This window comes from Neptunomonas sp. ABH4_499, assembly GCF_056160565.1.
The window spans coordinates 57,672-115,342 of record NZ_JBSWXK010000001.1; the positions used below are offsets into that span (position 1 = coordinate 57,672).

At 50.0% G+C, this 57,671-nt stretch carries 54 protein-coding genes and 1 pseudogene (2 of these 55 cut by a window edge); 21 read left to right on the top strand and 34 right to left on the bottom strand.

Annotation, left to right across the window (positions count from 1 at the left end):
• The 6 genes from ACXAF9_RS00245 to ACXAF9_RS00270 all read right to left on the bottom strand — a co-directional run.
• Window positions 1-541: the 5' portion of an HAD family hydrolase gene (locus ACXAF9_RS00245; protein ID WP_475069219.1), read on the bottom strand. It extends 134 nt beyond the left edge of the window; only the first 541 of its 675 coding nucleotides appear in the window; its start codon is at window positions 539-541; its stop codon lies off the left edge, out of view.
• Window positions 542-590: 49 nt separating this feature from the next.
• Window positions 591-2,063, bottom strand: coding sequence for a mannitol dehydrogenase family protein (locus ACXAF9_RS00250; RefSeq protein ID WP_475069220.1), 1,473 nt, complete (start codon window positions 2,061-2,063; stop codon window positions 591-593).
• A gap of 124 nt (window positions 2,064-2,187) precedes the next feature.
• A complete protein-coding gene (locus ACXAF9_RS00255) occupies window positions 2,188-3,297 on the bottom strand; it encodes an ABC transporter ATP-binding protein (RefSeq protein WP_475069221.1) in 1,110 nt (369 codons plus the stop codon).
• A 50-nt stretch (window positions 3,298-3,347) separates the two neighbouring features.
• The gene (locus tag ACXAF9_RS00260) at window positions 3,348-4,181 is read right to left on the bottom strand and encodes a carbohydrate ABC transporter permease (RefSeq protein WP_475069222.1); all 834 of its coding nucleotides are present in this window, start codon (window positions 4,179-4,181) and stop codon (window positions 3,348-3,350) included.
• Window positions 4,182-4,193: 12 nt separating this feature from the next.
• Window positions 4,194-5,036 carry a carbohydrate ABC transporter permease gene (locus tag ACXAF9_RS00265; protein WP_475069538.1) on the bottom strand — a complete coding sequence of 281 codons (843 nt, stop codon included), beginning with the start codon at window positions 5,034-5,036 and terminating at the stop codon, window positions 4,194-4,196.
• A 186-nt stretch (window positions 5,037-5,222) separates the two neighbouring features.
• Window positions 5,223-6,539, bottom strand: a complete 1,317-nt coding sequence (locus ACXAF9_RS00270) for an ABC transporter substrate-binding protein (RefSeq protein ID WP_475069223.1) — start codon at window positions 6,537-6,539, stop codon at window positions 5,223-5,225.
• A 435-nt stretch (window positions 6,540-6,974) separates the two neighbouring features.
• Between ACXAF9_RS00270 and ACXAF9_RS00275 the strand changes: the two genes are divergently transcribed.
• The 4 genes from ACXAF9_RS00275 (at window position 6,975) to kdsA (ending at window position 9,601) form a co-directional block, all read left to right on the top strand.
• Window positions 6,975-7,175, top strand: coding sequence for a DUF2788 domain-containing protein (locus tag ACXAF9_RS00275; protein WP_475069224.1), 201 nt, complete (start codon window positions 6,975-6,977; stop codon window positions 7,173-7,175).
• Window positions 7,176-7,205: 30 nt separating this feature from the next.
• Window positions 7,206-7,784: a LemA family protein gene (locus tag ACXAF9_RS00280; RefSeq protein WP_475069225.1), complete on the top strand. Its 579-nt coding sequence runs from the start codon at window positions 7,206-7,208 to the stop codon at window positions 7,782-7,784.
• Window positions 7,784-8,668 (top strand): GIDE domain-containing protein, encoded by an 885-nt coding sequence (locus ACXAF9_RS00285; RefSeq protein ID WP_475069226.1) that lies wholly within the window; start codon window positions 7,784-7,786, stop codon window positions 8,666-8,668. The genes ACXAF9_RS00280 and ACXAF9_RS00285 overlap by 1 nt, the downstream gene beginning before the upstream one ends.
• Window positions 8,669-8,755: 87 nt before the next feature.
• Window positions 8,756-9,601, top strand: a complete 846-nt coding sequence (gene kdsA / locus ACXAF9_RS00290) for a 3-deoxy-8-phosphooctulonate synthase (RefSeq protein WP_475069227.1) — start codon at window positions 8,756-8,758, stop codon at window positions 9,599-9,601.
• A 50-nt stretch (window positions 9,602-9,651) separates the two neighbouring features.
• Here kdsA and ACXAF9_RS00295 read toward each other — a convergent pair whose 3' ends face one another.
• Window positions 9,652-9,990, bottom strand: a complete 339-nt coding sequence (locus tag ACXAF9_RS00295) for a hypothetical protein (RefSeq protein ID WP_475069228.1) — start codon at window positions 9,988-9,990, stop codon at window positions 9,652-9,654.
• Window positions 9,991-10,264: 274 nt separating this feature from the next.
• On the opposite strand from ACXAF9_RS00295, the gene ACXAF9_RS00300 reads away from it, so the two are divergent.
• The 3 genes from ACXAF9_RS00300 to cysK all read left to right on the top strand — a co-directional run bounded on the left by ACXAF9_RS00300 (window position 10,265) and on the right by cysK (window position 14,839).
• Window positions 10,265-12,244 (top strand): SUMF1/EgtB/PvdO family nonheme iron enzyme, encoded by a 1,980-nt coding sequence (locus tag ACXAF9_RS00300; RefSeq protein WP_475069229.1) that lies wholly within the window; start codon window positions 10,265-10,267, stop codon window positions 12,242-12,244.
• 46 nt (window positions 12,245-12,290) lie between these two features.
• Window positions 12,291-13,751, top strand: a complete 1,461-nt coding sequence (locus tag ACXAF9_RS00305; RefSeq protein WP_475069230.1) for a DUF4139 domain-containing protein — start codon at window positions 12,291-12,293, stop codon at window positions 13,749-13,751.
• Between the two features lie 119 nt (window positions 13,752-13,870).
• Window positions 13,871-14,839, top strand: coding sequence for a cysteine synthase A (gene cysK, locus ACXAF9_RS00310; protein WP_475069231.1), 969 nt, complete (start codon window positions 13,871-13,873; stop codon window positions 14,837-14,839).
• Window positions 14,840-14,903: 64 nt separating this feature from the next.
• Here cysK and ACXAF9_RS00315 read toward each other — a convergent pair whose 3' ends face one another.
• Both ACXAF9_RS00315 and ACXAF9_RS00320 read right to left on the bottom strand, forming a co-directional pair.
• On the bottom strand, window positions 14,904-15,815 hold the full coding sequence (locus tag ACXAF9_RS00315; RefSeq protein WP_475069232.1) for a Dyp-type peroxidase: 912 nt from the start codon (window positions 15,813-15,815) through the stop codon (window positions 14,904-14,906).
• A gap of 88 nt (window positions 15,816-15,903) precedes the next feature.
• Window positions 15,904-17,187: a tryptophan--tRNA ligase gene (locus ACXAF9_RS00320; protein WP_475069233.1), complete on the bottom strand. Its 1,284-nt coding sequence runs from the start codon at window positions 17,185-17,187 to the stop codon at window positions 15,904-15,906.
• A 222-nt stretch (window positions 17,188-17,409) separates the two neighbouring features.
• Here ACXAF9_RS00320 and yaaA point away from each other — a divergent pair, with 222 nt between their 5' ends.
• The gene (yaaA, locus tag ACXAF9_RS00325; RefSeq protein WP_475069234.1) at window positions 17,410-18,186 is read left to right on the top strand and encodes a peroxide stress protein YaaA; all 777 of its coding nucleotides are present in this window, start codon (window positions 17,410-17,412) and stop codon (window positions 18,184-18,186) included.
• Window positions 18,187-18,219: 33 nt separating this feature from the next.
• Window positions 18,220-18,849 carry a YdcF family protein gene (locus ACXAF9_RS00330; RefSeq protein ID WP_475069235.1) on the top strand — a complete coding sequence of 210 codons (630 nt, stop codon included), beginning with the start codon at window positions 18,220-18,222 and terminating at the stop codon, window positions 18,847-18,849.
• A 29-nt stretch (window positions 18,850-18,878) separates the two neighbouring features.
• On the opposite strand, the gene ACXAF9_RS00335 is transcribed toward ACXAF9_RS00330, so the two are convergent.
• From ACXAF9_RS00335 to ACXAF9_RS00355, 5 genes are all read right to left on the bottom strand, one after another.
• Window positions 18,879-19,271 carry a hypothetical protein gene (locus tag ACXAF9_RS00335; protein ID WP_475069236.1) on the bottom strand — a complete coding sequence of 131 codons (393 nt, stop codon included), beginning with the start codon at window positions 19,269-19,271 and terminating at the stop codon, window positions 18,879-18,881.
• A gap of 84 nt (window positions 19,272-19,355) precedes the next feature.
• Complete coding sequence (locus ACXAF9_RS00340) at window positions 19,356-20,255, bottom strand: Tim44 domain-containing protein (protein WP_475069237.1); 900 nt, start codon at window positions 20,253-20,255, stop codon at window positions 19,356-19,358.
• Between the two features lie 2 nt (window positions 20,256-20,257).
• Window positions 20,258-21,160: a DMT family transporter gene (locus ACXAF9_RS00345; RefSeq protein WP_475069238.1), complete on the bottom strand. Its 903-nt coding sequence runs from the start codon at window positions 21,158-21,160 to the stop codon at window positions 20,258-20,260.
• A gap of 146 nt (window positions 21,161-21,306) precedes the next feature.
• Complete coding sequence (locus ACXAF9_RS00350; protein WP_475069239.1) at window positions 21,307-23,040, bottom strand: potassium channel family protein; 1,734 nt, start codon at window positions 23,038-23,040, stop codon at window positions 21,307-21,309.
• Window positions 23,041-23,048: 8 nt separating this feature from the next.
• Complete coding sequence (locus ACXAF9_RS00355) at window positions 23,049-23,429, bottom strand: DUF6394 family protein (protein WP_475069240.1); 381 nt, start codon at window positions 23,427-23,429, stop codon at window positions 23,049-23,051.
• A gap of 131 nt (window positions 23,430-23,560) precedes the next feature.
• Between ACXAF9_RS00355 and ACXAF9_RS00360 the strand changes: the two genes are divergently transcribed.
• Window positions 23,561-26,353: an insulinase family protein gene (locus ACXAF9_RS00360; RefSeq protein WP_475069241.1), complete on the top strand. Its 2,793-nt coding sequence runs from the start codon at window positions 23,561-23,563 to the stop codon at window positions 26,351-26,353.
• 14 nt (window positions 26,354-26,367) lie between these two features.
• On the opposite strand, the gene ACXAF9_RS00365 is transcribed toward ACXAF9_RS00360, so the two are convergent.
• From ACXAF9_RS00365 to sbcB, 9 genes and pseudogenes are all read right to left on the bottom strand, one after another.
• Window positions 26,368-26,604 carry a helix-hairpin-helix domain-containing protein gene (locus ACXAF9_RS00365; protein ID WP_475069242.1) on the bottom strand — a complete coding sequence of 79 codons (237 nt, stop codon included), beginning with the start codon at window positions 26,602-26,604 and terminating at the stop codon, window positions 26,368-26,370.
• Between the two features lie 523 nt (window positions 26,605-27,127).
• Window positions 27,128-27,535 (bottom strand): annotated as a pseudogene (locus tag ACXAF9_RS00370) (transposase); the annotation flags it as partial.
• The gene (locus tag ACXAF9_RS00375) at window positions 27,484-27,690 is read right to left on the bottom strand and encodes a hypothetical protein (protein ID WP_475069243.1); all 207 of its coding nucleotides are present in this window, start codon (window positions 27,688-27,690) and stop codon (window positions 27,484-27,486) included. The pseudogene ACXAF9_RS00370 and the gene ACXAF9_RS00375, both read right to left, overlap by 52 nt.
• 92 nt (window positions 27,691-27,782) lie before the next feature.
• Entirely contained in the window at window positions 27,783-28,187 is a 405-nt protein-coding gene (locus tag ACXAF9_RS00380; protein ID WP_475069244.1) for a hypothetical protein, read from the bottom strand.
• 113 nt (window positions 28,188-28,300) lie between these two features.
• Complete coding sequence (locus ACXAF9_RS00385; protein ID WP_475069245.1) at window positions 28,301-28,588, bottom strand: hypothetical protein; 288 nt, start codon at window positions 28,586-28,588, stop codon at window positions 28,301-28,303.
• Window positions 28,589-29,089: 501 nt separating this feature from the next.
• On the bottom strand, window positions 29,090-29,449 hold the full coding sequence (locus ACXAF9_RS00390; protein WP_475069246.1) for an ankyrin repeat domain-containing protein: 360 nt from the start codon (window positions 29,447-29,449) through the stop codon (window positions 29,090-29,092).
• Window positions 29,450-29,758: 309 nt separating this feature from the next.
• Window positions 29,759-30,085, bottom strand: coding sequence for a hypothetical protein (locus tag ACXAF9_RS00395; protein WP_475069247.1), 327 nt, complete (start codon window positions 30,083-30,085; stop codon window positions 29,759-29,761).
• Between the two features lie 44 nt (window positions 30,086-30,129).
• Complete coding sequence (locus tag ACXAF9_RS00400) at window positions 30,130-30,606, bottom strand: hypothetical protein (RefSeq protein WP_475069248.1); 477 nt, start codon at window positions 30,604-30,606, stop codon at window positions 30,130-30,132.
• A 32-nt stretch (window positions 30,607-30,638) separates the two neighbouring features.
• Window positions 30,639-32,096 (bottom strand): exodeoxyribonuclease I, encoded by a 1,458-nt coding sequence (gene sbcB / locus ACXAF9_RS00405; protein WP_475069249.1) that lies wholly within the window; start codon window positions 32,094-32,096, stop codon window positions 30,639-30,641.
• Here sbcB and ACXAF9_RS00410 point away from each other — a divergent pair.
• Window positions 32,095-32,646 carry a YchJ family protein gene (locus ACXAF9_RS00410; RefSeq protein ID WP_475069250.1) on the top strand — a complete coding sequence of 184 codons (552 nt, stop codon included), beginning with the start codon at window positions 32,095-32,097 and terminating at the stop codon, window positions 32,644-32,646. The two genes, sbcB and ACXAF9_RS00410, sit on opposite strands and share 2 nt — an antisense overlap.
• Before the next feature lie 219 nt (window positions 32,647-32,865).
• Complete coding sequence (locus tag ACXAF9_RS00415; protein ID WP_475069251.1) at window positions 32,866-35,736, top strand: DUF349 domain-containing protein; 2,871 nt, start codon at window positions 32,866-32,868, stop codon at window positions 35,734-35,736.
• A 62-nt stretch (window positions 35,737-35,798) separates the two neighbouring features.
• Here ACXAF9_RS00415 and phbB read toward each other — a convergent pair whose 3' ends face one another.
• A complete protein-coding gene (phbB, locus tag ACXAF9_RS00420; protein ID WP_475069252.1) occupies window positions 35,799-36,548 on the bottom strand; it encodes an acetoacetyl-CoA reductase in 750 nt (249 codons plus the stop codon).
• Window positions 36,549-36,773: 225 nt separating this feature from the next.
• Window positions 36,774-38,141 (bottom strand): MATE family efflux transporter, encoded by a 1,368-nt coding sequence (locus tag ACXAF9_RS00425; protein WP_475069253.1) that lies wholly within the window; start codon window positions 38,139-38,141, stop codon window positions 36,774-36,776.
• Between the two features lie 110 nt (window positions 38,142-38,251).
• On the opposite strand from ACXAF9_RS00425, the gene ACXAF9_RS00430 reads away from it, so the two are divergent.
• The 3 genes from ACXAF9_RS00430 (at window position 38,252) to ACXAF9_RS00440 (ending at window position 41,952) form a co-directional block, all read left to right on the top strand.
• A complete protein-coding gene (locus ACXAF9_RS00430; RefSeq protein ID WP_475069254.1) occupies window positions 38,252-38,974 on the top strand; it encodes a 16S rRNA (uracil(1498)-N(3))-methyltransferase in 723 nt (240 codons plus the stop codon).
• Window positions 38,975-39,096: 122 nt separating this feature from the next.
• Complete coding sequence (locus tag ACXAF9_RS00435) at window positions 39,097-40,122, top strand: Fe(3+) ABC transporter substrate-binding protein (protein ID WP_475069255.1); 1,026 nt, start codon at window positions 39,097-39,099, stop codon at window positions 40,120-40,122.
• A 102-nt stretch (window positions 40,123-40,224) separates the two neighbouring features.
• Entirely contained in the window at window positions 40,225-41,952 is a 1,728-nt protein-coding gene (locus ACXAF9_RS00440; RefSeq protein WP_475069256.1) for an ABC transporter permease, read from the top strand.
• Here the strand turns inward: ACXAF9_RS00440 and ACXAF9_RS00445 are convergent.
• Both ACXAF9_RS00445 and ampD read right to left on the bottom strand, forming a co-directional pair.
• Complete coding sequence (locus ACXAF9_RS00445; RefSeq protein ID WP_475069257.1) at window positions 41,918-42,994, bottom strand: ABC transporter ATP-binding protein; 1,077 nt, start codon at window positions 42,992-42,994, stop codon at window positions 41,918-41,920. The two genes, ACXAF9_RS00440 and ACXAF9_RS00445, sit on opposite strands and share 35 nt — an antisense overlap.
• A 116-nt stretch (window positions 42,995-43,110) precedes the next feature.
• Window positions 43,111-43,686: a 1,6-anhydro-N-acetylmuramyl-L-alanine amidase AmpD gene (gene ampD / locus ACXAF9_RS00450; protein ID WP_475069258.1), complete on the bottom strand. Its 576-nt coding sequence runs from the start codon at window positions 43,684-43,686 to the stop codon at window positions 43,111-43,113.
• 80 nt (window positions 43,687-43,766) lie between these two features.
• Here ampD and nadC point away from each other — a divergent pair, with 80 nt between their 5' ends.
• The gene (gene nadC, locus ACXAF9_RS00455; RefSeq protein ID WP_475069259.1) at window positions 43,767-44,606 is read left to right on the top strand and encodes a carboxylating nicotinate-nucleotide diphosphorylase; all 840 of its coding nucleotides are present in this window, start codon (window positions 43,767-43,769) and stop codon (window positions 44,604-44,606) included.
• Between the two features lie 51 nt (window positions 44,607-44,657).
• On the opposite strand, the gene ACXAF9_RS00460 is transcribed toward nadC, so the two are convergent.
• Both ACXAF9_RS00460 and ACXAF9_RS00465 read right to left on the bottom strand, forming a co-directional pair.
• Window positions 44,658-45,005, bottom strand: coding sequence for a hypothetical protein (locus ACXAF9_RS00460; protein ID WP_475069260.1), 348 nt, complete (start codon window positions 45,003-45,005; stop codon window positions 44,658-44,660).
• Window positions 45,006-45,066: 61 nt separating this feature from the next.
• On the bottom strand, window positions 45,067-45,501 hold the full coding sequence (locus ACXAF9_RS00465; RefSeq protein WP_475069261.1) for a pilin: 435 nt from the start codon (window positions 45,499-45,501) through the stop codon (window positions 45,067-45,069).
• Between the two features lie 245 nt (window positions 45,502-45,746).
• Between ACXAF9_RS00465 and pilB the strand changes: the two genes are divergently transcribed.
• From pilB to yacG, 5 genes are read left to right on the top strand one after another with little or no spacing between them, the layout of a single operon-like run.
• Complete coding sequence (gene pilB, locus ACXAF9_RS00470) at window positions 45,747-47,456, top strand: type IV-A pilus assembly ATPase PilB (RefSeq protein WP_475069262.1); 1,710 nt, start codon at window positions 45,747-45,749, stop codon at window positions 47,454-47,456.
• Between the two features lie 55 nt (window positions 47,457-47,511).
• Entirely contained in the window at window positions 47,512-48,735 is a 1,224-nt protein-coding gene (locus tag ACXAF9_RS00475) for a type II secretion system F family protein (RefSeq protein WP_475069263.1), read from the top strand.
• 3 nt (window positions 48,736-48,738) lie between these two features.
• Window positions 48,739-49,626, top strand: a complete 888-nt coding sequence (locus ACXAF9_RS00480) for a prepilin peptidase (protein WP_475069264.1) — start codon at window positions 48,739-48,741, stop codon at window positions 49,624-49,626.
• On the top strand, window positions 49,627-50,211 hold the full coding sequence (gene coaE / locus ACXAF9_RS00485) for a dephospho-CoA kinase (RefSeq protein WP_475069265.1): 585 nt from the start codon (window positions 49,627-49,629) through the stop codon (window positions 50,209-50,211).
• 52 nt (window positions 50,212-50,263) lie between these two features.
• Window positions 50,264-50,515: a DNA gyrase inhibitor YacG gene (gene yacG, locus ACXAF9_RS00490; protein ID WP_475069266.1), complete on the top strand. Its 252-nt coding sequence runs from the start codon at window positions 50,264-50,266 to the stop codon at window positions 50,513-50,515.
• Window positions 50,516-50,529: 14 nt separating this feature from the next.
• On the opposite strand, the gene ACXAF9_RS00495 is transcribed toward yacG, so the two are convergent.
• The 5 genes from ACXAF9_RS00495 to ftsZ form a co-directional block, all read right to left on the bottom strand.
• Window positions 50,530-51,477 carry a Nudix family hydrolase gene (locus ACXAF9_RS00495; RefSeq protein WP_475069267.1) on the bottom strand — a complete coding sequence of 316 codons (948 nt, stop codon included), beginning with the start codon at window positions 51,475-51,477 and terminating at the stop codon, window positions 50,530-50,532.
• Between the two features lie 68 nt (window positions 51,478-51,545).
• Window positions 51,546-52,763: a bifunctional glutamate N-acetyltransferase/amino-acid acetyltransferase ArgJ gene (gene argJ, locus ACXAF9_RS00500; RefSeq protein WP_475069268.1), complete on the bottom strand. Its 1,218-nt coding sequence runs from the start codon at window positions 52,761-52,763 to the stop codon at window positions 51,546-51,548.
• Window positions 52,764-52,844: 81 nt separating this feature from the next.
• Entirely contained in the window at window positions 52,845-55,592 is a 2,748-nt protein-coding gene (gene secA / locus ACXAF9_RS00505; protein ID WP_475069269.1) for a preprotein translocase subunit SecA, read from the bottom strand.
• Window positions 55,593-55,772: 180 nt separating this feature from the next.
• Window positions 55,773-56,696, bottom strand: coding sequence for a UDP-3-O-acyl-N-acetylglucosamine deacetylase (lpxC, locus tag ACXAF9_RS00510; protein ID WP_475069270.1), 924 nt, complete (start codon window positions 56,694-56,696; stop codon window positions 55,773-55,775).
• Between the two features lie 134 nt (window positions 56,697-56,830).
• A protein-coding gene (gene ftsZ, locus ACXAF9_RS00515) for a cell division protein FtsZ (protein WP_475069271.1) crosses the window boundary here: on the bottom strand, window positions 56,831-57,671 show its 3' portion. It continues 320 nt past the right edge of the window; the window shows 841 of its 1,161 coding nt (coding positions 321-1,161); its start codon lies off the right edge, out of view; it ends in the stop codon at window positions 56,831-56,833.

The following is a 57,671-nucleotide window of genomic DNA, read 5'->3' on the forward strand; positions in this document are numbered from 1 at the left end:
CGCCGGCCGCACGCCCTGCGATCACGCCGTTGATCGAATCCTCCCACACCATGCATTGCCACGGCTCTACAAAGAGCCGAGACGCGCACAGCTCGAACACGGCTGGATGTGGCTTGGAGCGCTTTACCTCTGTACCCGAGGTCAGCACGTGCACCGGAAGGTTGTGCGCTTCAACGACGCTTTCGATAAAGCTCATGGGCGATGAAGAAGCAATGGCCGTTGGGATTTTTTGATCCACGCACCAGTGCAGAATCTCTCTTGCGCCCGTGAATAAAGGAGCACGCGGGATGGCCTCACCCATCTGTTCGATCAGGGCATGCCATAGCTGATCCACATCAACACCGGCCTCTGGATAGTCGGCTTTAATGCCCTCGCAAAAGGCGTGTGTACTGCTGCCTTGGTACTTTCGTAACTCGGCGCTGGACAAATCAATGCCGTACAAAGCGCGTACGACATCGGCTTCGACCTGCATCCACACGGGCTCTGAGTCGATCAATAACCCGTCCATATCAAACACCGCGGCTTTCAGCTTATGGCTCATGCAATCCCCTTAGCCAGTTGACAAAGATGAGGCCGAAACGTCGGCCTACTTATTTCAGAAGTGCCTTTAGCGTGGCATGAACGCCTTGGTTTTGCAGCTTATTCAATTGTTGCTGATAAGCCTCGACAAAGGCGGCGCTGTTAGGGAGGTCTTCCCCAAACACATCCTCAAGCGCCAACATGCGTTCAACCACTTTGGACGGATCAGAAATCGCGGCCTGTAAAAGATCCAACTTAGGATCAATCATGGCGTATGCCACACCGTTTTCATCCATGCCATTTAAGTAATGGGTCCATGCGGCCACGATCAGTGCCGTACGGTCCAAAGAGGCACCCGCTTTGATTTGGCGTCGCAGCGTTGGGAACACAAACTTTGGAAACTTAGAGAACCCATCAGAGCAAATACGCGAGAGCTGATCGCAAATCGCCAGGTTGGAGAACCGCTCAATCAAGGTATCTTTGTAGTCGGTCAGATCAATCCCTGGGACTGGCTTTAAGCGTGGTGTGACATCCTCATCCATATAGAGACGTACATACTCACGAAGGATCGGGTCTTCCATTGTTTCGTGGGCAAATTGATACCCAAGCAAGGTACCTAAATAGGTCATGGCCAAATGCGCCCCGTTCAGAAGGCCGATTTTCATCTCCTCGTAGGGGGTTACATCGTCCGTAAACTGCACGCCGACCTCTTCCCACTCGGGACGGCCTGCACAGAATTTATCTTCCACCACCCACTGCAAGAAAGGCTCGGCCACCACAGGCCAAGCATCCACAATGCCGGTCTCTTCTGTGAGTTGCGCCTTGTGGGCTTCGCTGGTCATAGGCGTAATGCGATCCACCATGGCGTTGGGGAAGGTGACGTTCTCACTCATCCAATCATGAAGGTCGGTGTCTCGTAGTGCGGCATAACCGAGCACCGCCTTGCGCACAACATCGCCATTGTGCGGCAGGTTATCGCACGACATCACGGTAAATGGGCCAACCCCTGCATCTCGGCGACGCGCAAGCGCTTCGGTGATCAAACCAAACACCGTTGAAGGTGACTCTGGGGTTTTAAGGTCCGCTAGGATATCGGGGTGATCGTGCTTGAACTCCCCTGCGCTGTCGTCGGTGTAATAGCCGCCTTCGGTTACGGTCAAGGATACGATACGCGTGCTGGCACTGGACATCATCGCAAGCAGTGCATCGCGCTGATCCTGCACGACTAAGCAATCCTTAATCACACCCACCACTTGGATGGACAGATCATCGGTATCGCCAAGCTCATACAGGGTGTACAGATAATCTTGATCAGCGAGCGCGTCGCGCATCTGACGATCCGCCTCTCGCACACCCGCGCCGCAAATCCGCCAATCTAAGGCTTTACCTTGGTTCAGCAATTGTTCGGTGTAGATGGCTTGGTGGGCACGGTGAAATCCGCCCACTCCAAAGTGCACCATACCGACCTGCGAATCAGCTCGATCGTAGTTCGGTTTTAGAATGCGCCGAGGTAACGACGCGCACGAAGATTCAGAGAGTTTCATAATTGTGATACTCATCAAGTCAAGCAGAAGAAAAAGACGCAGGTCTTTGGCCGATTTTGCGATTCGTGAGCCCTGAATCAGCAATCACCAAAGACGCGTCGTAAACCGTTACATCGCCAAGCGCTTAAGCCGCTTCCGAGGTTTGTTTCAGCTTTGGCAGCGCCAAACCGTCCTGATCAAACAAATGGCAATGTTTAAGATCCATCGAAAGGCCAACTTTCTGGCCAAAGCGACCCAGGTAGTCACCCGCTGCGCGCACCGTTAAGGACTCGCCGCTGTCAGCTTCGACATAACAAAAGGTGTCGGCTCCTAAGTGCTCGGTAACCGACAACGTGGCTTTTAAGGCGTGCTCGTTCGCATCCACCAAGGTGATGTGCTCAGGTCGAATACCTAACGTGACCTCATCGCCCACCTGCAAGGTGGAGCCATTGAACGGCAAATCGAATCGATGTCCGCAACCCATCATGATCGACACGCCAGAGCTACTGGTTTGGTTAACGCGCCCTTTCAAAAAGCCCATTTTTGGCGTACCGATGAAACCTGCGACAAATTGGTTAACCGGGTTGTGGTAAAGCTCAAGTGGAGAGCCCACTTGCTCGATATGACCACCGTTTAACACCACCACTTTGTCGGCTAAAGTCATCGCCTCGACTTGGTCGTGGGTTACATAGATCATGGTGGCTTTGAGCTCTTGGTGAAGGCGCGCAAGTTCAAGACGCATCTGCACACGCAGCGCCGCATCAAGGTTAGAGAGCGGCTCATCAAAGAGGAAGATTTTAGGGTGGCGGACAATCGCACGACCAATCGCCACACGTTGGCGCTGACCGCCGGAGAGCGCTTTGGGCTTGCGATCCAACAAGTGGCCGAGCTCCAAAATTTCGGCGGCTTCATCTACTTTTTTGTTGATTTCGGCTTTATCGATGCCCGCCAAATCCAGCGCGAAGGACATGTTTTTACGCACGCTCATGTGTGGGTACAGCGCGTAAGTTTGGAACACCATCGCCAAGTCACGTTTGGCCGGGGCTTCGTCGGTAATCTCCCGATCATCCAGATGGATGCTGCCGCTGGTCACCTCTTCAAGGCCTGCAATCAAGCGCAGCAAGGTGGATTTACCGCAACCGGATGGCCCAACAAAGACCACAAACTCGTGGTCGTTGATATCCAGATCGATCCCTTTGATGATGTTGACGTTATCAAAGGTCTTTTTCAGGTTTCTTATTTTCAGATCAGACATGATGTATACCTTTTAGGCCAAGCCCACGCTTGGCCACGTTATGCTTTGACTTACTTCACCGCACCAAACGAGAGGCCACGTACCAGTTGTTTTTGGCTGAGCCAACCGAAGATCAAGATCGGGGCACACGCCAGCGTTGATACCGCTGATAACTTCGCCCAGAACAAACCTTCAGGGCTTGAGTAGGACGCAACCAGTGCGGTTAAAGGGGCGGATTTGGACGCCGTTAAGTTGAGTGACCAGAACGCTTCGTTCCAGCTCAGAATCAAGGACAACAAGACCGTTGATGCCAAGCCACCTTTGGCGATCGGAAGCAACACTTTGACGATCTCTTGGATCGGGGTTGCACCATCCAGACGCGCTGCTTCTAAGATGTCTTTCGGGATCTCTTTAAAGTAGGTGTACACCATCCACACCATGATCGGCAGGTTGATCAGGGTGTACACAATGATCAAACCTGTGCGCGTATCCAAAAGACCGAAGTCTTTGAACAGCAGGTAGATTGGCACCAAGACACCGACCGGTGGCAGCATTTTGGTGGACAGCATCCAGAGCAACGTCGACTTGGTGCGCTTCGTTTCAAAGAAGGCCATCGAGTACGCCGCTGGCACCGCCAGTAACATGCCAAAGAAGGTTGAACCAAACGAGACAATCACGGAGTTCCACGCGTAGCGGAAGTAATCGCTGCGGCTGTCGATCTCAAGATAGTTCTCAAAGGTTGGGGTAAAAATCAGCTGTGGTGGGGAGGCAAACGCATCCAGCTCCGTTTTAAAGCTGGTCAGAATCATCCAAAAAATCGGGAAGAAGACCACCAGCGCCACCAGCCAAGCCAGCGTACCTAACAGGACCGTACGCATTTGTCGGGTTTGTTTTAACGTTAACATTCGCCGCTCCTATTACGCTTTGTCAGTTAGGTTTTTGCCGATCATCCGCACTAGGATGAAGGCCGCTATATTGGCAATCACAACCGCAATCAAACCACCGGCCGATGCCATACCAACATCAAACTGCAAGAGTGCTTGGGTGTAGATTAAGAAGGCTAAGTTGGTGGTTTCGTACCCTGGGCCACCGCCTGTGGTGGTGAAGATCTCGGCAAAGATCGAGAGTAAGAAGATCGTTTCGATCATGATCACCACCGCGATAGGACGCATCAGGTGTGGCAACGTAATGTGCCAGAAGATGGCAATGGGACCTGCACCGTCTAAGCGCGCGGCATCTTTTTGCTCTTGGTCCAGTGACTGCATTGCGGTCATCAACAAAAGCACGGCAAACGGCACCCACTGCCAAGAGACGATCATGATGATGGAGCCCATCGGGTACTCAGCAAACCAGTCGATTGGTTGCGCGCCAAAAAACTTCCACACGGCGGCAAAGACACCCGATACAGGGTGGAGCAATAGGTTTTTCCACACCAAAGCCGACACGGTTGGCATGATAAAAAAAGGCGAGATCAGCAAGACACGGACTATCCCTCGCCCCCAGAAAACGTTATCGACCAAGACCGCGATCAATACGCCCAATACAACGCTGATCGCAAGGACCGCCACCACCAGATACAAGGTGTTCCAGGCGCCTGCTGCAAACCCTTCATCGGTCAAAAAGTAATAGTAGTTTTCGAAGCCAATGAAGGCCTCATCTCCCGGGTACAACAAGTTATAACGGATCACCGAGAAGTAGATCGTCATGGCCAGCGGAACGATCATCCAAACCAGCAGTACCAACACCGATGGCGAAACCATCGCTAGGCTGATGCGGTTTTTCTTTCGCTGCTCGCTTTTTGCAGAGACAGCCGTCCCCGCTGCAGTGGTTGATGAGTCAACCTGCAGGCTAGAAGTATTCATGGTGTTAACTCTTAACGATACGGATGGTCGAAGAGGCCGGGTACTCAGTACCCGGCGATGCACTTCGAAGATTTAGGCTACAACTTACTTGTAGTAACCTGCGCGCTTCATCTGGCGGTCGGTGCTTGATTGCGCACTTTTAAGCGCATTATCAACCGTCATCTGACCGGCCAACGCACCTGCGAACACCTTACCAACCTGTGTACCAATCGCTTGGAACTCAGGGATGGCCGCAAACTGAACACCCACGTATGGGGCGGGCTTCAACGTCGAGTCATTTGGGTCAGCCTTGTTCATAGACTCCAGGGTTTTGGCCGCAAACGGCGCTGTGTCCATATACTCTTGGTTTTCATACGTTGAATGACGTGTACCTGGTGGCACAGCGGCAATGCCGTACTTATCAGCAACAATCTGGCTGTACGCTTTAGACGTCGCCCAGGTAATGAAGGTTTTGGAAGCATCTTTTACATCGGAGCTGACCGGCGTCGCCAATGCCCATGCCCATAACCAACCAGCGCCCTTCTCTGTCACTTGCTTAGGTGCCAATGCAAAACCGACGTTGTCCGCCACTTTACTTTGGCTGGTGTCGGTTACGAAGGAACCTGCAACGGTGGCATCCACCCACATGGCACACTTGCCAGAGTTGAACAGAGCCAGGTTTTCGTTAAAGCCGTTAGAAGAGGCTCCCGGTGGCCCGTAGTTACCCAACAGATCGACATAGAAGGTCAGCGTGTCTTTCCACTCTTTGCCATCAAACTCTGGTTTCCACTCTTCGTTGAACCAGCGTGCACCAAAGGAGTTCGCCATGGCCGACATAAACGCCATGTTCTCACCCCAGCCCGCCTTACCGCGCAAACATACGCCATACTGCTCTTGGTCAGGCTTGTGCAGCGTTTTAGCAAAGTCCATCATCTGATCCCAGGTTGGGCGCTCTGGCATAGAGAGTCCCGCTGCATCAAACAGATCCTTACGGTAGTAAGTCATGGAGCTTTCTGCGTAAAACGGCAATGCGTACAAGGTTCCCTCAGAGGACAAACCGCCTTTTACCGAATCGAAGATATCGTCAACATCGTAATCTGCACTTAAATCACGCACAGGCTCTAACCAGCCTTTCGCACCCCAAATCGGTGCTTCGTACATACCGATGGTCATCACATCGAACTGACCGCCGTCGGTGGCGATGTCTGTGGTCAAACGCTGACGTAAAACATTTTCTTCCAGAACTACCCACTCCAGTTTGATATCTGGGTGCGCTTTTTCAAACTCAGAGGACAGCTCCTGCATACGGATCATGTCGCCGTTGTTTACCGTACCAATGGTCACGGTGGTTGCAGCCAATGCTGAACCGCTGGCTAACGTGATCGCAGATGCCATCAGGGTAGGAATAAAATAGTGTTTCATGAGTAGTCTCTCCGTTACTGGCAGTCGCCAGGGGATTTTTATATTTTTTGTAACTCCTTCAGGGCTCTCCCAAGCTAGCCCTAAAAGTGAGAGCAAGGGCATTACACCTCCTAAGGGCGTAAGTGAACAAATCCAAAATCCACCCAATTTATATACTTTTTTGTACCGATTAAAAAACAACCAATCACATAAAAGTATAAGAAAACCCACTCGCCTTATTAAAGATCAATCACTTACACGACAAATTGATTAAAATTTAATCTATTCTAGGTATAGCGCCAAAGCAGGCACGAAGCAAAAAAATAGCGTATCTAAGCGATAGGTTACGACTTACGTCGAATCAGGCTATTCTTCTAGTCCAGAATGAGGATGGCCAAACAGTCGCTTTCTTCTATACTCTGGAAGCAGATTTTGTTGAAAAAGAGGTTTAATTCCATGCGCTTAGCCGAAATGGAAGGCATCATGCTCAACATTGGCTTGTTTATCTTTGCGGCCTTTGTCTTTTTTATCATTTATGATCTGGCAAAACGCTCTAAAGCGGGCAAGTTTGGCACCATTATTTTGTTTTTGGCGCTGGGACTTGGGCTTGCGGCGTTTATTATCAAAACCATCATTGTTGAGGTGATCGGCATTTAACCCGACCACCACTCAACGTAAGGAGCAATTGTGACTGTTTCAGGTTGGATTACGTTAACCGTTCTAGCGGCCATCGTGTTGTATCTGATATCCATCTACAACCACTTGGTTCGCCTAAACCATAATGTGTCACAAGCCTGGTCCAACATTGATGTGCTGCTTAAGCAGCGCCACGACGAAATCCCAAAGCTTGTGGATACCTGCAAAGCCTACATGCGCCACGAGCAAGACACCTTGCTTAAAGTCACCCAAGCCAGAACTCGCGTTATGAACGCTGCCAACGACCAAAACGTCGCTTCCTTAGGCTTGGCCGAAGGCGCACTGCGCGAAGGGTTGGACCAGCTATTTATGCTGGCCGAGGATTACCCAGACCTTAAAGCGAACGACTCCTTCCAACATTTGCAAAGCCGCATCACCGGTCTTGAGAGCAGCATTGCGGATCGCCGCGAGTACTACAACGCCAGCGTTAATCTGTTGAATGTCCGTGTGGATCAGATTCCAGATCTGTTTATTGCTCGACTGTGCGGTTTTAAACACCGCGCCTTGTTGGAGTTTGCAGCACACGAAAAAGCCGATGTACACATTGGTCAGTTGTTTGGCCGCTCGTGATGATCGCCCTTCTGCCGTATCTGTTTACGCTGGCCATCCCGGTCACACTCTGGTTTGGTTTCCGATACCTTCGGTATTTTCGCTTAATCACGGGCACACCCACAGCGTTAATACGCTCTGCTCATCAGGGTTATGTCGAGGTCATAGGCCACATCACCAACGGTGAAGGCCACACACTGTTTGCCCCGCTTTCGGGGATGCAATGCGTGTGGTATCGCTACAAGGTGGAAGACCGTCACGACCGAAACCAAGGTAAGGTGCGCGAAGGTGAGTCCGATAACTGGTTCACGGTGATGGACGAAAGCGGCACCTGCTTAGTCGACCCAGAAGGCGCTGAAATTCGCCCGGACTTTACCCGCACATGGTACGGCGAAACCGTGTACCCGCAAGATGAAGTGGCACCGGGTGTTCGCTCAAACCCGTTAACTAGTCCCATCGGAGACCTCTCTGGCCCACGGTATAAGTACACCGAAGAGCTCTTGATGGTGCACGAAAAAGTATATCTGCTCGGTGAGTTTCGAAGCGTTGGGGGTGGCCGCCATGTCGAGAGCAGTAACGATCTAAAAAAAGAGGTGATTCAGGAGTGGAAACAAGACTACAACACCCTGCTTGAGACCTTTGACACCAACCAAGATGGCAAAATCGACATGCAAGAGTGGGCCAAGGTACAAGAGGCCGCACACAAGGAAGCCCTTATCCGTCGAGATGCGCAGATCAATGCCCCCTCGACACATGTGTTCATCAAGCCCCGCACCAAAGATAACCCGTATCTGATCTCGACCTTGGATGAGGCGGAATTGGCTAAAAAGTATGGATGGCTAAGTGCTGCCTGCGCCGTCGCCTTTATCATTGAGATTGCGACCATCGTGACCCTTGGGTACTGATTCGATCTGAAATCCCTTATACTCCCCAGCATTGGGCACTCAACACGGTGCCAATCACTTTAAAAACGCCGGTCAAAGAGACGACTCATGGAACAAAAAATCATTAACGTTGGCCAAATCGAAATTGGTAACGACAAACCGATGGTGCTGCTAGGCGGCATGAACGTGCTGGAATCACGTGATTTGGCAATGAAAATCGCGGAAACCTACGTAGAAGTCACACAAAAGCTGAACATCCCTTACGTATTTAAAGCTTCGTTTGATAAAGCGAACCGTTCATCACTGACTTCGTTCCGTGGACCTGGTCTTGACGAGGGTTTAAAAATCCTTGAAGAGGTTAAAAAGACCTTTAACGTCCCTTTGATTACCGATGTACACGAGCCTTACCAAGCGGCACCGGCTGCTGAAGTCTGTGACATCATCCAATTGCCTGCGTTTTTATCTCGCCAGACAGACTTGGTACACGCCATGGCTAAAACCGATGCGGTCATCAACATCAAGAAGGCGCAGTTCTTAGCGCCTCACGAGATGAAACACATCCTGCATAAGTGCGAAGAAGCCGGTAACGATCGTTTGATCCTTTGCGAGCGCGGCACAAGCTTTGGTTACAACAACTTGGTTGTGGACATGCTTGGCTTTAGCGTGATGAAAGAGTTCCTATACCCGATCGTCTTTGATGCGACTCATGCTCTGCAATTACCGGGTGGCCGCTCAGACTCTGCAGGTGGCCGTCGTGCGATGGCTGCACAATTGGCGCGTGCCGGTATCTCTCAGGGGATTGCAGGCTTGTTCCTAGAAGCGCACCCGAACCCTGCCGAAGCGAAATGCGATGGCCCTTGCGCCCTGCCACTGGATAAACTGGAGCCTTACTTGGCCCAGATGAAAGCCGTGGATGATCTGGTCAAAAGCTTTGATCCTTTGATCACGGACTAAGAGCATCCGATGTAAAAACGCTCAATCAACGATTGAGCGCTACCCTCTCCCTACTTAGCCTCGTTTAAAGGCCACTCTGTAAACAAAGGAATACTCACCTTCTTATCAGACCAATTCACTTCGTCGATCAGCTGAACCATCTCTACATCTTTCTCTTTTAAAACGTTTCCGTTTTTATCAATCAGCTGTACGAAACCTGCAGTATCTCCAGCTCCACCCGGCATTATCATTGGGATCATAGGTATACTAAAGACCGAAACATGGTAATTACCCGATGGTGACTCAAAGGTTTTGTATTGAGATGAGCAGCACATTTTTTTCAAAGGTGTTAATGAAAACACACCTAACCCAAGAACAATGATCAGACATAATAATATGATTTTTTTCACGTATCAGACCTCAGACACTGAATTCAAAAACACTAGGAACGCTCAGGTTTACGTATTTAATGTCTGAAAATACGATAAAGCATGCACTTTTGTGGATTTGAATTAATTTTCTCTTCAAAGAAAATACTTGGGGGTTGAGACCTTAGCACAGAGGTCAGATTGAATGAAATTCTGCAGTTAGCACCATCGCTTTAACTCTGCTAAGCAGTTGTTGTTTAAGGTTCATCTACTATAGTTAATGGAGTTGTCTACTTAGAAAAGGAACCTGCGATCAATGGCCAGCTCCAGTGCGTTATCACAGTTAAAAGCGGATCAGATCATCGGACCCGATCATCGCCGATTTCAACTCACCAAACCGCTTGGGGACACCGCTCTTGGTGTGCACTGGAAAGCAAAAGATACCCTTCACAATAACGCTGAGGTTTCTCTGTTTGTTGTGCACCCGGAACTGGCCGGTCAAAAGACCTTTCAGGAAGCGATTAAAAAACAGATCATCCAAGCGCGTAAACTCAACCACCCGCACATCATCAAGTTACTTGGGTCGTTTATTCATAAGCCCAATCTATTGCTGATCGCCGCTGAGCCGGTGGATGGTTTAACGCTTGAGCGGATGATCCAAAAAAAGCAGAGCACTAAACTGACCCGCTCCCAACAAAAAGGGCTGCTGTTGCAAACCGCCAGCGCCGTGGATCACTTTCATGCAAAAACGCGATTGCCGATCATCTCCTTAAGCCCAGATGTAGTGTTCATCAACAAAAAAGGCGGTGTGCGATTACTCCCGCTCTCGCTGCACGTAATGCTAAGCGTGGTCAGCGTCAATCATGCAGCGGGACACGCATACAAAGCGTACCTATCCCCAGAAGCGTTTCACCCAAACCTAATACCTGACAGCACAGACACCTTTTCTTTGGCATTGATCAGCTATGCGCTGTTTGGGGGTAAAGCGGCGTTCTCGCCGGATACACCGGACAGTGAACGAAACAACCCAAAACTCAAGTGGCCTGCGTTCATTACCGATGATGGTAAAGCGTTATTGACCAAAGCATTGAGCGATGACCCCGATGCGCGACCTGCACAAGCCACACCCTTTATAGAGCAGCTGTTTGAATCGGTGGATGATAACATCAAAGAAGAAGCGCCAACTTCCGAAGCCAGTGAATCAGAAACGGCCGACGCATCAGAGAAAAAGCCAAAGCCAGCTGCTAAAACCGCCGAGAAATCCAAACCCAAGAAAGGCCTTGGCAACATTCACTTGGGTGGCATTAAACCCGTGCTTTGGTATGCCGCAGGTTTTGGCACAGCGGCCTTGCTGTTTGGCGGTTTTATGGCCTTCCAATACAGTACGTTTAATAGCCAAGTGAATGGCTGGAAAGAGAAAGCCCAAACCCTAAAGGAGGCTCTGGATACCCAGACCTTAGCGATGCAAGCGCTTGAAGCTCAAGTGGACTCCATTAAAGCCGAACAAGCGGCCGCCAATGTGATTGAGCCCAGAGAGGCAGCGCCGATTGAGAACAACTTCGTTCAGTTCCAAGACCCACTGGCGGCGGGTGGTTATGGACCTGTGATGATCAGTATCCCTGCAGGGCGATTCACCATGGGCGATCAACACAAGCAAGGGGATGATAACGAGCGACCTATCATCGAAGTTAACATCGATGATGACTTTGCGCTTTCTCAGTTTGAGGTCACCTTCGATCAATATGATCTGTTTGCCAAGGCAACCGGACGATCACTCCCCGATGACAACGGCTTTGGACGCGGTCAACAGCCTGTGATCAATGTCACGTGGGACGATGCAAAAGCCTACACGACGTGGCTTGCCAAGCAGACAGGACAACCTTATCGCCTTCCGAGTGAAGCCGAATGGGAGTACGCCGCCCGCGCCGGCACCAGCACCGCTTACTGGTGGGGAGATGAACTTATCCCTATGCAAGCAGTCTGTGATGGATGTGGAACACAATGGGATGGCCAACAACCATCGCCTGTCGGCCAGATGCCACTGAACCCATGGGGACTTGCTGATATGAACGGCAATGTGGATGAATGGGTCGAAGATTGCTATCTGGAAACCTACGATCAATACCCAAAAAATGGGCAGGCCTCACAAAGCGCCAATTGCGAATATCGCAGCATGCGGGGCGGCTCCTGGTTTGATATCGAGCGACTCGCTCGCTCGGCTAGCCGTTATCGCCACCCACCTGATACCTCGCGTGACACTTGGGGCTTTCGTGTTGCACTGGACTTAGCACAATAACCGAGCCAAGGTTTATTGGCCGGACAAGGAAAATAAGGAAACGTCGATGCGCCAGCGATTCACCCAGTTGATCCGCCCTCAAACACCACGCGCTAAACGCCAACTTGGCGCACTTGTGCTACTACCGTTGAGCTTTTCAGCGTTGGCCGATGTCACCTTGAATAAAGACGCCCAATCGAACCTGTCACTGACCCTGTACACAGATAATTTAGGATTGGTTCAGGAGGAGCGCTCGCGTCCAAAGCTTGAAAAAGGCGAAAAAGTATTTCTGGAGGATGTCAGCCCGCAGATGCAAACCGAAACGCTGAACATCCAAAATGCCGGTTCGATTTTGTATCAATCCCTGAACAACAAAACTTTATCGCTGCACGACTTACTGAACCAATCGATCGGTCAGCCCATCATTCTGGCGAAAAGTGCCGACGATGGCAGCGAAACACAACAAACCGTGACCTTACTCAGTTACAGCGGTCAGCAGCTTTTGGTTCGCCACAATGACCGCATTGAAAGCGTGGTTCTGAGCAACCCGTGGCGCGCTATCTTTCCAAACTTACCCAGCAATTTAAGCTTAAAGCCAAGCTTAGAGTTTACGTCCAACGGGGTGGCAAAGCCGGGTTCTGCTAACATCAGTTATCTCACGGGCGGTCTTAACTGGCAGATGGATTATGTGATTACGCTTAACAAAGAGCGCAACCAGATGCAGTTAAAAGGACTGGCAAGCTTAAGTAATACAACCGGCACCTCCTTTGATAACGCCAACATCAAGTTACTGGCCGGTAACGTGAACCAACTGCGCTCTCAGGGACAGTACAAACTGATGAGCCAGGCACGTGCGCTTCAAGACGGCATCGTGGCCGAAGCGGCTCCAGCGATGGCCAGCTCACAAGGCATTGCGGATTATCAGATCTATGAGCTACCCAACCCAATCACCTTGGCAGATCAGCAATACACTCAAGTCCCCTTGATCAGCGACGATGACGCCAAGGTGGATTCTATGGTCCGATACGCATTCTCGGTCAGCGGCAATGCCGAACGCTCCGATGTGCAGATCAAACCTGAATCCCTCGTCCGCTTTTACAACAACCCCCACTTTGGTTTGGGGCAGCCTTTACCGGCGGGCAATGCACGCGTGTTTGTACCGGATAATTCGGGGCAGCTGCAATATGTCGGTGCAGCGCCGATGCCACAAGCGGTACAGGGAGATCGCGTTGATCTAAGCCTTGGCCAAGCCTTTGAGCAAACCATCGAAAAGAAACAGGTCGATTTTCAAGAGACCTACGATGGCACCATTGTGGCGTATGAATTCACGCTTCGAAATCGCTCCGAGCAGGCGCGCCAGTTTGAGCTACAAGCCAACCTGTACACGCCTTGGTCGATTGTCAGCAGCAGCGAGAAACCGGCCGAAACCACCAGCTCCGATGCCACATGGCACATTGATGTGGGCGGCAAAAGCGAGACTCAATTTACCGTGCGCTTTCGTTTAACTCCAAAACAGCGCACCCGATAAACGAATGGGCTTAACCCCATCAAAGCGCATATCGTTATAGCAAACGAATCGATGTATTCAGACGCCTGCACAGGTACACTCTGTGCTTTGTTTTGGTGTACACATCATTAGGAGGATCAATGAAGGCTTTTCAGGATAACTCACTGACCATTGGTAAAACCCCACTGGTGCGTCTTGCACGTTTAGCGCCCGACGCTGAAATCTATGCAAAAACGGAATCGCGCAACCCAGCAGGATCAGTGAAGTGCCGTATCGGTGCCAACATGGTTTGGGAAGCAGAGAAATCGGGCTTGCTGAAACCGGGCGTTACACTGGTTGAGCCAACCAGCGGTAACACGGGCGTTGCCCTAGCGTTTGTTGCTGCCTCGCGCGGTTACAAGCTGGTACTGACCATGCCTTCATCGATGAGCCTTGAGCGTCGTAAACTGATGAAAGCGTTGGGTGCTGAGATCGTATTGACCCCGCCTGAAAAAGGCATGAAAGGCGCGATCGATAAAGCTCAGTCCTTGGTCGATGAGCACCCAGGTGAATACCTGATGCTGCAACAGTTCCAAAACCCAGCTAACCCAGCCATCCATGAACAAACCACAGGCCCAGAGATCTGGGAAGACACCGATGGCGAGATCGATGTATTCGTGGCGGGTGTCGGTACCGGTGGCACCATCACAGGTGTCAGCCGCTACATCAAGCAAACCCAAGGTAAAGCGATCACCAGCGTTGCAGTTGAGCCAACAGCATCCCCTGTGATTACGCAAACGCTGAACAATGAAGATGTAAAACCAGCACCTCATAAAATCCAAGGTATTGGTGCAGGCTTTGTACCGGGTAACTTGGATCTGGATTTGATCGACCGTGTCGAGCAAGTCAGCAACGAAGAAGCGATTGAAACCGCACGCGAGCTGATGACCAAAGAAGGCATCCTGTGTGGTATCTCTTGCGGTGCTGCGCTTGCGGCAACGTTGCGCTTAGCGAAACTGCCTGAGTTTGCGGGTAAGAAATTCGTTGTGATTCTGCCAGACTCTGGCGAGCGTTACCTGTCGACCGCTCTGTTCGAAGGCGTGTTCTCTGATAACGAGACTCAGCAATAAGATGTAAGGCCGCGGCCTTGAAAAACAAAATACCCTGCCATCGCAGGGTATTTTTTTATCGGGCTTAAACCGATTGCTCAAAGAAATCCCAAGCCGGCACAAAAAACGCTGTGCCTGTCATCGCTTGGGTAAACTGCAGCATACGGTCGGTATGGCCTGCGCCATCCCCTTCGGCCATGCTGATCAGCATCTGATTGAAATGATCTGGCGTTCGACAATAGCTTGCGAACATAAGTCCGGCTTCATCCACGCCACCGTAAGGCAAGCTTTGACGGAGGATCTCCAACGAGTTGCCCTCAACATCTTTCAGCGATGTACGCTTCGTATGCGCCGATAAGGGTTTATCGGCCGACGCGTATTCAATATTGTCATCCTCTGTCCGGCCGTAGGTGTCTTCACGCTGCTTTTTGCTTTGTGTTGCCCACGCATCAAACTTGTGAATGTAACGCTGCAAGTGCAGGTAAGAGCCACCCTCAAACGCCGGGTCTTCCTGCCCGACCAAGGCAACGGTCAGTCGATCCTCCCCTTGCGGGTTTTCAGTCCCATCGACAAAGCCTGTGGTATCGCGGCTGTCCAAGTAGCGAAAGCCGTGTACTTGCTCCACCAGCTCAACGTATGGCTTCACCAGTGCAAAGAGCGCTCGCGCCATGATAAAGCACACATCGTGCTGATCGGCGCGTACATGAAACACCAGATCAACGGGCGTAGATGGCATCTTAAAACGGCTATTGATGCTTGGGAATGGCAATAGTTTTGCCGGACGCTGTTGATACAGTTTATCCCACGCGTCACTCCCAACCCCCACAACCACGTGCGCTTGATGCGACTCAAAACGGGTTTGAAGCTCGCTCACCGTTGCGTAACCGTGTGCCAACGCTTGGCGTACGGAGGCTTCAGCCCCCGCACGGATGTTCATTGTGATAAACAGCGCATCTTTTGATGCTTCGGCCGTAATGCCAGATTGAAAACGGGCCATATCCACCTCTTCAACGAGTACGGTACCACTATAGCCCAGATTCCTCTGGGCACCTTATGAGTTCTAGCAACCCTGCTGATAGCTCGGGTTAATCAAAGAACTTTTTGAACTCGTCTTTTAGGATATCCAGCTCGTTTTGAGCTTTCTGCTTGGCTTTTTTCTTGAGCTGCTCAACTTCGTCTCGCTTCTCTTCAAGCACCACTGCAGCCTCTTTGGCTTTGTCCGCAGCCGCATCAATCCGATCAAAGATCGGCTTAAGCTGCATTAGGATAGCGCGACGACGCCCTTCCTCAGCACGCGCTTTGGCATCCTCAGACTCTTCTTTCTTCTCTTTTTGCTCAGTTTGCGTTGCTTCTGGCACGTAGTTCAGCGGACGAATGCCAGCGGCAATACGCACTTTTTCCATGAAAGGCACAGAGATCGCGCGGGCTTTTTCACCGCCTTTTTGCAGGATACGCTCCACCTCACCCAGATCATTCATGTATTCGTTATAGCGCGCACGCGGGCCAGAGAGTGTTGCGTCCAAAAATTCGAACAACTCTTTTTTCGCATCGCCCCAGCCGATCCCTTCGAGATACTTCTGACGCATAGCACCCGCTTCAGCATCGGTCGCAAATAAGCTGTACAGCTGGAATAACGTGCTGTTGTCTGGGTCTTTTGGCTCACCCGGCATCTTCACATCCGTCACAATCTGATTGATCAGCTTGCGAAGCTCATCGGAGGAGCAAAATAGAGGAATCGTGTTGTCGTAGCTTTTGGACATCTTACGACCATCCAAGCCCGGTATCAGCTGAGTAGACTCTTCGACCAACGCCTCTGGCATATGGAACAGCGGCTCGTAGGTGTGGTTGAAGCGGCCTGCGATATCACGCGCCATCTCAATGTGTTGGATCTGATCTTTACCCACGGGGACAAGGTCGGCATTGAACATCAAGATATCGGCGGCCATCAGCACGGGGTAGCTGAACAAGCCCATGGTGATGCCATCGTCGAGATCCTCTTTGCCCGCATCTCGGTTTTGATCAACCGACGCTTTGTAGGCATGCGCACGGTTCATCAACCCTTTGGAGGTCATGCAGGTTAGAATCCAAGACAGCTCTGTGATTTCGGGGATGTCTGTTTGGCGGTAGAAAGTCGCTTTGTCGGTGTCCAGGCCCAACGCTAGCCAGGTTGCCGCAATCTCGCGCGATGACTGAGCCACACGTGCCGGATCATGACATTTGATCAGGGCGTGGTAGTCCGCCAAAAAGAAGAAAGGATTGTTATGCTCGCTTTTGCTCGCTTCGATCGCCGGTTTAATGGCACCTAAGTAGTTACCGATGTGTGGGGTGCCCGACGTCGTAATGCCGGTTAGAACGGTTTTTTTGGTCATATCGATCAGTCCTGATCGCGCGTTGCGCGTTTGCGTTGTATCAGAAAATTTTCACCGCTACATCATACACAAAAAGCCCTGCCCCTTCCCATGCCATTAGACCTGTTTTGATAAAGCATCCGTATGATATTGATAGAATTTTTTAACCAGAATCGGCTGGCGTTCGATAATCCCTGTATGCACAATAGATTCATTGTTTACTAATGGGGAATCACACCTGTCATGAAAATCGTTATCTCGCCGGCCAAAACGCTGGATTATGAAACAGCCCCAGTCACTCAAACGGCCTCTATGCCGCGTTTTCTGGAACAGTCACAGCAGTTGATCAATGAGCTATCCAAGCTATCGGTGCAAGACGTTGCCGAACTGATGAAGCTCAGTGACAAGCTCGCTAGCCTTAATGTGGCCCGCTACAACTCATGGCAGGCCGATTACGAGCTTGGTGATGCAAAGCAAGCCGTGCTGGCGTTTAAGGGCGATGTGTACACGGGCCTTGATGCTGAAACCCTCTCTGAAGAACAATTTGCATTTGCTTCGGAACATCTTCGTATTCTTTCGGGTCTGTATGGGGTACTTAAGCCATTGGATCTGATGCTGCCCTACCGATTGGAGATGGGGACTAAACTTGCAAACAACAAAGGGAAAGATCTGTACGCGTTTTGGGGGAACACGCTGACCGACTCGCTCAACGAGGAGTTCAGCACTGATGAAGCGCCCGTTTTGATCAACCTTGCATCAAACGAGTACTTCAAAGCGGTGAAGGCCAAATCCCTGAACGCGCGCATCATTACGCCCGTGTTTAAAGATCAAAAAAATGGCCAATACAAGATCATCAGCTTCTACGCGAAAAAAGCGCGCGGGTTGATGACGCGATACATCATTGATCAGGCCATTACGAACCCAGAGGCGATCAAGACATTTGATTACGAAGGTTATTACTTTGCCGAAAGTGAATCCGAAGGTGATACCTGGGTCTTCAAACGGGATCACGCTGAATGATCCAGCGCTGAAAGAAGGAGTTGTACTTAACCCATGCGAAAACTGATTCTGACCCTTGTAATCTTCGCTTTCGCTGCGGTTCTAGTGCAATTCGGGCGGGTGGGTTTGTACGCGTATCAGTCCTACACAAAACCCGCCGATGCCGCCTTGGTTCTCGGCGCCGCGGTATGGACCGACCGCCCCTCACCGGTGTTTAAAGAGCGCATCAAGCACGCCATTCATCTGTATAAAACAGGGCAAGTTCGCCATATTATTTTCACCGGCGGCAAAAGTCCGGAAGATAAGATCAGCGAATCCCACGCCGCCTTCGAGTTTGCTTTAGCGCAAGGCGTACCGGCTGAAGCCATGATTGAAGAGAGCCGATCCACCCTTACGTACGAAAACTTACTGTTTTCAAAACCTTTGATCCGCACACTGAACTTTAAAGATGTCTTAATCGTCAGCGACCCCTTGCACATGAAGCGTGCGATGGTGATGGCAAACGACCTTGAGATAACAGCACACCCATCACCGACACCCACGACTCGTTATCAGGGCTTGAAGACCAAAGCCAAAATGCTGATTTCAGAAACCCTATACCTCACCGGTTATGAGCTTCGCATTACGCTTGAGAGCGTAGATAAAAGCGCCGTTCGAAAGGCCATTACCGACCTATTTGAATAACGCGAACGGCCTTTTTTACCTAAAGCCCCTTACTTAGGGGAAGCGCTTTGCGCACCTTTTATCCAAATCATCAAATAAGCCGCGCCAAGCCCAATCTCTGTGAGGATCGCAAGCCAAATGCCAGCCCCAGCACGCACCCGTAAAAACTCAAACATACCCAGGAAGGCAAGCGCAAACAGCATGACCGACAGCGCCATACAGAGCGCTTGACGAAGATCACTGTGCTCCGCATCGGAGGTAAAACCTGCGATCAGCGCCAAACCTAAAAACAAAATGGCCATGCGCCGGCCCATAAAAATAGCGGACTCATTGGCCTCGACACTGAAAAGTCGAAACAGCTCTGTTGGGGTAAACATCAGCACCAGACAGAGCGCAATTGAAATGACGGCGGTTGCCACACTGACGTTTTTATAGCTGATCATGGTGTCTCCTTTGCATAGCAGCTGTATCAATAACCCACCCATAAAAAAGCCACCCGAAGGTGGCTTTCATGCACAAAGTCGATCTTAACGGTTTTCAGGCTCTAAGCCTACGATAAACCAATCAGCACCTGGCTGAGTCATATCGCGGTTCAAGTGCCAGTATTCACCAAACTCGGTTGGGTTCGCTTCGCCGTTTTCTTTGATCCAACCATAGAAGTGTACCGATACCACAACGTGGTCTTGGTAATCTTCAAACTTCACAAGGTCCGCCATCACAGAGGTGGTTTCTGTTACTTGATCATCTGGGTGCTTAGCACGCTCGGCTTTTAGCTCTTCCAGAAGCTCTGGGCTTGTGTAGGTTGCGATCTCATCAAAATCTTTCGCATCCCATGCTTTTTGTAGACGCAAGAAGTGATCCTGCGCACCGGCTAGGAACGCCTCTTTGTTAAACCAAGGTGGCGTGGTTACCACACCGTCAGCTTCTTGGCTGGATTGGAACGCAGGCTCTTGCGCGGAGCCCTCGGTTTCAGTGTTGGTTTGGAAGGTTTGAGGTGAACCCATGCCACCAGCACCTTGCGTTGCATAGCCTTGATTGGCTTGTGCAGCGGCGGCTTTTTTGCCAGAGCTGAACAATTTAAAGATCACAAACGCCAATACGGCGATGATCAAGATATCCATAATTTGGATGCCATCAAACGCACCACCAAAGAAGAGCGCCGATAAAAGGCCACCCGCTAACAGGCCACCCAGCAAGCCGCCCATCAAGCCTTTTTTGGAGCCAGCCGCTGCCGCATTCGCAGCCGTGTTGCTTTTGTCTGGTGTAGCTTGTTGGGAGTTCGTTGGGCTCTTTTTAGGCACCGTATAGGATTTACCCAGCTTAGAACCACCGCCCAATCGTGCAGCGTCCGCCGAAGGCGCGGTTACGCCCATGACGAAGAACGCCATGAAGAAGGCAATAAATGCATTACGCAAAGAGAAGCTCATTGTCACCTCAGTGTATTTTTTTGTATCTGTTTAAGCGCATTCGCAATCACGGCAACGTACAAACCGGTAAAGATCAGTACCATGCCCACCCAGTGATAGCTGCGAATGCTTTCGCCCAAAAAGAGCGCGGACAATACAATACCAAATAATGGCATTAAGTGGATAAATAGACCGGCTTTTGCCGCGCCAAGTTCCTCCACCCCTTTGTTCCAAAAGATGTACGCAAGTATAGAGGGACAGATCGCCATATACAGCACGGTCAAAGCGGAATTAACCTCAAAGGTAATCGCGGGCACTCGTTGTAGCTCCCACCAAGTAAAGGGCATGAGTGCAATAACCCCGACAATCACCGTCACCCCAAAAAAGGTAAATCCGTCTAAACCTTTGGGTTTCCAGCGAAGCGCGATTGAATACAGTGCCCAACAGAGCACCGCCCCAAGCACGAACAGGTCTCCCTCATTGATGCTTAAATGCAGCAAGGCTGCAGGCTCACCGGCCGTTACCAAGGTCAGTACGCCCAACAAAGAGCAAACCACCCCACACCACTGACGCATTGATACCGACTCTTTTAGGAAGATGGCGCTGACCAACAAAATCACGATTGGAACCGCCGACTGGAGCAAGGTGGCATTGGTGGCCGTGGTACTGGTAAGGCCGACATAGATGAGGGTGTTGAAGCTTGCGACACTGACAATCCCCAAACCGATCAGGCGCCAAACATGGCTTTTGATCAGCTCGGCGTTGCGTTTAAGGCGTGGAATTAAAAACGGCAAAATCAGCAAAAGCGCCAAGGACCAGCGCATCTCTGCCATCGTAATGGGAGGTAAGACAAGATGCATTGCCCGACCGAGCACAAAGTTTCCCGCCCAAAACAAAGCGGTCATACACAGCAGTAAGTAAGCCATGAAAGTCCTTATTCTTATTGTTGGTCTTATTCTTGTTGATCGTTTCCGATAACACTTGGCCAAAGTCTAAAGACTTTGCCAGTTTACCCCGTCAGACTAACAGGATACCTGCATTAATGAAGGAAACGCTGTTTTGCTTTGCGCCTCTATCGCTTAGGCACCGGTGTATGTCGTGCTCGTTTTTTAGAGCGCATCCGCTGCCTAAACCACTTCGACAATATCGTGCGACTGAACTCCTCGCCGGTTTGTACATAAAAGAGCATGTTGTAGTTATTTAAGGTCCACTCAATCTGCCTAAAGGCCGGTATCTGGCCGCACATCAGGATCTGATCGCCAGGTTTCAGCAATTCAAGCTCACCTGGCAGCATGTCGACCTCCCCGTTTCGGATCATCATCAACGGGAACACCTTAAGCATCTTGGTCCGATCCCTTGGGTCTTTCATAAAGACATTCATCTTCACTTCGCGACCTTCGTTCAACGCCATCATGACCGCAGGCGTATCCTCTTCACCGATCGTGAATGCCCAACTATCAACCTCATCATCGCCCACCGCACGGCTCATGCGGTTCAGTAGCTCGTGCGCCCAAACATCGTTATAAGCTTTCATGGCCGAGAAGAAGTGCGGCAGCAAAGGTGTCTTGATCTGAGCCAGAATTTGATTGGCAATGATCCGCCCAGGCTCCATAACAAAGTCGGCTTTGGAATTACTGAAAATCAGATGATTGGTATCCAAGTTTTGGCGCACCACCGTGATCAGCTTAGGGTTTAGCTCGCGCGCGGTCATTAAAATGGACAGATTATCAGCATCATTGTTGGTACCGCACACAAGCCCTACCGCCTCTTTAATGCCCGCTTCCAGCAAGGTGGGTGCTTCGGTACCGACGCCCCAAATCTGGTTTTCCGTTTGGTTGACGTTATCGGGGTTAGAGTCCACCACCGTGACCGGTACACCAAACTCCTGAAACGCTTTGTATAAACTGCGTCCAAAGCGGCCATAGCCACAAATCACCCAACGCCCTTCTATTTTACGTGTTGCACTAGCCAAAGGCCTGTGGGTTGGGTTAATCAACCAGTCGTACACCAAATGGGAATAGCGTTTGTTGACCGCCATCGAGAGGTAACGGGCAAAGTTATGGAACGGGTCGATCACCAAATCCGTACCAAACGAGAGTAAATTACCCGTGGTCACTTCCGATTCGGTTCGGCTAATCACCATGCGTTTTGGACGCAGCAATTTACTGGCGATGGCGATCGATAAGTTCGCATTATCATCGTTGGTTAATGCCAACACCCCAATGCAGTTATCGGATTGAATCCCCGCATCATCAAGGATATCGGGCAAGCTTGCATCCGCACACAGCCCAGGCACCCGAAGCGGCAGTGGGCTCATCTCAAGGTCATCCACGCACTCTTGGCGAATATCAATCACTACACAACGAATATCGCGTTTAGCAAGCTTCTCGACCACGATTTTGCCCGTAACCCCGTAGCCACAGACCAAGTAAAAAGGCTCGGTAATCCCCCTTACCTCATCGGCGAAAGACCGACGCCGTAACATGCGCCCAAACATCGGCTCCTGCAGCAAAGCCAACATGGAACCGATGCTGTACAACCACGCGATCACCGTGGCGTAGATCATGATCAGCGTCCACATCCGCTGAGCACTGGTAAATTCGTAAGGGATCTCACCAAACCCGATGGTCGATCCCATAAAGGAGACAAAATAGACCGCATGGAAGAAATCCATACGCCAAGGGTTACCTTGTGGATCTTGCCCTGGAATCAGCACAAAACCCAACACCGAGATGGCGTAGACAACGATCAGAATGATCAGCGGCATCCGAAGACGCCGCAGCACCACATAGATGATGTTATTCATGGGCGACCTTAACGACGCACCTGAACGGTTTCAACCACCAAAAGGATCACGGACACGATATTGGCTAATAAAGCCCCGCCAGACAGTGACACAATGCTGGCCATCAAGTGCGGCGTCATACCGCCGCTGATCTGCTCGGCAAAGCCCCACAAAAAGGCCGCTATGATGAGCTGAAGGTCAACCACTAAGCTTGTGGCAAGCATCAACGCCCCCAAGTGCGTCCGGTCGCCAAACTTTAAAACGGTACAGATTAGGCTCACCACGAGGGCAGCGAACAGCTCAAACTCATTGTGATGTACGGGGTTATCAATTTGGCCGATAAAAAAGCCAAAGTTGATGGTCAGGGCCAGTACGATAAAAAACGCAAAAATGACCTTTTCACGGTTCATGGTGTCTTCCTTGCAAGTATGATCAGATCCCCACAGTAGGAACCACCGTGATAGGATACTGTCTATTTGGCCTGTGAAGAAAGTCCTCGACAGGTTAATAAATTGATTTTGATATGTTTTAAGGATACCAGATGAGTGCTGCAGTACGAGTAAAGCGCGACCCAATTTATCGTTTATCCTTAGGTGTGCTCACCGTGTGTCTTTTTTGGGTCACACAATTTGCACATGCCACACCCAGCCTCGAAAAAAGCCCCACCGATGACCGTGCTTATCAGTACCTAACACTTGATAATCAGTTGGATGTCCTTGTCATCAGTGACCCAAACACCGACCAAGCGGCCGTGTCGATGGATGTCGGCGTAGGCTCGATGGCCAACCCAAAAGATCGCGAAGGGCTGGCGCATTTTCTGGAACACATGCTGTTTTTAGGCACCCAAAAGTACCCAAAAGCGGGTGATTACCAAGCCTTTATCACCTCGCATGGCGGTGCGCATAACGCGTTTACTGCATTGGATAACACCAACTATTACTTCAACATCAACGCCAAAGATTTAGAACCTGCGCTGGATCGTTTCTCGCAGTTTTTCATCGCCCCCCTCTTTCAGGAAGCCTACACCGACCGCGAGAGAAACGCTGTTAACTCTGAGTATCGATCCAAAATACGCGATGATAACCGACGTGTGTTTTCGGCCATGAAAGAGGCACTCAACCCAGACCACCCCGCCAATCGCTTCGCGGTGGGAGACTTAAAAACCCTCAGTAACAAAGACGGTGATCTTCGCCAAGCGCTGATCGATTTTTACACGACACAGTACTCCGCTAACCGGATGAAGCTGGTCATTTTAGGCCATCAACCCATCGACCAATTAACCACCTTGGCCAAAACCTATTTCAGTGCTGTACCCAACCGCGATTTACCGCGCTTTAGCACCGAAGAGCCACTGTACCCTAAAGACCTACCTAAGGTAGTCAGCGTTAAAACCATTACCGATCAATTCGGTATGACACTGACCTTCCCTATGCCCAATGTCGATCAAGAATGGAAAACCAAACCCTTAGATCTGATCAGTGGTCTGATCGGCTACGAGGGCGATGGCAGTATTTTGGCGGCGCTTAAAAAGCGTGGCTGGGCCAATGCGCTTGGGGCATCACAAGGACAAGGCTATGACCAAGAGAGCGCCCTCTCTGTTTTTATCGATCTCACCGAAGAAGGCTATCAACATAAAGACGATGTACTCGCGCTGTTTTTCCAATACATCAAGGCCTTAAAAACCACCGGTGTTCCTAAAGCGATCTTTGAAGAAGAGCGCCATCAGTATGAGCAAGCGTTTCGTTTTCAAGATCAACCCTCGCCGGTTGGCTACGTGACTCGTCTCTCGCAACAGATGCAGCATGCAACCTACCCTAAAGCGTTGATCCTGAAAGGACCGTATCTGCTTGAAGAATATCAACCCACCCTGATTGATCAGCTTATAAAGCGCATTCGCCCAGATAACCTCTTGATGGTAGTGCAATCGAATCAGATCGAAGGCGATGAGGTAACACCGCATTACAACACGCCTTATTCTATAAACCCGTTGGATCCGGCTTTGAAGAAACGTCTGGCTAACGTTACGCACAGTGATGAGCTGTTTGTTCGCGCCCCCAACCCTTTTGTGGCAGAACATTTAGCGATCAAGGACTTGCCTAAAGGTCTGGATATCAAACCGACGCAACTGAAGGGTTTCCCAAAAGGGTTAAGCGTTTGGTATGCACCGGATGCAAGCTTCAACCGCCCCAAAGCCAATGTGTGGTTTACCTTCCTGACTCCGAAAGTACCTGGGAATGTCGAGGCAAAAGTGGCGATGAACATGTACATCAGCATGGTGGAGGAGCAACTGAATAAAACACTCTACGATGCCACCATCGCGGGCCTGTCCGCCAATATATACCCGCATATGCGTGGTTTTACGGTGCGCATCTCTGGCTACGACGAGAAGCTCGATACCTTAGTGAAAGCCATTCTGCCCGTTTTGCGCCACCCAGAAGCGAATGAGCAACGCTTTAACCGCCTAAAACACGAGAAGCTATTGGCTCTAAGCAACCAAGATAAAGAAACGCCTTATCATCAATTGTTTGGTGTCTTATATGACGAGCTATTGGGTGACGCAGGCATCAAGGCTCAGTTTGATGCATTAAGCCGCTTTACTGAAGCGGATCTTGAAACCTTTATTCCGAGTATCTATCAAGGTGTTGAAGTGCGTTTGCTGGCACACGGCAATGTGGATCAAGAACAGGTCACTCAGCTTGCTAACCACCTTTTAGAAGGCAGTGAGCCGATCACCTTGGCCGAGGTGGCACCGACGACTCAGGTTAAAGCCCTTAACGAAGGTGAAACTCAGATTCGCTCCCTAACCGTGGACCACAAAGATCAAGCGGTGGTTAAGTATCTACAAGCGCCGGATGCCTCGTTAAAAAACGAAGCGGCCGCGACGCTGCTTGCTGAACTGATCTCAGCCCCATTTTATTCGGACCTTCGCACCGAACAGCAACTGGGATACATCGTCACCTCAATGGCGGTTAACTTAAAAGATCAGGGCGGTATGGCTTTAGTTGTCCAATCCCCCACCACCGATGTAGCCACCATCAACCAGAAGATGGACCTCTTTTTAGATCAATTTGAAGATCAACTTAAAACCCTGAATACCGAGGATTTAGACCGATTCAAAAACAGCGTTCTATCGCGCATCAATGAGCGAGAACGTACCTTGGGCGACCGTACTGGCCGTTTTTGGGAAAACTTGGATGAGGGGCATCTTAAGTTTGATTGGCGCGAGCAGCGCACCGACGCCATCATGAAAGTGACCGCAAAAGATTTGGTCAGCGCCTTAAACGCCATGCGTGACCGTGCGTTTGTCGTACAAACCACGGCCACCGAGGGGTAGATCCGTTTAGGGCATCAAACGCCCTGCTTAGCCCGCTCAATCGCCGCCTCAATGGCGGCTTTTGCTTGAGGGCTGTTCTTCCAGCAAGTGGTTCGCAACATGGAGGCAACCATCTCGGCAATCTCGGTCGAGGTATGCAGCTTAAGTGTTGCAAACGACTCGATACCGATCTCCTCAAACCGCTTTATAACCGTAGGCCCGACGCCTTTTAGCGCTAACAGCGCTTCTGTTTCGTCCTTTGAAAAGGGCATTTTGCCTCCTCACTCCTTAAGAAAAGCCCTACTAAAACATAGAATAATGACGTGGGATAGCTTCTAAATGATTAAGGCTGAATAAACTGTCGTTGGCGAGAGGCCTCTTGGTACTCTTGCTCACATGCCTCAGGGTTCAAAGAACAGCGGGCCAACACCATAAAGAAGAAGACCACGAAAGATGAGAAAAGCATAAATATAATCAAATAATACTGATTACTTACAATCTCCACTCCATAATAAAAACCCATCATAACTGCAAACCAATATAGAAATCCTATAAAAACACTTATGATCGACTTCGGTTATTCGCAATAAAAACATCATAACCCAAAGAAATAAAAGATAAAAACCAAAAACTAATTTTTAAAAGATTCAGAGCAATCTCCGTTAGGTAAGGTGCGATTTAAAGAGCATCACAACTCTCAACCGCCTTCCACCACTATAAAACGCGCAAAACTTCCCTGTTTTCGGTACTTTTTGCCATCTGAATGCCTGTTTCCGGCATCCAGACGGATTTATCCTATGCTCGCAACATCTGGTCCACGCGGACGATGTTCGCTAAAGCGAAGAGCATCGCCAATTTATGATGGTTCTTCCGTAAGCCTTTATAGCTTGTCTTTCGAAAACCGAACTGGCACTTAATGATCCTGAACGGATGCTCCACCTTGGCACGAATACTGGCTTTCATATAATCCATATTCAGCAATGTTTTGTTGATCCGAGGATGGCTTTTCAGTGCTTTCACTTTGCTCGGCTTCTCAGCAATATGCCACTCTGCTTTGCCGCCTTGTAGCTCGCTACGCTTCTGCGCACCACGGTAACCTGCATCAGCAAAAACAAAGCTTTCTTCCCCATGTAGCAACTCATGCGCTTGGTTTAGATCATGCTCATTCGCAGCTGTCGTGGTAAAACTATGCGTGTGGCCTGTACTTTAAGGTCAATTGCATCATAGCGATCGTCCGTATCAACTTGGCCATTTACAATCACTTTCAAATCTTCTGACTCGAACGATTTCAGCGCTGTAGTATTCCCCTTAACGCAGGCCGAATACCATTGCTCTCTTAATTTTGAAAACTCATCCATGTTTACGTCCTTGTAGGTGTTGATCCGATCCAATGCACTTCACTTGTCGCTGAAAACACTGCTTACGTAGTTCTAGTGCCGCATTCTATTGGTCACTTAGTTGCGCTTGTATCTTTTAACGAATTCCTAATTTTATTATTCAACTCATCTAACCCAACCATATCTGATTGAATTTCAAGTAAATATTTTAAGCCTCGTTTTATGCGTCTATTACTTGCTTCACTGCTCTCTGAATATCGTTTAAAGTCACTCGTTGCTTCTTTAACATTGTTCTGAAATTTAGAAAACTTGTCTTCTGAAAATATCTTATAAGAACCACACTCGGCAGAGTCCCAACCCTTTTCTTTAGAAATTTTTATCTCAATCAAGCATTCTATCGCAATTTCACGAAATTCTTCTGACTCGTTTTTCAAATCGCCTAGAAAATCAATAACTTCATCCGCTAATAGGGGCGGTGAAAACAATGTAAAAATCATAGCCAAATATAATTTACGCATACCGAACTGTAACTCCCTTTTAATTCGAAAAATAATACATCCAGCAAAGACGCGTGTCAGTGCGACCAGCCCGAAGGGCGATTGCGCCTTGTTATAAAGCCCTTGCACCATTACTAATTTTTTATATTCATTTCTTTTACACGGTCATAACAAGCACCACACAATAATGTTACGCCTGCGAATTCTTCAGACTCATCATTCCATTCACCACCAGTGCTATTTACTTTTTCTTCACAAGCACTACACCATGAATCTGGTCGTTCATTACCTGGTTCTGGTTCAGCAGACCAAAAGCCTCTAAGCTTTCCATCTCGAAGACTCTGTACGACATGCTGGCAAACATACGTTGCTTGATGCTTTCCATGTGTACAACATTCAACGATTTGTTTTTCTTGACTCATATCTCTAAAGCCTTATAACGCCTACAGTTGTGGCTTGGGTGAACTGGCGGCTCTTTTGAAGCGCAACGCGAAAAAGATGATAGTTTACCTAAGTCCTACAAGCTGCACTTGTATGCAGAGAATTCATAGCAGTGAATCAAGGCGCGATATGTGCGGCAGTACCGATGGATGAGCCCTGACCCAATGAACACCCAGAAACTCGGTGACGGTTCTGCCAGCTAGAATTTCAAGTGTGTCCTCTGCTGTTTTGGCTGCTAGTAGAGCATGGCAATTGTGCATTACCTCTTCACTTACCACGGTCCCTGGCTCTCCAATTTCGTTCCCCCACTCCTTTTGAATTGCCGACACTAACTTGCCGACAGCCCTTCTTACTTCAGACTTTGCTACCGGCATTGGGCTTGCTGGTCCATGCAAATGCTTTCCGAAGCATAACGCCGCGTGCACAGGCAAAGCACGCAGTGCTGAGTCCAGCCCGCTTGCGGGCGAGTGTGCCACGCCTTGTTATGCATTGCCTTCACCAAAAATGCCAGGCCACTCACCTTCCCAGCAGCAATCCTTTGGCAATTTTCCTTCTCCATTTCTCAGGTCAGGATTAGCCCCTTTTGATAAAAGGTAACGTGCTGCCTCGAACTCACATGCTTCAATAGCTTCGTGAAGAGGAGTATTACCATATTCTCCACGTGAGTGAATATCAGCCCCAAGCGATACAAGCAATTCCAATGCTTGAATATCCCCATTATGGGCCGCTGCAAAAATCACAGGCTCGTCCAATAGAGTTTCATACTCGACGGACGGAGTATCTCCTGACTCAAAATTTGTGTATGCCTCAAGGACATCTTCTAATCTAGAGTAATTTCTCATGCCAACTTGTATGCATAACGAGACTGTCGGATTAGACTTTTAACACGATAACACTCCATCCCACAGTCCTCCTTCATATTCTTTAACGCCTAAAAACCGTTTTTTCAGGCTCACTTCAATTCAATGCAACTCCGTATTTAAGCAACAATACGAGCACCTTAAAGCGAGCGGGAAGCTTCCGAAAGTTGCGCTTATCGCGTGCATGCGAAAGATGATCGTCATCCTAAATACCATGATTAAGAACGAGGAGCTGTGGCGTGAGAAAACAGGTTAAAACTATTGACTAAGCACCACAGTAACTTGTTAGCTTTATGATTCATTTTTACTTTGCCAGAATTCTTGGAGGACTTGAGCAGCTTCACCTTTACGGCAAATCAACCCATTGCTTTGGTGGGTTTTACCAGCTAAACCTTCCATAAATTTAGCAAATGCTATTTTAAATTCTGGAGGTGCAGACTGATAACTGTACTCGGTAAAGCTGCCACCAGTAACTTCGCTGAATCCAATCAATCCCGTATCCATGTCGAATACCACATGAACATCTTGTCCATCGACATCGATTTCAACGCTAGTCTGAAAAATCATAATGGTCTCGACATTCCTAAGTGAAGCTAACGAGACTGTCGGATTAGACATTTAACACCATAAGACTCCATCCCACAGTCCTCCTTCATATTCTTCTAAGGCTGAATAAACTGCCGTTGTCGTGAGGCCTCTTGGTACTCTTGCTCACATGCCTCAGGATTCATAGAGCAGCGCTTGATCTCTTCATCGTCATAGATGCGCTGAAAGACAGCATCCTCACCTACTAAGTCGGACTTGGACGCCACACGCCCTGCACGAAAGTCCCGTGGAATCGGTCGATTGCCGGGTGCAACCACCGTGGGAGGTGGTAAATCTTTGGGGTAGTTTTCATAACCCACTTCCAACATAGGTTCGTTATCGAACCACGTGCTGGAGTTCATGCGCCGATAGATACTGTGCGCATCATAGCGGCCATTGGTGTAGCCATAAGGCTCAACAACGTCGTAGTTGATCGTATCTTCAGCGTGAGCGCTTGAAATAACGCCCACACCAGAAAGAGCAAGACTGAACACGGCGCATCCAGAAGCCGATACAACGCACCGTCCAAGGCGCTGGATTTTGCCAAACTGCATGAAAGAACTCTCTGCTGATCCTGTGTTTGGGATCAGTATAGTTCATCATCCAACGGTATGATGGATTCAGCGTAAATGGCCAACTCTTCCAGTAACTCGCGCTTGCGTTGATCCGCATCAGGGGATTGGTACAAGGCATTTAACCGATCATAAAACGCTTTCATGGTCAGTAAGTTGCGCTTATCCGACTTCATTAAGCGTTCGGTGCGGTATTGCTCCCACTGGGTTTGTTCATCATCGGATAGGGTTTCAGGCCAGTTACGCGCCCGGTATCGGAGCAGCATCTCTTCAAGACGCGGGTCTTGAAAAGCAAAGCTTTTCTCGGCTAACTCCCACGGGTCACTGGAGCGAATCTCGGCCATTGCTTGCTTATCAGCATCATTGAAAAAACCACCGCTGTAGAGCATGTGATCGGGGTCGGCATCAGGCTCAAATCCGTCGTGGGATAGCAGCTCGGCCATCTTCGCCTTCAGCCCACTAAAGCCACGCAACAAAGATAAGTGCTCTCGGCATTGATCACCCAAAATCTGATATTTGGCCGCTTCTTCCTTATTCAGCATCCCTGCAGGGGCAAGGATTGGCGACTTATTCGCGTGGACCTCTTTCAACGCAATTTTAGGATCCGTGTCTTTACGCTGATCCGCTGGCAAGTACAGGTAATGACGAATCTCCTCGACACTTAAGTCCATCAGCGGTGTTGGGTCATAGCGAAGATCCCACGTGAGGATACTGTTTCGATTGGTGGGGTGGCTGGCAATCGGCGCAACCACCGCAAGGTTACCGAGCTCCACAGGATAGCGTGAGGACACATGCAAAAATGGCTTCATGCTTGTGACATCGATCATATTCTGGATCGAGGATTTAGAGCGGTTATTCAGCACATACTCATAGAGTTTCGGCTGTCGCTCTTTCACAAGCTTGGCCATCTCGATGGTGGCATACACATCCGAAAGCGCATCGTGGGCATGACCGTGGTCGATGCCATTAGCTTTGGTCAGATCCTCTAGGCGTAGGCTTGGCGTGCCGTCCTCGTACGTTGGCCAAGTGATCCCTTCTGGGCGTAAAGCGCGCGTTAAGCGCAGCATGTCGATGATGTCCCAACGCGAGCAACCGTTTTGATATTCACGCGCATAAGGGTCATAAAAGTTACGGTACAAGGTGTAGCGAGTCACCTCGTCGTCAAAGCGAATGCTGTTATAGCCAACACCACAGGTGCCTGGGCGTGCTAACTCCTCGTGGATGCGGGCGATAAACTCAGCTTCACACACACCCTCTCGCAATGCGGTTTGCGGTGTAATCCCGGTGATCAGACACGCTTCGGGGTGCGGCAACACATCATCGGCCGGCTTGCAGTACAGCATAACGGGCTCTTCTATGATGTTCAGATCGCTGTCGGTTCGGATGCCAGCAAACTGCACCGGGCGATCCCGTTTAGGATCAGCGCCAAAGGTTTCGTAATCGTGCCAGAAAAAAGTGGGTTCAAAAGACATGCCCAAACTCGCTTATCATTTCCATTTGGGCGCTCATCATACGGAGTTGAACCGCATCATAAAAGCGCTACCCTTTGGATGCTGCACCAAAGCCGTTACACTGAGCAAAAAAGCGAGAGTGACCATGAGTACTTTATTGCCAGAAAACACCCTATGCCCTTGCGGCTCCGACGACTCTTTTACCCAATGCTGCGAGCCCATTTTGGACGGTGTGCGCAAAGCCAGCAGCGCCGAAGCGTTAATGCGAAGTCGATATACCGCGTTTGCCGTCGGTAATGTGGATTACTTGATCAAAACCACCGCCAAGGAAAAGCGCGCCAAAGATGATCGCAAAGTGCTTAACCAACAAGTCAAAAGTACCACATGGCTTGGTCTAACCATTGAAGCAACCAGCGCGGGCTCACCGCTGGATCAAACCGGTACAGTCACCTTTCGCGCCAGCTTTCAGTCAGGGCCAGAAAAAGGTGTTTTGCACGAATGCTCGCGTTTTCGCAAAGACCCCGAAGGTTGGGTCTATGTCGATGGCGAAGTTCAGTTTATGTCGGCCTAAAGAATGCGCTTTCATCGCTGTCAAGCCTTATAATGATCCGCCTTCGTCGCTAAAATAATGCACCTTTACCGGTCAGCTGTTAAAGCCTTTACCTGTTTAAAGCGCTTAGCGTAACTGAACCACCACCGAAACCGGTGCGTACACCATAGACCTCCGCAGGCTTTTTTGCGGCATCACCCTTGGCGAAACAGCCATGGGCTTTATAGGGCTTTTTTAGCGATGTTTTTGACCTTATTTAAACCTAAATGGCAACACTCCAACCCTGATGTGCGCGTTCAAGCCATCGAGAAGTTGCGACCAGAACAAGCCGACCATCAGGACATTCTGTTCAAACTGATGACGGAAGACCCTTCCGACAGCGTTCGCTTGGCGGCCTCCAAGCGAGCGGATGACCTCAATGCTTTAGTTCGACTGCTGGGGCAGATCAATCGCCAAGGCGATAAGCACACCCAAACACTGGAGCAACGCATCGTCGAGCTGTTGGATAAAAACCCAGATCAGCAGCGCACGTTAGCCTTAATGCTGGAAACACTGGGCACCCAAGTTAGCCTAAAACTCTTTGCTCAGACTCAGCATACCCAACTGATCGAGTCCCAACTGGACACACTCGATGAAGCTATGCTGGTTGAGCTCTCGCTAAGCGCTTTGCCGTTAGCGATCCGTAAAGAAGCCGCCAGTAAGCTGCATTCAACAACCTACATCGAGCAACTGGTCAAAGAAAGCCGCAGCCGCGACAAAGCGATCTTTAAGCTGGTAAAAGATAAGCAGCACGCCCACAAAGAGGCGATTAAGCAGCAAGCCGAGCTCCAACAACGTGCACAAGACTTGATCGAACAGATGGAGCAATTGGCGCACGGCGAGTGGTTCCCGTTGTATGACGCACGTTTCGAAGTGATCAATAAAGCCTGGTCAACACTGGACCACACCCAGCTCAACGACGATCAAACACAGGCCTATCAACGTGCTTACAACACAACGAACGAGCGCATCACAACAAAAGCGGCTGAAGAAGCCCAAGCGGCAAACGAAAAAGCTGAGCATGCGCGCTTGGTAAACGAAGCAACTGAGATCCTACGCGATATCAACGCACAACGCCCATCGTTGGATGAAGAGTGGCAGGCGCTATTCAGTGAAACAACGCTTAACACAGCGCGCTTATCCAATGCGCAGCAGGTGTTGAACATCTTAACTCAGCAGCTCGAGCAATGGCCGAATACCCTTGAGAATGCAGGCCTCACTCAACAGAAAAACCAGCTCTTTAAGGCGCTTGAGCAGAGCAAAACCGCCTGGTCGAATGCCTCCGCCCTCCATGCAGAGCTTGTTACCGCACTGGATGCGTTTAAAGCAGATGATGCTGTCATCAGCAAAGATCAGATCAAAGCCGCTCAAGCACTCATCACTCAGCTCTCGTCAAGTGGTAGTTCTAACGACTCTACCCTGTCCGTGCTGGCGCAGCAGCTCAGCACTAAAGTTGAGGACTACCAAGCGCAACAGAGTGAGCAGCGAAAAGCAGCGCACGATTTAGAAAAGCGCAACCACCAGCACATGACCCATGCGCTGGATGAGCTAGAGAAAGCCATCGAGCAAGGCGAAGCGCGTAAAGCCGATAAGTGGATGCGCAAAGTGGAGCGCAGCGAGACCGACCTCAATAGGCTACCGAGTGCTTTGCAAAATCGCGCAAAAGCCCTCAGCGCCAAGCTTCAAGAACTCAAAGACTGGCAAGGTTTTGCAGTACAGCCTAAAAAAGAGCAACTTTGCGAAGAGATGGAGCTACTGATTCATTCTGAGCTCCCGCCGCAAGAGCGCTCCAACGCGATTAAAGCCCTTCAAGCACAGTGGAAAGAAATGGATTTGACTGACCCTGTGCACTCCAGCAAGCTTTGGAATCGCTTTAAGAGCGCATCCGATCAAGCGTACGCGCCGTGCGAGCAATTCTTTGAGCAGCAACGCCAAGCGCGCCGATACAATTTGGAGCAGCGCCAGTTGATCGTTAAAGAGCTGACCGCATATCTGGACCAGATCGATTGGGACACCACCTATTGGCGCGATGCTGAAACCGTACTGAACACCGCGAAAAAAGAGTGGAAGCAATACGTCCCCGTGGATCGTGGTCCTGGTCAAAAAGTGCAAACAGCCTTTAATGATTTGATCGTTTCGACAGAAAGCCATTTTAAAGCGATCAAAGAAGAGTCGCTTCACAAAAAGCAGGCACTGATCGATCAAGCCCGTGCACTGGCCGAATCCAAAGATCCAATCGCCGCCGCTAACAGTGCGAAAGAGCTGCAATCGCATTGGAAAGAGGCAGGCCCGACCTTCCATAGCCAAGAGCGTAAATTGTGGATGGCCTTTCGTGCGGCGTGCGACACCATCTTTGAGCGCCTGTCACAGCACCAGCAAAAAGACCGTCAACGCTCGCGCTTGAATCTTTCGAGCATCAGCGATCGTCTTTACCACGCACTCAATCACCCAACCCCAATGGATGAGATCACTTCCGTCCTTGCCGAGGGGGAAGGCATGATTAAATCAAACGGGGATAACATCAAAGATCGAGAGCGCAATCACTTTACAAAGCTGCAAAGCCAAGCGAATCAACTGATCACTACGCTGAACTCAGCCGTAACCGCGGATCACGCGAATGCCGCCGCCATCGAGCCAATCCGAAGCGCGGAGGACCTCTGGCTGGAACAGGACCATGTCGACACCTCCGAGCTTGAAACCCTGACGGCAGGTTTGGCCTCGGACCAACTGCCTATCATCCAAGAGCGCTTAAGCGCTTGGCTAAGTGAAGATGGCACCGCGATTCAACCGGGCGATCAAGTGAAGCGCGCACATCGCGCGCTGCGTGAGATTGCGATTGAGCTTGAGATCATGCTGGGGCTGAGCTCCCCAGAGGACGATCAAGCACTTCGCATGGAGATGCAGATGTTACGTCTTCAACAAGTGCTGGAGCAAGCCACACCGAAGCACACCAACGCCTCGTTGATGGATCAATACCAATTGCGCTTAGCGGTGCCATTGGGGCACCTTCATGCCGATGCGTTAAGCCGTATTGATGCGCTGATCGCCCCTTACCTACCCAACCAAGGGTAATGAGAGGATTTCAGGTACAAAAAAGCCGCTTCGATGAGCGGCTTTTTTTGGGCAGTTAACCCTTAGTGCATGTGCAGACCGCCGTTGATCGACATATCCGCACCTGTGATGTAGCCAGACTCTTCAGCGGCCAAGAAAGACACAATTCGACCGATCTCTTCAGGTGTGCCGAAACGGCCAACTGGGATGGTTGAACAAATCTTTTGTTGGATCGCTTCATCAATCTTAGCCACCATTGGTGTCATGATGTAACCCGGAGACACCGTGTTCACCGTCACGCCTTTTGCCGCGACTTCTTGCGCCAGCGCTTTGGTAAAGCCGTGAATACCGGCTTTTGCTGCCGAGTAGTTACACTGGCCAAACTGACCTTTTTGCGCATTCACAGACGAGATGTTGATCACACGGCCAAAGCCTTTCTCGATCATGCCGTTGATTACAAGACGCGTCATGTGGAACATGGAGTCTAAGTTTGCTGTTAGTACTTCGTCCCACTGCTCCCACGCCATCTTCTTGAATTGACCATCACGCGTAATACCTGCGTTGTTGATCAAAACATCGACCGTACCGCCCGTCATCTCTTCGACCGCTGCGATACAAGCCTCACACGATTTCGAATCGGTTACGTCGCCGTAAGCCACTTCGATCTCGTACCCATCGGCGCGCTGCGCCTCTTGCCACGCTTTTGCTTTTTCGTGGTTGCCACCGCTGTTATATCCTGCAACCACAGTGAATCCATTATCCACTAAGGCACGACAAATCGCCGCACCCAAACCACCTGTGCCGCCGGTTACCAGAGCAATACGTTTACTCATGTTCACATCCCCATTTTCCATATTATCTTGTTGTGATACTGCGACTGCTGGCTAGCTTCTTATAGAACACTGTTGGTTTTACCGCTCCATCCAATCCGTGCTCGGCTAACCTATTTTCAGCATATCGCCATTGTCTAATCTAAAGAAGCTAGACCTTAGCGTTATGGCAGTTAGAGATTGCAACTTTACGAAAGCTGAACAATACCTTTCTTATTTATCCGACTTTTAGGCATTAGAATCAAGTGATCTTTTGATCTGTTTATTGACCCAGAGAAACGCAAAGAGCGCCGAAAGCGTGTTAGCCACAACAAACGCAATGAACATCCCTTGTAAGCCAAAGAGGTGATTGGCCACCCAGGCCATCGGAATACAGAAGATAAATAACCGCGTGATGGAGATACGAAGCGCGCGCATCGGTTGGTGCAACGCATTAAAGGTAGAGGCACTTAAAAAGATCACCGCCTGCATACCAAAGCCAAGCGGCACGATCGAGATCCACAGCAACAGCGGCTCAATCACCGCCTCAGAGTCCGCAAAAAGATGCGCCACCCCGTCTTGGTTTAACCAGAGTAAGACAAACACCGTAAGCTGCCACACTAATGCAAATTTCACCGCGCCAAGATACGCGGTACGTACCCGCTTAAATTGCCCCGCCCCTAAGTTTTGACTGACAAACGGCGGTAGCGTCATCGACAAGGCCAAGCACACCAAAAGAGATAAGGATTCTAATCTCGTCCCCACACCAAAGGCAGCTACAGCCTCAGGGCCGTGTAAAGCCACCTGTGAGGTCAAAATACCACCTGCGATGGGCGTCATCATGTTGGAGAGCGCTGCCGGGAAGCCGATCTTCATCACCTTGCCCCAATGGGTTGCGATGCGCTTTAGGTTAAACGGCTCCCAAACGATCAATCGGTACTTGTGGTACAGCATCCAAATGAAGGTTAAGAATACACCGCACCAGGCAATCACACTGGCCATGGCCGCCCCTTTGATACCAAAGCCTTTCCAATCGCCGATGCCAAAAATCAACAAGGGGTCCAAGATGAAATTAAGGCCCGATGAGGCCGCCATCACGATGGCTGGGATCTTGGTATCACCCCTAGCGCGCAAGGTACTGTTCGCCACCATGTTGGTCACCATAAAGGCCGCCCCAAACCACCAGACGCTCATGTAATCGACCACGTGATCAATCAGCGAAGGCGCTGCCCCCATCCAGTGAAACACCGGCATCATCAACTCATGCGCGACAAGACTCACCGCAAAGGTAACGACAAAGGTGACTAACAAGTTATCGGTCGCCATCGACGCTGCTTCTTGATGCTCACCTGAGCCCATCAAACGGGCCAAGATTGCCGAGGTACCAATGCCAAAGCCGATCGCCAGCGATACCATGGCAAAGGTCACAGGGAAGGTAAACGCCAAAGCCGCCATCGGCTCGGTTCCGAGCTGACCTACAAAGTAGATGTCAGCGAGGTTGAACAGCATCAAGCTGACAATGCCCATCATCATCGGCCATGTCATTTTAAACAGCACACGGCGTACCGGATCGTTCAAAAGATCCAGAGATTGGACAGGCGATTTCGGCGAGGGCATAACAACAAAACTACTCGGAATGTGGGAGCTGCCATCCTACAGGGCAAGCCATGAAAGAAAAACCGGCGCAACCGCTTTTTCCCAATTTGGGATTGTTTTACCATCCCTTCATGAATCTGATATTACTCCATGAAGATCAAGCCGTTGGCCAAGGTTTGTATCGCTTATCTGGCCCAGCCTTTACCCATGTTCGCGATGTACACAAAGCCTCTGTCGGGCAGACCTTAAAAGTTGGGTTAATCGATGGGCCGATGGGCGCAGGCGAGATCACCCAATTTGGTGACGATGCCCTGACACTGAAAGTGCAATGGACGCACGAGGCACCCGCGGCGCTCCCCTGCACGCTGATTTTGGCGCTTCCCAGGCCCAAAATGATGCGTCGCATCCTTGAAACGATCAGCACCATGGGCGTTAAAGACCTGTACCTGATCAACACTTATAAGGTCGATAAAAGCTATTGGTCTACCCCCTTCTTAAATGAGGATGCCCTTCTGGAGCGACTCATAATGGGGCTTGAGCAATCCAAAGATACAAAAGTGCCCAAAGTGCATTTTCGAAAACGCTTTAAACCCTTTGTTGAAGATGAGCTACCAGAGCTTTGTCATGGCAAGCGCGCCCTCGTGGCACACCCATACGAGGCCTCCGCACTATCAAGCGAAGACATGACGTTAACCCCGACCGTATTGGCCATTGGTCCTGAAGGCGGGTTTATCCCCTACGAGGTGGATAAGCTTCAAGAAGCCGGTATGCAAAGCGTCCATATTGGTCAGCGTATCCTCCGAGTGGAAACGGCCATACCCGCCTTGCTATCCCGCCTATTCCCTTTAATTTAAAGGGGATTTTGGCGTACGACGCCCGCCAAGCTAAGTGAGAATACTTCTTATACACATTGACATTAGCAGCTTAGGCTGGAACAATTTTGTGCATATTTATAATACCTACAGGAAGTCAGTTTATGATTCGCAAGACACTTCTGGCCGCGGCCATTGGCATGTTCGGTTTAGCCCCTGCAGCTAACGCTGCTGATGAAGTAAACGTCTACTCTTACCGCCAACAATTCTTAGTTGAACCACTGCTTCAAGCCTTCACTGAGAAAACCGGTATTAAGGTCAACATCGTTTACTCCAACAAAGGTTTGCTGGAGCGTCTGGAACAGGAAGGTCAAAACACCCCAGCGGATGTTATGCTGACACCGGACATCGGCCCGATGTACGACGGTGCCGAGAAAGGCCTGTTCGCTGAAATCAACAGCGACACCATCGAGCGCAACGTTCCTGAACATTTCCAAGATCCACAAAACCGCTGGATCGGATTGACCTCACGCGCACGTGTGATCTATGCCTCCAAAGAGCGTGTTCAGCCTGGCGAGATCAACACCTACGAAGACTTAGCCGATCCTAAATGGAAAGGCCGCGTATGTACGCGAAGCGGTAAGCACACTTACAACATCTCCCTGATTGCTAGCATGATCGCCCACGACGGCGTTGAAAAAACCGAGCAATGGCTGGAAGGCCTGAAAGCCAACCTTGCGCAAAAACCGCAGGGTAATGACCGCGCTCAAGCCAAAGCGATCAAAGAAGGCATCTGTGATGTCGCATTGGGCAACTCTTACTACTTCGGCCACATGCTGACCAACGAAGAAGAGCCAGAACAACAAGAGTGGGCAAACGCGATCAACTTGGTATTTCCTAACCAAGACGGCCGTGGTGCGCACATGAACATCTCTGGCGCATCCATCACCAAGTACGCTCCGCATCCAAAAGAAGCGCTTGAGCTGGTCGAATTCCTAACCAGCCGTGATGCACAATATTTGTACGCGAATGCAAACTTTGAGTTCCCAGTACGTCCTAAGACGAAGCGCTCGGACATCATCAAAAAATACATGGGCGACTTCAAACCTGACGAAATCAACCTAAGCGAAGTCGGCGCGCTGCGTAAAGAAGCCGCTAAACTCGTTGATAAGGTCGGTTTCGATAACTGATATTGATGCACGTCCCTAAGGGCCAAACCGCCCTTTTGGTCGACTTTATCCCTCACAAACGGTAGTCTTTTGGCTACCGTTTTTTCTTAGTAAGCACACGCCATGCCAGCCCACGAACAAAGCCTTCCCTCTGTTAAACATCGCTTCAATGCTTGGTTATTCAGTAGCGGAACCATCGCCTTGATTGTGGCCTTACCCATTTTGTCCGTGTTCTACATTGCTATGTTTCCCGAAGAGAACATTTGGGAGCATCTCTACAACACCGTTTTACCCGTTTACCTGACCACAACCTTACAACTGTTACTTGGCGTTGGCTTTTTATCGTTGGCACTTGGGGTATCGACTGCTTGGGTGGTTACCATGTGCAACTTCCCGGGTAAGCGCTTCTTTGAATGGGCACTGCTTTTACCCTTTGCGGTACCGGCTTATGTGATCGCCTACGTGTATACCGATTTACTTGAGTACTCGGGTATCTTCCAAGGTTTTCTGCGAGAGCTATTCGGCTGGAAAACACCACGCGATTATTACTTCCCCGAGATTCGATCCTTAGGTGGGGCCATTACGATGCTCACCTTGGTGCTGTATCCGTATGTCTATCTGATGTGTCGTGCCGCCTTTTTAGAACAATCGAGTAGCTTGCGCGATGCTAGCCGACTTCTCGGTTGCTCACCACTGAAAAGCTTTTTTAAAGTCTCGCTGCCCATCGCCCGCCCAAGTATTGCCGTTGGCTTATCGCTGGTGGCGATGGAAACCTTAAACGATTTTGGCACCGTCGACTTTTTTGCGGTTAAAAGTTTAAGCGCCGGTATTTTCGATACCTGGCTTAACATGGGTAACTTAGGCGGGGCGGCTCAGATTGCGTCCTTAATGATGATGTTTGTTGTTGTACTTATTGTGACCGAGCGCATGAGCCGACATAAACAACAGCAGTTTCACGGTGGGGATCGCTTTAAAGCCTTCACCCCATACACTTTATCCAAAGGGAAAGCGGTCGCCGCCTTTACGCTTTGTTTTTTGCCGCTCCTGTGTGGTTTCTTGATTCCGGTTGGGGTGTTGGCCGCTTACTCAGTTAACTACACCAAACAGTTTGCGACCGCTGGGTTTCAAGATCACGCACTGCACAGCTTTACGCTGTCCGCTGGCGCCGCCCTTGCCTGTTTGGCCATTGCGGTCCTACTCAGTTACGCAAAACGCTTGAATAGCCACAACAAACCACTTGGACTTTTAATTGGCTTTTCGAGTCTGGGGTATGCTTTGCCTGGGGCCGTATTGGCACTGGGGGTTTTGGTCCCGCTTGCTCGCTTTGATAATACGGTGGATGCGTTTATGCGAGCGCACTTTGATACCTCGACAGGCTTACTCCTGAGCGGCACCACCTTTGCGCTCATTTTTGCCTACTGCGTGCGCTTTTTAGCCGTTTCAACCGGTGCGGTTTCAAGCTCGTTAGGTAAGGTGACGCCATCGATGGATATGGCTTCGCGATCTTTAGGTCACTCGCCCATGAACACCCTGTTTCGTGTGCATCTTCCTTTGATCAAAGGCGGATTACTGACATCACTCCTGGTGGTGTTTGTGGATTGTATGAAGGAGCTGCCCGCCACCTTGATCTTACGTCCGTTCAATTACGATACGCTGGCTACTTTTGTTTACCAGTACGCATCGGATCAACGCTTAGAGGAGTGTTCGCTGGCGGCGCTCTTGATTGTCGCGGTGGGGATTATTCCGGTTGTCCTTCTGAGCCGCTCCATCACCCAAACGCGCTCTTTGGATAAGAAGCCAAAAGCGCAAGATCAGGCTAAAGAAGAATGGGCTGGCGCTGCGACACCTTGATCGAGACTCGATCGCCGGGAAGAAAATCACCGCTGTGCTGATCCAGCGATGTGATCACACGGCCAGAATCCAGCTTTAGACGAAACCGCACGGCGTTGCCCATAAAGTCACGCGAGGCAACGGTTGCAACAACCTTGCCTTCACTGACAGGAATTGGACGAATATCCGAAGGACGTACAAACAGTTGCACCTGATCGTTGATCGGGCATTGGCGACCAAGGTCCATCGTTAACACACCTATCTCGGTTTCAAAGGCTTCTTCAGACACACATTTGGCACCGAACACTTCCCCCTCCCCTACAAACTGAGCGACAGCCAAGTTCGCGGGGCGATGATACAGAGTCTCGGCATCAGCCCACTGCTGCAGCTGCCCATCGGCCAACACACCAATGCGATCGCTGATCACAAACGCCTCTTCTTGATCGTGCGTTACCATAATGGCTGAAATGCCCTGTGCTTTGACGATCTCTCGTACCTCGACCGAAAGGGCTTTGCGCATGGTGGTATCGAGATTGGAGAAAGGCTCGTCCATCAAGAGTAACGAAGGCTTTGGGGCTAGCGCCCGTGCCAGTGCCACACGTTGCTGCTGACCACCGGAAAGCTCATGCGGGTAGCGGCGCGATAAATCCGGCAAGCAGACCAGTTCTAACATCTCGCTGACCCGTTTTTGCTGCTCGCTCTTGCTCAGTTTGGATAAGCCAAATGCCACGTTATCAGCCACCGTAAGGTGAGGGAACAACGCATAATCTTGGAACACCATCCCCATATTGCGTTGCTCCGGCGGCGTTGTAAGCCCGGAGCGTGAAATCACCGTCGAGTTCATCGCAATTTGGCCTGCCGCAACAGAATTAAAGCCTGCAATAGCGCGCAAGACGGTGGTTTTACCGCAACCACTTGGGCCTAATAAACAGGCAATATCGCCTTCTTTAAGATCAAACGAGACACCCTGTACGATGGTGTTATCATCGTAGGCACACGCCAAGCCCTCAACGGACAGTAAGGTCGTTTTCTGTGCGGTATCGACGGCGTGCATCATGGTCATGTGAGGTGTCCTATCAAAGCTCTGGACTAATGATAAATAAAAACAATTATCAATTATAGACGCATTGGCAAATTGCGCTTGGATCCATGATGCAGCGCAACCGACCTTGGGCCGTGTTATCGCCCACCTAGATAGCGCGTCCAATCAAAAAAGGGCCCTGGGTCTGTTTTGCGCCCAGGTGCGATATCGCTGTGCCCAGTAATGCGCGCATCGGTAATCAAGGGGTACGCCACCTGTATCGCTTGAGTAACAGCAATTAAGCTTGTGTACTGCGCATCGGTAAAGGCTTGATCATCTGTGCCTTCCAGCTCGATACCGATCGAAAAATCATTACACGCCTCTCGCCCTTCAAACTCGGATACCCCGGCATGCCAGGCACGATCATTTAAGTTCACAAACTGAACCACCGCCCCACTTCGATCAATCATCAAATGTGCGGATACCGTTAAATCGCAAATCGTCTCAAAGTATGGGTGCTCTTTTGGGTCCAATGCATTTTGAAAAAAACGCTCGACACAGCCGTTTTCAAATTGCCCAGGTGGCAGGCTAATGTTGTGAATCACCAGTAGGGAGACTTCGCCCTTCTCCCCTTTGGGGCGCTGATTGAAATTCGGCGATGCGACCCAACGGGCGCCCATCAGTACGCCGTTTTGAATTGAAAAATCGTTTTTGTAGGTGGGTTTCTCGGGCATAACTCTACTCGTTACGGGGCTTATCCGTTAAAATCCTGCGATTGAACACACACTATACGGATCTAAGCGGAATTATACAGATGCTGACTCTCGAACGCCTGCGCCCGACCATCGAAGAAAACGTACGCACTGCTTTGCAGGAAGATGTTGGCAGCGGTGACATCACCGCCGCACTGATCCCCGACACCCAACTGGCTAAAGCACGAATCATCTCCCGCGAGGCCGCCGTGATCAGCGGGGTTGAATGGGTGAAAGAGGTGTTCCGACAAGTAGACCCTAGCATGAATATCACTTGGGAGGTCAAAGACGGCGATAAGGTCGAGCCTAACCAAGTGTTGTTCACCGCCGAAGGTAAAGCCCGATCACTGCTCACGACCGAGCGCGCCGCGCTTAACTTTTTACAGTCCTTATCTGGCACGGCCACCATCAGCCAGGTGTATGCCGACAAAGTCGCACACACAGAAGTTCGCTTACTGGATACCCGAAAAACCATCCCTGGCTTACGTTTAGCCCAAAAATACGCAGTTACCTGTGGTGGCTGTTTTAACCACCGTATTGGCTTGTACGATGCCTTCCTGATCAAAGAAAACCACATCATGGCTTGTGGCGGTATCAAAGAAGCCATTCAAACCGCCCATCACAACGAACCCGGTAAGCCGGTTGAAGTGGAAGTGGAAACGCTGGAACAACTCAAAGAAGGGCTGGATGCCGGTGCCGACATCATAATGCTGGATAACTTCACTCTGGAGCAGATGCGCGAGGCGGTCGCCATCACACAAGGTAAAGCGAAGCTCGAAGCCTCTGGCAACATCACCGATGAAACGCTTGTGCCCGTGGCGGAAACCGGTGTGGATTACATTTCGATTGGTGCACTGACGAAGCACTGCACAGCGGTGGATTTATCGATGCGCTTGGTATGAACAAACGCATCATAGCATTCAACAATTTAGCGGGTTAGCGGGCTTTGTGGTTTATTGACAAATCGCAAAGCCGAGCAAGCTCCAGTCATCCTCGCGCTGAATCTTCAACACATCATACACTTCGACTCGAAGCCCTTGGATAGGCAAGTTTTCAGCCAGCATCAACTCACAGGCTTTTTGCGCAGCTTCCTCGCCAGTAGCTTCACCAGGAACAATACCTATGGCTAGGATTTTGTCGTCATTCCACCAGACGGGGCGGGCGGGGAAGAGAGAGCTGGCTTGTAGGGTGGATTCGGCTTTTTGTTTTACCTCGTTGCTTAACTGGTCTTTGTTCAGTTGAATAAATAATGTAACCAGCACTGAAGAAAGAATAAGCAAGGTAATTATTATTCTTTTCATAATTGATGAGTTCCAAATATAAAAAAGGCGCAACAGCGCCTTTTTTATAAAAACTTAAAGTTTAGCGGCATTCAGCCGGACGCAAGTTTGCTGCTAGAGTACCACCAGTACAATTCCAGGTAATAGAACCTGTAGGAACAGTGCCCGAAACTAACGCAGCACCACCAGATTGAGGAACTAGAGTAATAGTATTATTTGCTGCAGCTACTGCCGCAGTGTAAGTAATGGTGATAACACCATCAGCTCCGTTAATACCAACAGAAGTAACGTTAGTAGTTGCTGTAGGTGGAGTCCAACCTGCACCTAGCGCTGTTGCAGAAGAAGCGTTTTCAGCAACTGTTGTTTTAGCAGCAGCAGCCAATGTCAAACCTTCTGTTACCCGCGCACGGATTGTGTAATCCTGATAAGCAGGCAGAGCGATTGCCGCCAAAATACCGATGATCGCAACTACGATCATTAATTCTATTAACGTAAAGCCTTGTTGTTGCTTTTTCATTGAGTTTTCTCTCCAACGAGTTTCTTGATAGAACGAATGTGGATGTTATGAAAGCGACTTCCTTGTGTAGGCAGCGCTCCATGCCATTCTAGCCTAACTTTTCAGAAATGCTAGTTTGGACATCCGTTTGTTTTAAATTTAAGTTTGCGTACATTTTCAATTGGTTACGCTGGTGCTATTGTTACCATTGTGTATGAACATTCTGTGAACAGTTCTCAAGAGTTTTAACATTAGCTGGAGTGCACATGCAGGTGCAGCAACCGTTAAGCGGCCTGGCCCGCCGTTTAGTGAAAGATGGCGTCTTCTCTGCAGAGGTCGCGCGCGAGGCAATTGAAAAAGCCCGCGCTGAAAAAATCCCCTTTATCAGTCATATCATTGATGAGCGCTTAGTCACGCCTTTACGCGCAGCAACGGCAGCGTCCGATGAGTTTGGCTTACCTTTGTTTGATATCAGCAGCTTGCAACCCAGCATCATTCCAGAAGGCTTGGTCACCGAGAGCTTAATCCTAAAGCACCACGCCATCCCTATCTCTAAAAAAGAGAATCGCATTTTTGTTGCGTTGTCCGACCCCACCAACATTCAAGCGCTGGATGAGTTTAAGTTCCATACCGGGGTCACGACCGAAGGGGTTATAGTCGAAGAAGATAAACTTCGCGCGTTTATCGAATCGGCACTTGAGGGCCAAGGCTCGACACTTGATGACTTAGATGATGCCGATTTAGACAGCTTAGACATCGCGGATGACGAGCCTAAAGCTGACGAACCCACCAGCGAAGATGCAGCAAAAGACGCCCCTATTGTTCGCTTTGTGAACAAAATATTGCTTGATTGCATCAAAAAAGGCGCATCGGATATTCACTTTGAGCCTTATGAGAAGAGCTATCGCATCCGAAGCCGTATCGATGGCATTTTGCAAGAGATTGCCAAACCCCCAAGTAACTTGGCATCCCGCTTGTCGGCACGTTTAAAGGTTATGTCCCAGATGGACATCTCCGAAAAGCGCTTACCGCAAGATGGCCGCATTAAGATGAAACTCTCTAAAACGCGCGCCATTGATTTTCGAGTGAATACACTGCCAACCCTTTGGGGTGAGAAAATCGTACTGCGTATTTTGGACCCCTCCTCCGCCAAGATGGGAGTTGATGCCCTTGGCTTTAACCCCGTGCAGAAAAAGCTATACATGGATACCCTCCATAAGCCACAAGGGATGATTTTGGTTACAGGCCCAACCGGTAGTGGTAAAACCGTAAGCTTGTACACAGGCTTGAACATCCTAAATACACCGGAGCGTAACATCTCCACCGCGGAAGACCCGGTGGAGATCAACCTAGAAGGGATCAACCAAGTCCACGTAAATGCCAAGGTAGGTTTAACCTTTGCCGAAGCATTAAGATCCTTCCTGCGTCAAGACCCGGATGTCGTCATGGTCGGTGAGATTCGTGACTTAGAAACTGCCGAGATCGGCATTAAAGCCGCTCAAACTGGCCACATGGTGCTCTCGACCCTTCACACCAACAGCGCGCCGGAAACCCTCACGCGTTTACGCAACATGGGGGTTCCCTCCTTTAATATAGCTACATCCGTCAGTTTGATCATTGCTCAGCGACTCGCTCGTCGTTTGTGCGAGCACTGTAAAACCCCAATGGATATACCCGAGGCGGCACTTTTAGATGAAGGGTTCTCGCCCGAGCAGATTCAAAACTTAGAGATTTTTGAGGCCAACAGCGAAGGCTGCTCTAAGTGCAACAAGGGCTACAAAGGCCGTGTGGGTATTTACGAGATGCTCCCGATGAGCTCCGAAATTGCCGAAGTGATCATGAACAACGGTAACTCGTTGGATATTATTCGGGTCGCCAAAACGCAAGGGTTCCGCACCCTTCGTCAAACAGGCCTTGATAAAGTGGCCGAAGGGATTACCAGCCTTGAAGAGATGAACCGAGTCATCAAGGTTTAACCACCGCAACCGATATTACGTAGATAGAATATAAGCAGTAAGGATAACGGGCTTCATGGCTAAGAAAGAGAAACCGCCAGTTACGTTTCAGTGGCAAGGTAAAGATAAAAACGGTAACGCCAGTAAAGGCAAAATTGACGCACCGGACGTTGCTACGGCCAAAGCTTTATTGCGTAAACAAGGGATTCTGCCAGGCAAGGTTGCTAAGCAGTCTTCACTGTCTTTTTTCAGCAAGAAAAACGCAGCCATTAAGCCAATGGATGTCGCACACTTTACCCGCCAAATGGCGACCATGATGAAATCTGGCGTGCCTCTTTTGCAAGGGATGGACATTGTTGCGAACGGTGCCGAGAAAGCCAAAGTCAAAGATTTGATCTACGACATTCGAAGCTCGGTGAACAGCGGTAGTGACTTTGCAAAAGCGCTGGAAGACCACCCTAAGTATTTTGATGATTTATACTGCAGCTTAGTGGGTGCAGGCGAACAGTCCGGTGCACTCGAAGAGATGCTCGATCGAATCGCCACATACAAGGAAAAGGTCGAATCGCTCAAAGCCAAAATCAAAAAAGCGATGACCTACCCAATTGCCGTATTGGTCGTTGGTATCATTGTCTCGGCTATTTTGTTGATAAAAGTGGTGCCGCAATTTGAGAGTATCTTCTCAAGCTTTGGCGCCGACCTGCCTGTATTTACCCGTTTTGTTCTTAACCTCTCGGAAACGGTACAAGCCTCTTGGTACATCATTTTTGGCGTTATGATTCTAGTGGGTTATTTGTTCACCTACTTTAGAAGAACCTCTCAAAAGTTCTCGGACGCCATTGACCGTATGGTCTTAAAAATACCTGTTTTTGGAGCAATTTTGCAAAAAGCCGCTATTGCACGATTCTCGCGCACGCTTTCAACAACCTTTGCCGCAGGTGTCCCTTTGGTGAATGCCTTAGATTCCGCAGCGGGTGCATCCGGCAATGTCGTTTACCGCAATGCCATCATCCAGATCCGTAATGGTGTGTCGACCGGTCAATCGCTCCAGAACGCCATCAACATGACCGGCGTATTCCCCAATATGGCGGTACAAATGATCTCGATTGGTGAAGAAGCAGGCTCCTTGGACATGATGCTGGATAAAGTCGCTTCCTTCTATGAAGAAGAGGTTGATAACGCCGTCGATAACATCTCCAGCCTGATGGAACCGTTCATCATGGTGATCTTGGGTACCTTGGTGGGCGGCTTGGTCGTTGCAATGTACCTTCCGATCTTCCAGCTCGGTAATGTGGTTTAAGCAATGTTTGATTCCATCTGGTTTACTTTACAAACCCAGCCAATTTTAGCGGTAAGCGTGATCGCAATCCTGTCCCTTTTGGTGGGCAGTTTTTTAAACGTTGTGATTTATCGCCTTCCGGTCATGATGGAGCGGGAATGGCAAGCCAATGTTAAGGACTACCAAGAAGCACTGGCCGACGGCTCGGTTAAAGAGCACGATTTAACTAGCCGACTTAGCCTATCCGTACCCCGCTCGCGTTGCGGGAAATGCGGTCACGCCATTCGTTGGTACGAAAACATCCCCGTTATCAGCTACCTCTTTTTAAAGGGACAGTGCAAAGGCTGTAATACGCCGATCAGTTTACGATACCCCGCCATCGAATTGCTGACTTGCTTGGTCAGCGCATTTACCCTCTGGCACTTTGGTTTCAACTGGCCTGGCCTTGCGGCGGTTGTATTAACTTGGTGTCTGATCAGTTTGATCTTCATTGATATCGACCATCAACTCTTACCCGACAGCATCACCCTGCCCCTTTTGTGGCTGGGGCTGTTACTCAATACCCAAGGTTTATTCACAAGCTTAGAGTCCGCCATTTGGGGTGCGGCTTTAGGGTATTTGAGCCTCTGGAGTGTTTATTGGGCCTTTAAGCTTATTACTGGCAAGGAAGGCATGGGCTATGGTGATTTTAAGCTGCTCGCCGCGTTAGGCGCGTGGTGCGGCGCGACCAGCCTGCCGCTGATCATTCTGCTTTCATCCGTTGTCGGTGTGATCTTCGCGGTGGTGATGATGCTGAGCAAGCGTTTAGCCAAAGGTAACCCAATTCCGTTTGGACCTTACCTTGCGATCGCTGGTTGGATTGCCCTTCTGTATGGCGAGCAGATCATCCAGAGCTATTTAGGTCATTTCTAAATGATTGTTGGTCTTACGGGTGGGATTGGCAGCGGTAAAAGTGCCGTCAGTGATTACCTAGCTAAACGCGGCTACCCCATTATCGATACGGATGTTTTGGCGCGTGAAGTTGTGAAGCCCGGTTCAGAGGGATTAGTCGCCATTGCTGAGCATTTTGGCAAAAGCGTGATTAATCAATACGGTCAGCTGGATCGGGCGGCCCTTCGGCAGCGCGTCTTCAAAGACAGCACCGAGAAAGCCTGGTTAGAGGCCCTGCTACACCCTATGATTCGCACACTGATGCTGGCCGAGCTACACAAGCACGAGCCAAACGCGCCGTTTGTTGTACTCTCCTCCCCTCTACTGCTTGAAACCGACCAGCACACCTTGGTGGATACCATTGTGGTTGTTGATCTGCCGGAGTCACTGCAGATTGAGCGTGCTAGCCAGCGAGATAAAAACAGCGTGGATCAAATCAAACGCATTATGGCGAATCAAGTTAGCCGTCAAAAACGGCTGGCAAGCGCGAACACAGTATTGGATAACAGCGGCACGCTAGAAAACCTGTACCAGCAAATCGATCAATTCTGCGAGACGATTCGCTAAACGTCACTGACCACCTCTTGAAATTCATGCCGTGCGCTTTACACTTGCCAATATGACTAAAAAATCCGATAGCCCTTCACATTCGTCGCAACCAACCGTAGCTTGCCCCACCTGTAAGCAATCGATGGTATGGTCTAGCAGCAACCCAAACCGACCTTTTTGTTCAGAGCGGTGTAAGCTGATTGATTTAGGTGAATGGGCCAGTGAATCCTATAAAGTAGCCGCCGCACCCAGCTTTGACGAGTACGACGACTTTAGCTCAGCAATGGACCCCAACCAGCAACCACCGGGTACAGTCCACTAGAGCGCTTTACCCTTTTATTCCGTTAACCAATCGGATATGCCCGCAACACCTTGCGCACCGCTCTCAATGGCCTTAGATAGGTGCGCAGCGTTTAAGCCACCCAGCAAAAACACTGGAAGCTGCGCTTCACCGACCCATTTAGCGGCTGTATCCCAACCAATACCATGTAACTCAGGGTGTGAAGCCGTCGGAAGCACCGGAGATAAAAACGCCCAATCCAACTGACATTCACTCGCTTTCTGAAGTTCAGCTTCATCATGGCACGATGCACTGATCCATCCACTGAATCGCTCTCGATAGATGTTTAACTCATCCACCGTCAGTTCAGCTAGCCTGTGCCGATTTAAGTGAACCCCATCGGCCTTTAAATTGATGGCCGTTTTAACATCGCTGTTGATCACAACCGTCCTACTGCCCATCGCCGCTTTTAAGGCCTTGTAGCGCATTTTTAGCTCAGCCAAGCCTTGCGTATTATCACGAAGCACAATCATCTCTGCACCATTTTCTACGGCGGTATGAGCCGCAGCAATGCACTGCTCGTTTGAGTCCGTCTCTGGGGTGATAAACACCGTCTTTGGTAAACGTACGGCATTCACAATAGGGGCGTTGGCAGCGGGGAATGACAAGTTGTCAAACTCAGCAAGCGTAAACCAACCGGTGTCTTGCCCTTCGGCACCATTAGGCTCACCGGTAAACTCGGTAACGGAAAAGACATCCAGTACCACGGATTTATCGGGGTAGTGATACGGAATTTTGATCAAAGGGGTCGCTTTGGTTACATCAATGCCAACCTCCTCTAGCAGTTCACGTTTGAGCGCTACCAAAGCGGTTTCACCCGCTTCGACTTTACCACCTGGGAATTCCCAAAGCCCACCTTGGTGTTTATCCATCGGGCGTTTGGCTAAAAACACACGACCATCGCTACCATAAATGACGGCCGCAGCAACATGGATAATGCTCATTCATCCATCCTTATTGATCAGTATAAAAAAAAGCCTCCGAAGAGGCTTTCTATCGAATAGAAATTAGATCAGCTGCGGTAGTCCGCATTGATCGATACATAATCGTGCGAGAGGTCCGTGGTCCAAACTGTCTCGTTGATGCTTCCACGCTTTAACACGATGCGAATTGTGATCTCTTCTTGGTTCATCACCGATTGACCAGCCGCTTCGGTATAGCTTGAAGCACGACCACCATCACGCACAATGCACACCTCGTTGAGGTAGATTTCCAGCGCATCCAAATCGAGCGCCTCAATACCAGCACGGCCCACGGCTGCCAAGATGCGGCCCCAGTTAGGGTCGCTGGCAAACAGTGCCGTCTTCACTAAGGGCGAGTGAGCTACCGTGTAGGCCGTTTGCAGCGCCTCTTCAGAGGTTTTGGCTTGTTCGACATCGATGGTGACCAGCTTAGTCGCCCCCTCGCCGTCGCGCACGATGGCCAGCGCAAGCTCTTTAAGCACATCATTAATGGCGGCTTTAAAGATTGCCAGTGATTCGGCATCGCCTTCTTGAACGTCAACACCTGAGGCGCCAGAGGCGATCAACATGCAAGAGTCATTCGTAGAGGTATCACCATCAATCGTAATACGGTTAAACGACTGATCAGCGGCTTCTGACAGCACTGATTGCAGCAGGGCTTGATCAACCTTCGCATCGGTAGCGATAAACGCCAGCATGGTTGCCATGTTCGGCATAATCATACCCGCGCCTTTGGAGATACCGCTGATGGTAATCGACCCTTGCGGCAATTCGACAATACGGGTCGCCCCTTTAGGGCGCGTATCTGTCGTCATGATGCCTTCGGCTGCGCTTTCCCAAAGGTTTTCGGAGAAACCGTTTACGGCCTCCTTAAACACCCCAGTAATTTTACCGACGGGTAACGGCTCACCAATGACCCCCGTGGAGAACGGCAGTACCGCTTCTGGCGTAACACCTAACTCGTTGGCTAATGCTTCACAGCAGGCTTTGGCATCGACCATGCCCTGCTTACCCGTACCCGCATTCGCATTACCGGTATTGATGAGTAAATAGCGCGCTTGGCCTTTTGCCAAATGCGCTTTAGATAAAGTTACAGGTGCGGCACAGAAGGCGTTTTTAGTGAACACGCCGGCAACCGAACCTTGCTCGCTCAGCTCGAAAATGACCACATCTTTTCGGCCCGGTTTTTTAATACCTGCGCTTGATACACTGATTCGAACGCCGTTTACCGGGTTCATAACGGGCAAAGTGGATGGTCCAACGGCCATGCTGCTTCCTCTTAGAAACCTAAAATACGATTGAAAACCAAGAAAGCAGCCATCTGGCTGCTTTCTGAAAGTGAGTCAATATTAACTTAACTTACCGTGACATTGTTTGTATTTTTTACCCGAACCACATGGACATGGGTCATTACGGCCAACCTTTGGTGCTTCTCGTACAAAGGTGTCACCGCCTTCTTGGGCTTGCTGCTCAGCGGCCTCGGTGGCTTCTGCTTCGTCAAGTGCAGGTTCTGCCGCATGCTCAAAATTCATCGGTTGCTGTTCCGCTTGCTCACGACGTTGCTGCTCCATGGCCTCAACCTCTTCTGGCAACTGAATACGCACATGGCTGATGACTTTGATCACATCGCGTTTGATGTTTTCAAGCAGCGATTGGAACAACTCGAACGCTTCGCGCTTGTATTCCTGTTTCGGGTTTTTCTGAGCATAACCGCGCAAGTGAATACCCTGGCGCAGATGATCCATCGTTTGTAAGTGCTCTTTCCAAGAGGTATCGAGCACCTGCAACATCACCTGCTTTTCGAACAAGCGAATGGTTTCGGAACCGGCCATCGCTTCTTTCTCGGCGTAAACGCCTGCCACTTCGCCTTGAATCTTCTCGCGAAGGGTTTCCTCGTGCAGGCTGTCGTCGTTATCGAGCCATTCCTGAATCGGCATGTTCATCGCAAACTCAGCTTCAATGGCCTTTTCAAGACCCGGAATATCCCACTGCTCTGCCATGGATGCAGGCGGAATGTAATTACTAATGGTGTTATCAACCACCTCTTCACGCACCGCCGTGATGGTTTCAGAGATGTCATCCGACGCCATCAGCTCGTTACGTTGCTCATAGATTCGGGTACGTTGATCGTTCGCAACATCATCGTACTCAAGCAAGGATTTACGGATATCAAAGTTACGCTGCTCAACTTTACGCTGCGCTTTTTCGATCGCGTTGGTCACCATCTTGTGTTCAATCGCTTCGCCGTGATCCATACCCAAAGCTTGCATGAAGCCACGTACGCGATCCGATGCAAAGATACGCATCAGATCATCTTCAAGCGACAGGAAGAAACGGGAAGAACCCGGGTCACCTTGACGGCCAGCTCGACCACGCAACTGGTTATCGATACGACGCGACTCGTGACGCTCGGTACCAATGATGTGTAAACCACCGGCTTCCAGCACTTGCTGATGACGTTTTTCCCAATCCTGACGGATGGCGGCTTCTTGTTCCGGCGTTAGGTTTTCAGTTTCGGCCAGTTCTAGCTCCAACTTACCGCCCAGCATGATGTCGGTACCACGACCGGCCATGTTGGTTGCGATGGTCACCGCCCCCGGACGACCCGCTTCCGCGATGATGTTCGCTTCGCGCTCGTGGTTTTTCGCGTTCAGAACGTTATGCGTAATGCCCGCTTTGTTTAGGTATTGGGAGATCAGCTCAGAAGACTCGACCGATGCAGTACCCACTAACACAGGCTGCTTGCGCTCTTGCGCTTCGCGAATCTCTTTGATAATCGCCTCGTACTTTTCCTGCATGGTCAGATAGATCAAGTCGTTCTGATCTTTACGGGAAATCGGACGGTTGGTTGGAATTACAATCACATCCAAACCGTAGATCTGACGCAGCTCCACCGCTTCGGTGTCGGCCGTACCTGTCATACCGGACAATTTGTTGTACAAACGGAAGTAGTTCTGGAAAGTCGTTGAGGCCAATGTTTGGCTCTCAAGCTGGATCGATACACCTTCTTTGGCTTCGACCGCTTGGTGCAAACCTTCGCTCCAACGACGACCAGGCATGATACGGCCCGTGTGCTCATCCACGATGACTACTTGGTTATCCTGAACGATGTAATCTTTGTCACGCTGGAACAGATAATGGGCGCGCAAACCCGCCTGTACGTGATGCAGTTTATTCAGGTTGCTTGGTGCGTATAGGCTTTCGCCCTCTTCCAGCAGCCCTTCTTTGGTGAGCAGTTCTTCAACCAGTTGGTGACCAGCTTCAGTCAGTTCCACTGAGCGGTTTTTCTCATCCACAACGAAGTGCTCGCTGATCTCTTGCTCTGTGTCTTTCGGGTCGATTTCGCCATCAAAACGCTTTAAGTAAGGGATCAAGGTATTGATACGCTTGTACATCGCCGAGCTGTCTTCAGCAGGGCCAGAGATGATCAACGGAGTACGCGCTTCATCGATCAGTATGGAGTCAACTTCATCGACAACCGCAAAGTGGAAATCACGTTGCACTTTGTCGTTCAGGCTGAATGCCATGTTATCGCGCAGATAATCAAAGCCGAATTCGTTGTTGGTACCGTAGGTGATGTCACACGCGTACGCCGCACGCTTCTCGTCTGGTAACTGACGAGACAACACAACACCTACGCTTAAACCTAGGAATTCATACAGAGGGCGCATCCAGTCAGCATCACGGCTTGCCAAGTAGTCGTTCACGGTAACGACGTGCACGCCTTTGCCTTCCAACGCATTCAAATACACAGCCAAGGTACCTACCAAGGTCTTACCTTCACCGGTACGCATCTCAGCGACGTTACCTTCGTGCAAGGTGATACCACCGATCATCTGCACGTCAAAGTGACGAAGCCCTAACGAGCGCTTAGAGGCCTCACGCGTTACCGCAAAAGCTTCTGGTAAAAGACTGTCAATTGTCTCACCTTTTGCCAGACGCTCTTTAAACTCGAGGGTTTTCGCCTTGAGCTGGTCATCAGTTAATTGACTGATCTCCTCTTCGAGGGCATTGATCTGCTTAACCAGCTTGCCCATGCGTTTGAGTTCACGATCATTTTTACTACCAAAAACTTTTTTAACTAATGAAGTCAGCATACGTGTAAGTCTTTCCGTTTGAATCAGACGCTGAGTGGAATGCTCTGCATTAAAAGTGCCCTATCATAGCGTTATATGGGCAAAAATGAGAATCACAATAGATTAATCCCGGTTTTTTTCAGCGTTATGTCAGTCCGTAGGTAAAAAAATGCCGGGAATCTCCCGGCATCATGGCGTTTATCAGAATGCGAGCGCAGGTTGCGCAAACGCAATCGGGGCACGTTGAAGAGGCGCTTCCTCTTCGAACGTGACAATTTCATAAGCATCCGGTTGATCCAACAAGGTGCGCAGCAGCATGTTGTTCATATAGTGACCGGACTTGTAGCCGTAATACTCACCGATGATCGGCTTACCCATAAGGTAAAGATCGCCAATGGCATCCAGCACTTTGTGCTTCACAAACTCATCATCGTAGCGAAGGCCTTCATCGTTGAGGATCTTGTCATCATCGACAACGATCGCATTTTCCATACTGCCGCCCAGCGCTAAGTTTTGTGAGCGCAGGTACTCGAAGTCGCTCATAAAACCAAAGGTGCGTGCACGGCTGATTTCACGAATAAACGAAGAGGTCGAGAAATCCAAAAACGTCTCTTTGTTTCGCCCTTCAAACGCGGGGTGTTCAAACTCAATTTTGAAACCCAAGCGAAAGCCATCGTACGGTTTAAACGAGGCGATCTTATCATCAGCCGTAAAGGCGACCTCTTTTTTGATTCGTACAAACTGCTTAGGGGCTTCTTGCTCTTCAATGCCTGCCGATTGAATCAAGAAAACAAACGGCGCAGCACTGCCATCCATAATGGGGACTTCTTCAGCGGTTAATTCGATGATGGCATTATCAATACCTAACCCCGCAAGGGCCGACATCAAGTGCTCAACCGTCGAGATGCGCACATCGCGCTCGCCGCCTAAATTGGTTGATAACGTTGTGCTAACAACGTTGGTCGCAAATCCTTTAATCTCAACCGCAGGCACAACATCGGTGCGGTAGAATACGATCCCCGTATTCTCAGGCGCAGGCTTGAGCGTCAGGAACACTTTTTTACCCGTGTGTAGCCCGATACCCGTCGCCTTGATGCTGTTTTTTAGTGTTCTTTGTTTAATCATTCATGTGCCAATGGTGGTCGAAAAATATGGCCGAAGTGTAACAAATTCGCCGTTTTGCAACAATAAGGGAGCCCATTGGACTCCCTTATTGACACGTTAGCACAAGGCTATCGATTGAGATTTCACCGCGTGGATTAGTCCACCTGACGACGCAGGTAGGTTGGGATATCCAACACGTCTACGTCCTCTTCGGCTTTGTGCTTTTCACGCTTAGCAGGCTCAAGGAGTGCTTCCTGTTTTTGACGACGCAAAACGGACGGAAGTTCAATTTGCTCAGCTTTTGGGGCCACCGGTTCCTCTTTTTTAGCGGCAACCGGTTCAGGCTTTCCCACAGATTCGCGCTTATCAAAGCCAGTCGCGACAACCGTCACTTTGAAATCATCAACCATTTCTGGGTCAATCACCGTACCAACAACGATGGTCGCATCATCCGAGGCGTATTCCTCAACGATGTTACCGACTTCGGTAAATTCGCCCAAGCTCAGATCCAAACCAGAGGTGATGTTCACCAAGATACCGCTGGCACCTTTAAGATCCACATCTTCCAGCAGCGGAGAGTTGATCGCCGCTTCCGCCGCCTTAGTCGCACGATCTTCACCGCGCGCTTCACCGGTCCCCATCATCGCCATGCCCATTTCGGACATAACTGTGCGCACGTCAGCAAAGTCGACGTTGATCATACCCGGACGCGTAATCAAATCCGCGATGCCTTGTACAGCGCCACGCAACACATCGTTAGCGGTACTAAACGCATTGATCAAGGAGCAATTGCGCCCCATAACCTGCATCAGTTTTTCGTTCGGGATGATGATCAAGGAATCTACGTTTTCGCGCAGTTCTTTGATCCCTTCAAACGCGATCGACATGCGCTTGCGCCCCTCAAACGGGAAAGGTTTGGTCACGACCGCCACGGTCAAGATACCCAAATCCTTAGCAACAGAGGCAACGACTGGTGCTGCGCCCGTTCCCGTACCA

Bases quoted from the DNA above. Each gene is read 5' to 3' on its own strand.
- ACXAF9_RS00250 (WP_475069220.1), bottom strand. From the start codon at position 2,063: ATGAAACTCTCTGAATCTTCGTGCGCGTCGTTACCTCGGCGCATTCTA.
- ACXAF9_RS00255 (WP_475069221.1), bottom strand. From the start codon at position 3,297: ATGTCTGATCTGAAAATAAGAAACCTGAAAAAGACCTTTGATAACGTC.
- ACXAF9_RS00260 (WP_475069222.1), bottom strand. From the start codon at position 4,181: ATGTTAACGTTAAAACAAACCCGACAAATGCGTACGGTCCTGTTAGGT.
- ACXAF9_RS00265 (WP_475069538.1), bottom strand. From the start codon at position 5,036: ATGGTTTCGCCATCGGTGTTGGTACTGCTGGTTTGGATGATCGTTCCG.
- ACXAF9_RS00270 (WP_475069223.1), bottom strand. From the start codon at position 6,539: ATGAAACACTATTTTATTCCTACCCTGATGGCATCTGCGATCACGTTA.
- ACXAF9_RS00275 (WP_475069224.1), top strand. From the start codon at position 6,975: ATGCGCTTAGCCGAAATGGAAGGCATCATGCTCAACATTGGCTTGTTT.
- ACXAF9_RS00285 (WP_475069226.1), top strand. From the start codon at position 7,784: ATGATCGCCCTTCTGCCGTATCTGTTTACGCTGGCCATCCCGGTCACA.
- kdsA (WP_475069227.1), top strand. From the start codon at position 8,756: ATGGAACAAAAAATCATTAACGTTGGCCAAATCGAAATTGGTAACGAC.
- ACXAF9_RS00300 (WP_475069229.1), top strand. From the start codon at position 10,265: ATGGCCAGCTCCAGTGCGTTATCACAGTTAAAAGCGGATCAGATCATC.
- ACXAF9_RS00305 (WP_475069230.1), top strand. From the start codon at position 12,291: ATGCGCCAGCGATTCACCCAGTTGATCCGCCCTCAAACACCACGCGCT.
- cysK (WP_475069231.1), top strand. From the start codon at position 13,871: ATGAAGGCTTTTCAGGATAACTCACTGACCATTGGTAAAACCCCACTG.
- ACXAF9_RS00315 (WP_475069232.1), bottom strand. From the start codon at position 15,815: ATGGCCCGTTTTCAATCTGGCATTACGGCCGAAGCATCAAAAGATGCG.
- ACXAF9_RS00320 (WP_475069233.1), bottom strand. From the start codon at position 17,187: ATGACCAAAAAAACCGTTCTAACCGGCATTACGACGTCGGGCACCCCA.
- yaaA (WP_475069234.1), top strand. From the start codon at position 17,410: ATGAAAATCGTTATCTCGCCGGCCAAAACGCTGGATTATGAAACAGCC.
- ACXAF9_RS00330 (WP_475069235.1), top strand. From the start codon at position 18,220: ATGCGAAAACTGATTCTGACCCTTGTAATCTTCGCTTTCGCTGCGGTT.
- ACXAF9_RS00335 (WP_475069236.1), bottom strand. From the start codon at position 19,271: ATGATCAGCTATAAAAACGTCAGTGTGGCAACCGCCGTCATTTCAATT.
- ACXAF9_RS00340 (WP_475069237.1), bottom strand. From the start codon at position 20,255: ATGAGCTTCTCTTTGCGTAATGCATTTATTGCCTTCTTCATGGCGTTC.
- ACXAF9_RS00345 (WP_475069238.1), bottom strand. From the start codon at position 21,160: ATGGCTTACTTACTGCTGTGTATGACCGCTTTGTTTTGGGCGGGAAAC.
- ACXAF9_RS00350 (WP_475069239.1), bottom strand. From the start codon at position 23,040: ATGAATAACATCATCTATGTGGTGCTGCGGCGTCTTCGGATGCCGCTG.
- ACXAF9_RS00355 (WP_475069240.1), bottom strand. From the start codon at position 23,429: ATGAACCGTGAAAAGGTCATTTTTGCGTTTTTTATCGTACTGGCCCTG.
- ACXAF9_RS00360 (WP_475069241.1), top strand. From the start codon at position 23,561: ATGAGTGCTGCAGTACGAGTAAAGCGCGACCCAATTTATCGTTTATCC.
- ACXAF9_RS00365 (WP_475069242.1), bottom strand. From the start codon at position 26,604: ATGCCCTTTTCAAAGGACGAAACAGAAGCGCTGTTAGCGCTAAAAGGC.
- ACXAF9_RS00375 (WP_475069243.1), bottom strand. From the start codon at position 27,690: ATGGATGAGTTTTCAAAATTAAGAGAGCAATGGTATTCGGCCTGCGTT.
- ACXAF9_RS00380 (WP_475069244.1), bottom strand. From the start codon at position 28,187: ATGCGTAAATTATATTTGGCTATGATTTTTACATTGTTTTCACCGCCC.
- ACXAF9_RS00385 (WP_475069245.1), bottom strand. From the start codon at position 28,588: ATGAGTCAAGAAAAACAAATCGTTGAATGTTGTACACATGGAAAGCAT.
- ACXAF9_RS00390 (WP_475069246.1), bottom strand. From the start codon at position 29,449: ATGAGAAATTACTCTAGATTAGAAGATGTCCTTGAGGCATACACAAAT.
- ACXAF9_RS00395 (WP_475069247.1), bottom strand. From the start codon at position 30,085: ATGTCTAATCCGACAGTCTCGTTAGCTTCACTTAGGAATGTCGAGACC.
- ACXAF9_RS00400 (WP_475069248.1), bottom strand. From the start codon at position 30,606: ATGCAGTTTGGCAAAATCCAGCGCCTTGGACGGTGCGTTGTATCGGCT.
- ACXAF9_RS00410 (WP_475069250.1), top strand. From the start codon at position 32,095: ATGCCCAAACTCGCTTATCATTTCCATTTGGGCGCTCATCATACGGAG.
- sbcB (WP_475069249.1), bottom strand. From the start codon at position 32,096: ATGTCTTTTGAACCCACTTTTTTCTGGCACGATTACGAAACCTTTGGC.
- ACXAF9_RS00415 (WP_475069251.1), top strand. From the start codon at position 32,866: ATGTTTTTGACCTTATTTAAACCTAAATGGCAACACTCCAACCCTGAT.
- phbB (WP_475069252.1), bottom strand. From the start codon at position 36,548: ATGAGTAAACGTATTGCTCTGGTAACCGGCGGCACAGGTGGTTTGGGT.
- ACXAF9_RS00425 (WP_475069253.1), bottom strand. From the start codon at position 38,141: ATGCCCTCGCCGAAATCGCCTGTCCAATCTCTGGATCTTTTGAACGAT.
- ACXAF9_RS00430 (WP_475069254.1), top strand. From the start codon at position 38,252: ATGAATCTGATATTACTCCATGAAGATCAAGCCGTTGGCCAAGGTTTG.
- ACXAF9_RS00435 (WP_475069255.1), top strand. From the start codon at position 39,097: ATGATTCGCAAGACACTTCTGGCCGCGGCCATTGGCATGTTCGGTTTA.
- ACXAF9_RS00440 (WP_475069256.1), top strand. From the start codon at position 40,225: ATGCCAGCCCACGAACAAAGCCTTCCCTCTGTTAAACATCGCTTCAAT.
- ACXAF9_RS00445 (WP_475069257.1), bottom strand. From the start codon at position 42,994: ATGACCATGATGCACGCCGTCGATACCGCACAGAAAACGACCTTACTG.
- ampD (WP_475069258.1), bottom strand. From the start codon at position 43,686: ATGCCCGAGAAACCCACCTACAAAAACGATTTTTCAATTCAAAACGGC.
- nadC (WP_475069259.1), top strand. From the start codon at position 43,767: ATGCTGACTCTCGAACGCCTGCGCCCGACCATCGAAGAAAACGTACGC.
- ACXAF9_RS00460 (WP_475069260.1), bottom strand. From the start codon at position 45,005: ATGAAAAGAATAATAATTACCTTGCTTATTCTTTCTTCAGTGCTGGTT.
- ACXAF9_RS00465 (WP_475069261.1), bottom strand. From the start codon at position 45,501: ATGAAAAAGCAACAACAAGGCTTTACGTTAATAGAATTAATGATCGTA.
- pilB (WP_475069262.1), top strand. From the start codon at position 45,747: ATGCAGGTGCAGCAACCGTTAAGCGGCCTGGCCCGCCGTTTAGTGAAA.
- ACXAF9_RS00475 (WP_475069263.1), top strand. From the start codon at position 47,512: ATGGCTAAGAAAGAGAAACCGCCAGTTACGTTTCAGTGGCAAGGTAAA.
- ACXAF9_RS00480 (WP_475069264.1), top strand. From the start codon at position 48,739: ATGTTTGATTCCATCTGGTTTACTTTACAAACCCAGCCAATTTTAGCG.
- coaE (WP_475069265.1), top strand. From the start codon at position 49,627: ATGATTGTTGGTCTTACGGGTGGGATTGGCAGCGGTAAAAGTGCCGTC.
- yacG (WP_475069266.1), top strand. From the start codon at position 50,264: ATGACTAAAAAATCCGATAGCCCTTCACATTCGTCGCAACCAACCGTA.
- ACXAF9_RS00495 (WP_475069267.1), bottom strand. From the start codon at position 51,477: ATGAGCATTATCCATGTTGCTGCGGCCGTCATTTATGGTAGCGATGGT.
- argJ (WP_475069268.1), bottom strand. From the start codon at position 52,763: ATGGCCGTTGGACCATCCACTTTGCCCGTTATGAACCCGGTAAACGGC.
- secA (WP_475069269.1), bottom strand. From the start codon at position 55,592: ATGCTGACTTCATTAGTTAAAAAAGTTTTTGGTAGTAAAAATGATCGT.
- lpxC (WP_475069270.1), bottom strand. From the start codon at position 56,696: ATGATTAAACAAAGAACACTAAAAAACAGCATCAAGGCGACGGGTATC.